The 57,671-nt window shown below is 41.4% G+C and carries 58 protein-coding genes, 1 pseudogene and 2 riboswitches; of the genes and pseudogenes, 12 read left to right on the top strand and 47 right to left on the bottom strand.

Features of this window, described 5'->3' with window-relative positions; all coding sequences use genetic code 11:
* Positions 1-350 precede the first annotated feature (350 nt).
* The 7 genes from FZC41_RS15195 to FZC41_RS15165 all read right to left on the bottom strand — a co-directional run bounded on the left by FZC41_RS15195 (position 351) and on the right by FZC41_RS15165 (position 7,501).
* Entirely contained in the window at positions 351-782 is a 432-nt protein-coding gene (locus FZC41_RS15195) for an MOSC domain-containing protein (RefSeq protein WP_148568295.1), read from the bottom strand.
* 98 nt (positions 783-880) lie between these two features.
* Complete coding sequence (gene moaA, locus FZC41_RS15190) at positions 881-1,840, bottom strand: GTP 3',8-cyclase MoaA (RefSeq protein ID WP_148568294.1); 960 nt, start codon at positions 1,838-1,840, stop codon at positions 881-883.
* A 102-nt stretch (positions 1,841-1,942) separates the two neighbouring features.
* Positions 1,943-2,974, bottom strand: coding sequence for an XdhC family protein (locus FZC41_RS15185; protein ID WP_148568293.1), 1,032 nt, complete (start codon positions 2,972-2,974; stop codon positions 1,943-1,945).
* A gap of 42 nt (positions 2,975-3,016) precedes the next feature.
* Complete coding sequence (locus FZC41_RS15180; protein WP_148568292.1) at positions 3,017-4,042, bottom strand: molybdopterin-binding protein; 1,026 nt, start codon at positions 4,040-4,042, stop codon at positions 3,017-3,019.
* A gap of 400 nt (positions 4,043-4,442) precedes the next feature.
* Complete coding sequence (locus FZC41_RS15175) at positions 4,443-4,889, bottom strand: GlcG/HbpS family heme-binding protein (protein WP_243136738.1); 447 nt, start codon at positions 4,887-4,889, stop codon at positions 4,443-4,445.
* A 325-nt stretch (positions 4,890-5,214) separates the two neighbouring features.
* Positions 5,215-6,600: a PP2C family protein-serine/threonine phosphatase gene (locus FZC41_RS15170; protein ID WP_148568291.1), complete on the bottom strand. Its 1,386-nt coding sequence runs from the start codon at positions 6,598-6,600 to the stop codon at positions 5,215-5,217.
* A 76-nt stretch (positions 6,601-6,676) separates the two neighbouring features.
* A complete protein-coding gene (locus FZC41_RS15165) occupies positions 6,677-7,501 on the bottom strand; it encodes a phosphate ABC transporter substrate-binding protein (protein WP_243136737.1) in 825 nt (274 codons plus the stop codon).
* 448 nt (positions 7,502-7,949) lie between these two features.
* On the opposite strand from FZC41_RS15165, the gene FZC41_RS15160 reads away from it, so the two are divergent.
* Positions 7,950-8,822 carry a DMT family transporter gene (locus FZC41_RS15160; RefSeq protein ID WP_148568290.1) on the top strand — a complete coding sequence of 291 codons (873 nt, stop codon included), beginning with the start codon at positions 7,950-7,952 and terminating at the stop codon, positions 8,820-8,822.
* A gap of 20 nt (positions 8,823-8,842) precedes the next feature.
* On the opposite strand, the gene FZC41_RS15155 is transcribed toward FZC41_RS15160, so the two are convergent.
* Positions 8,843-10,519 carry a dynamin family protein gene (locus tag FZC41_RS15155; RefSeq protein WP_148568289.1) on the bottom strand — a complete coding sequence of 559 codons (1,677 nt, stop codon included), beginning with the start codon at positions 10,517-10,519 and terminating at the stop codon, positions 8,843-8,845.
* Positions 10,520-10,617: 98 nt separating this feature from the next.
* A riboswitch (Fluoride riboswitch) is annotated at positions 10,618-10,688 on the bottom strand.
* 199 nt (positions 10,689-10,887) lie between these two features.
* Positions 10,888-10,947: riboswitch (Fluoride riboswitch) on the top strand.
* Between the two features lie 111 nt (positions 10,948-11,058).
* Between FZC41_RS15155 and FZC41_RS15150 the strand changes: the two genes are divergently transcribed.
* Entirely contained in the window at positions 11,059-11,496 is a 438-nt protein-coding gene (locus FZC41_RS15150; protein WP_148568288.1) for a fluoride efflux transporter FluC, read from the top strand.
* 11 nt (positions 11,497-11,507) lie between these two features.
* A complete protein-coding gene (gene crcB, locus FZC41_RS15145) occupies positions 11,508-11,873 on the top strand; it encodes a fluoride efflux transporter CrcB (protein WP_148568287.1) in 366 nt (121 codons plus the stop codon).
* A gap of 124 nt (positions 11,874-11,997) precedes the next feature.
* Here the strand turns inward: crcB and FZC41_RS15140 are convergent, their stop codons facing one another.
* The 8 genes from FZC41_RS15140 to FZC41_RS15105 form a co-directional block, all read right to left on the bottom strand.
* Positions 11,998-12,705, bottom strand: a complete 708-nt coding sequence (locus FZC41_RS15140; protein ID WP_148568286.1) for a phosphatase PAP2 family protein — start codon at positions 12,703-12,705, stop codon at positions 11,998-12,000.
* Positions 12,706-12,844: 139 nt separating this feature from the next.
* The gene (locus FZC41_RS15135; RefSeq protein WP_148568285.1) at positions 12,845-13,510 is read right to left on the bottom strand and encodes a zinc-ribbon domain-containing protein; all 666 of its coding nucleotides are present in this window, start codon (positions 13,508-13,510) and stop codon (positions 12,845-12,847) included.
* 15 nt (positions 13,511-13,525) lie between these two features.
* Positions 13,526-14,035 (bottom strand): glycosyl-4,4'-diaponeurosporenoate acyltransferase CrtO family protein, encoded by a 510-nt coding sequence (locus FZC41_RS17520; RefSeq protein ID WP_148568284.1) that lies wholly within the window; start codon positions 14,033-14,035, stop codon positions 13,526-13,528.
* Positions 14,036-14,038: 3 nt separating this feature from the next.
* On the bottom strand, positions 14,039-15,136 hold the full coding sequence (locus FZC41_RS15125; protein ID WP_148568283.1) for a glycosyltransferase family 2 protein: 1,098 nt from the start codon (positions 15,134-15,136) through the stop codon (positions 14,039-14,041).
* 1 nt (position 15,137) lies between these two features.
* Positions 15,138-16,775, bottom strand: coding sequence for a phytoene desaturase family protein (locus tag FZC41_RS15120; protein WP_148568282.1), 1,638 nt, complete (start codon positions 16,773-16,775; stop codon positions 15,138-15,140).
* A 15-nt stretch (positions 16,776-16,790) separates the two neighbouring features.
* On the bottom strand, positions 16,791-18,641 hold the full coding sequence (locus FZC41_RS15115; RefSeq protein ID WP_205737086.1) for an FAD-dependent oxidoreductase: 1,851 nt from the start codon (positions 18,639-18,641) through the stop codon (positions 16,791-16,793).
* A gap of 177 nt (positions 18,642-18,818) precedes the next feature.
* Positions 18,819-19,124: a hypothetical protein gene (locus tag FZC41_RS15110; protein WP_148568281.1), complete on the bottom strand. Its 306-nt coding sequence runs from the start codon at positions 19,122-19,124 to the stop codon at positions 18,819-18,821.
* A gap of 66 nt (positions 19,125-19,190) precedes the next feature.
* Positions 19,191-19,679: a flavodoxin family protein gene (locus FZC41_RS15105; protein ID WP_170254008.1), complete on the bottom strand. Its 489-nt coding sequence runs from the start codon at positions 19,677-19,679 to the stop codon at positions 19,191-19,193.
* Between the two features lie 185 nt (positions 19,680-19,864).
* On the opposite strand from FZC41_RS15105, the gene FZC41_RS15100 reads away from it, so the two are divergent.
* The gene (locus FZC41_RS15100) at positions 19,865-20,410 is read left to right on the top strand and encodes a flavoprotein (RefSeq protein ID WP_148568279.1); all 546 of its coding nucleotides are present in this window, start codon (positions 19,865-19,867) and stop codon (positions 20,408-20,410) included.
* A 221-nt stretch (positions 20,411-20,631) separates the two neighbouring features.
* Here the strand turns inward: FZC41_RS15100 and FZC41_RS15095 are convergent, their stop codons facing one another.
* From FZC41_RS15095 to FZC41_RS15075, 5 genes are all read right to left on the bottom strand, one after another.
* Positions 20,632-21,261 carry a flavin reductase gene (locus FZC41_RS15095; protein WP_148568278.1) on the bottom strand — a complete coding sequence of 210 codons (630 nt, stop codon included), beginning with the start codon at positions 21,259-21,261 and terminating at the stop codon, positions 20,632-20,634.
* Positions 21,262-21,511: 250 nt separating this feature from the next.
* Complete coding sequence (locus FZC41_RS15090) at positions 21,512-21,949, bottom strand: hypothetical protein (protein ID WP_148568277.1); 438 nt, start codon at positions 21,947-21,949, stop codon at positions 21,512-21,514.
* Positions 21,946-22,563, bottom strand: coding sequence for a GTP-binding protein (locus tag FZC41_RS15085; RefSeq protein ID WP_148568276.1), 618 nt, complete (start codon positions 22,561-22,563; stop codon positions 21,946-21,948). Before FZC41_RS15085 ends, FZC41_RS15090 begins: the two co-directional genes overlap by 4 nt.
* A 44-nt stretch (positions 22,564-22,607) precedes the next feature.
* Complete coding sequence (locus FZC41_RS15080; RefSeq protein ID WP_148568275.1) at positions 22,608-23,627, bottom strand: uroporphyrinogen decarboxylase family protein; 1,020 nt, start codon at positions 23,625-23,627, stop codon at positions 22,608-22,610.
* A gap of 366 nt (positions 23,628-23,993) precedes the next feature.
* Positions 23,994-24,317, bottom strand: coding sequence for a winged helix-turn-helix transcriptional regulator (locus FZC41_RS15075; protein ID WP_148568274.1), 324 nt, complete (start codon positions 24,315-24,317; stop codon positions 23,994-23,996).
* A 123-nt stretch (positions 24,318-24,440) separates the two neighbouring features.
* On the opposite strand from FZC41_RS15075, the gene FZC41_RS15070 reads away from it, so the two are divergent.
* Positions 24,441-25,241 (top strand): amidohydrolase family protein, encoded by an 801-nt coding sequence (locus FZC41_RS15070; RefSeq protein ID WP_148568273.1) that lies wholly within the window; start codon positions 24,441-24,443, stop codon positions 25,239-25,241.
* Positions 25,242-25,321: 80 nt separating this feature from the next.
* Here FZC41_RS15070 and FZC41_RS17935 read toward each other — a convergent pair whose 3' ends face one another.
* From FZC41_RS17935 to FZC41_RS15050, 6 genes are all read right to left on the bottom strand, one after another.
* Complete coding sequence (locus FZC41_RS17935) at positions 25,322-25,399, bottom strand: hypothetical protein (protein ID WP_243136743.1); 78 nt, start codon at positions 25,397-25,399, stop codon at positions 25,322-25,324.
* Positions 25,400-25,445: 46 nt separating this feature from the next.
* Positions 25,446-25,784 carry a hypothetical protein gene (locus FZC41_RS15060; RefSeq protein ID WP_148568272.1) on the bottom strand — a complete coding sequence of 113 codons (339 nt, stop codon included), beginning with the start codon at positions 25,782-25,784 and terminating at the stop codon, positions 25,446-25,448.
* Positions 25,774-26,364, bottom strand: a complete 591-nt coding sequence (locus FZC41_RS17375; protein ID WP_207725057.1) for a response regulator transcription factor — start codon at positions 26,362-26,364, stop codon at positions 25,774-25,776. The genes FZC41_RS15060 and FZC41_RS17375 overlap by 11 nt, the downstream gene beginning before the upstream one ends.
* On the bottom strand, positions 26,316-26,504 hold the full coding sequence (locus tag FZC41_RS17675; RefSeq protein ID WP_148568271.1) for a hypothetical protein: 189 nt from the start codon (positions 26,502-26,504) through the stop codon (positions 26,316-26,318). The genes FZC41_RS17375 and FZC41_RS17675 overlap by 49 nt, the downstream gene beginning before the upstream one ends.
* Before the next feature lie 50 nt (positions 26,505-26,554).
* A complete protein-coding gene (locus FZC41_RS17750; protein WP_279235191.1) occupies positions 26,555-26,677 on the bottom strand; it encodes a hypothetical protein in 123 nt (40 codons plus the stop codon).
* A gap of 208 nt (positions 26,678-26,885) precedes the next feature.
* On the bottom strand, positions 26,886-27,215 hold the full coding sequence (locus tag FZC41_RS15050; RefSeq protein ID WP_148568270.1) for a heavy-metal-associated domain-containing protein: 330 nt from the start codon (positions 27,213-27,215) through the stop codon (positions 26,886-26,888).
* Positions 27,216-27,428: 213 nt separating this feature from the next.
* On the opposite strand from FZC41_RS15050, the gene FZC41_RS15045 reads away from it, so the two are divergent.
* Both FZC41_RS15045 and FZC41_RS15040 read left to right on the top strand, forming a co-directional pair.
* Positions 27,429-27,854, top strand: coding sequence for a MarR family winged helix-turn-helix transcriptional regulator (locus FZC41_RS15045; RefSeq protein ID WP_148568269.1), 426 nt, complete (start codon positions 27,429-27,431; stop codon positions 27,852-27,854).
* Positions 27,851-30,247, top strand: a complete 2,397-nt coding sequence (locus FZC41_RS15040; RefSeq protein WP_148568268.1) for an MFS transporter — start codon at positions 27,851-27,853, stop codon at positions 30,245-30,247. The genes FZC41_RS15045 and FZC41_RS15040 overlap by 4 nt, the downstream gene beginning before the upstream one ends.
* A 134-nt stretch (positions 30,248-30,381) precedes the next feature.
* Here FZC41_RS15040 and FZC41_RS15035 read toward each other — a convergent pair whose 3' ends face one another.
* The 8 genes from FZC41_RS15035 to FZC41_RS17370 form a co-directional block, all read right to left on the bottom strand.
* Positions 30,382-30,942 (bottom strand): NADPH-dependent FMN reductase, encoded by a 561-nt coding sequence (locus FZC41_RS15035; RefSeq protein ID WP_148568267.1) that lies wholly within the window; start codon positions 30,940-30,942, stop codon positions 30,382-30,384.
* 1,010 nt (positions 30,943-31,952) lie between these two features.
* Positions 31,953-32,702 (bottom strand): DUF4391 domain-containing protein, encoded by a 750-nt coding sequence (locus FZC41_RS15030; RefSeq protein WP_148568266.1) that lies wholly within the window; start codon positions 32,700-32,702, stop codon positions 31,953-31,955.
* Between the two features lie 300 nt (positions 32,703-33,002).
* Positions 33,003-33,923, bottom strand: a complete 921-nt coding sequence (locus tag FZC41_RS15025) for a cation diffusion facilitator family transporter (protein WP_148568265.1) — start codon at positions 33,921-33,923, stop codon at positions 33,003-33,005.
* Positions 33,924-34,153: 230 nt separating this feature from the next.
* The gene (locus tag FZC41_RS15020; protein WP_186855161.1) at positions 34,154-34,855 is read right to left on the bottom strand and encodes a thymidylate synthase; all 702 of its coding nucleotides are present in this window, start codon (positions 34,853-34,855) and stop codon (positions 34,154-34,156) included.
* Between the two features lie 198 nt (positions 34,856-35,053).
* Positions 35,054-39,142, bottom strand: coding sequence for a PEP/pyruvate-binding domain-containing protein (locus FZC41_RS15015; RefSeq protein ID WP_148568263.1), 4,089 nt, complete (start codon positions 39,140-39,142; stop codon positions 35,054-35,056).
* Between the two features lie 232 nt (positions 39,143-39,374).
* Positions 39,375-40,313 (bottom strand): GBS Bsp-like repeat-containing protein, encoded by a 939-nt coding sequence (locus tag FZC41_RS15010; RefSeq protein WP_148568262.1) that lies wholly within the window; start codon positions 40,311-40,313, stop codon positions 39,375-39,377.
* 436 nt (positions 40,314-40,749) lie between these two features.
* Positions 40,750-41,265 (bottom strand): VanZ family protein, encoded by a 516-nt coding sequence (locus tag FZC41_RS15005; protein WP_243136736.1) that lies wholly within the window; start codon positions 41,263-41,265, stop codon positions 40,750-40,752.
* On the bottom strand, positions 41,262-41,408 hold the full coding sequence (locus tag FZC41_RS17370; protein WP_170254007.1) for a hypothetical protein: 147 nt from the start codon (positions 41,406-41,408) through the stop codon (positions 41,262-41,264). The genes FZC41_RS15005 and FZC41_RS17370 overlap by 4 nt, the downstream gene beginning before the upstream one ends.
* A 384-nt stretch (positions 41,409-41,792) precedes the next feature.
* On the opposite strand from FZC41_RS17370, the gene rbr reads away from it, so the two are divergent.
* Both rbr and FZC41_RS14995 read left to right on the top strand, forming a co-directional pair.
* Positions 41,793-42,332 (top strand): rubrerythrin, encoded by a 540-nt coding sequence (gene rbr / locus FZC41_RS15000; protein ID WP_148568261.1) that lies wholly within the window; start codon positions 41,793-41,795, stop codon positions 42,330-42,332.
* A gap of 30 nt (positions 42,333-42,362) precedes the next feature.
* On the top strand, positions 42,363-42,551 hold the full coding sequence (locus FZC41_RS14995; protein ID WP_148568260.1) for a ferredoxin: 189 nt from the start codon (positions 42,363-42,365) through the stop codon (positions 42,549-42,551).
* Between the two features lie 154 nt (positions 42,552-42,705).
* Here FZC41_RS14995 and FZC41_RS14990 read toward each other — a convergent pair whose 3' ends face one another.
* On the bottom strand, positions 42,706-43,149 hold the full coding sequence (locus FZC41_RS14990; protein WP_148568259.1) for a universal stress protein: 444 nt from the start codon (positions 43,147-43,149) through the stop codon (positions 42,706-42,708).
* Between the two features lie 210 nt (positions 43,150-43,359).
* Here FZC41_RS14990 and ybaK point away from each other — a divergent pair, with 210 nt between their 5' ends.
* Complete coding sequence (ybaK, locus tag FZC41_RS14985) at positions 43,360-43,845, top strand: Cys-tRNA(Pro) deacylase (RefSeq protein WP_148568258.1); 486 nt, start codon at positions 43,360-43,362, stop codon at positions 43,843-43,845.
* A gap of 81 nt (positions 43,846-43,926) precedes the next feature.
* Here the strand turns inward: ybaK and FZC41_RS14980 are convergent, their stop codons facing one another.
* Together FZC41_RS14980 and FZC41_RS14975 are read right to left on the bottom strand one after the other, a co-directional pair.
* On the bottom strand, positions 43,927-44,616 hold the full coding sequence (locus FZC41_RS14980) for a TMEM165/GDT1 family protein (protein ID WP_148568257.1): 690 nt from the start codon (positions 44,614-44,616) through the stop codon (positions 43,927-43,929).
* A gap of 328 nt (positions 44,617-44,944) precedes the next feature.
* Positions 44,945-46,054, bottom strand: coding sequence for a hypothetical protein (locus FZC41_RS14975; RefSeq protein WP_148568256.1), 1,110 nt, complete (start codon positions 46,052-46,054; stop codon positions 44,945-44,947).
* A 508-nt stretch (positions 46,055-46,562) separates the two neighbouring features.
* Here FZC41_RS14975 and FZC41_RS14970 point away from each other — a divergent pair.
* Positions 46,563-47,474: a DHH family phosphoesterase gene (locus FZC41_RS14970; RefSeq protein ID WP_170254005.1), complete on the top strand. Its 912-nt coding sequence runs from the start codon at positions 46,563-46,565 to the stop codon at positions 47,472-47,474.
* Between the two features lie 225 nt (positions 47,475-47,699).
* Here FZC41_RS14970 and FZC41_RS14965 read toward each other — a convergent pair whose 3' ends face one another.
* Positions 47,700-49,094, bottom strand: a complete 1,395-nt coding sequence (locus FZC41_RS14965; protein WP_148568255.1) for an aldehyde dehydrogenase — start codon at positions 49,092-49,094, stop codon at positions 47,700-47,702.
* Positions 49,095-49,108: 14 nt separating this feature from the next.
* Complete coding sequence (locus FZC41_RS14960; protein ID WP_148568254.1) at positions 49,109-49,993, bottom strand: radical SAM protein; 885 nt, start codon at positions 49,991-49,993, stop codon at positions 49,109-49,111.
* 249 nt (positions 49,994-50,242) lie between these two features.
* On the opposite strand from FZC41_RS14960, the gene FZC41_RS14955 reads away from it, so the two are divergent.
* Positions 50,243-51,019, top strand: a complete 777-nt coding sequence (locus tag FZC41_RS14955) for an SDR family NAD(P)-dependent oxidoreductase (RefSeq protein ID WP_148568253.1) — start codon at positions 50,243-50,245, stop codon at positions 51,017-51,019.
* Positions 51,020-51,098: 79 nt separating this feature from the next.
* On the opposite strand, the gene FZC41_RS14950 is transcribed toward FZC41_RS14955, so the two are convergent.
* The 7 genes and pseudogenes from FZC41_RS14950 to FZC41_RS14920 form a co-directional block, all read right to left on the bottom strand.
* Positions 51,099-52,328 (bottom strand): aminopeptidase, encoded by a 1,230-nt coding sequence (locus FZC41_RS14950; protein ID WP_148568252.1) that lies wholly within the window; start codon positions 52,326-52,328, stop codon positions 51,099-51,101.
* Positions 52,329-52,504: 176 nt separating this feature from the next.
* Entirely contained in the window at positions 52,505-53,113 is a 609-nt protein-coding gene (locus FZC41_RS14945) for a hypothetical protein (protein WP_148568251.1), read from the bottom strand.
* A 155-nt stretch (positions 53,114-53,268) separates the two neighbouring features.
* Positions 53,269-54,168, bottom strand: a complete 900-nt coding sequence (locus tag FZC41_RS14940; RefSeq protein WP_148568250.1) for a putative ABC transporter permease — start codon at positions 54,166-54,168, stop codon at positions 53,269-53,271.
* Between the two features lie 149 nt (positions 54,169-54,317).
* Positions 54,318-54,959: a DUF47 domain-containing protein gene (locus FZC41_RS14935; RefSeq protein WP_148568249.1), complete on the bottom strand. Its 642-nt coding sequence runs from the start codon at positions 54,957-54,959 to the stop codon at positions 54,318-54,320.
* A gap of 12 nt (positions 54,960-54,971) precedes the next feature.
* Entirely contained in the window at positions 54,972-56,024 is a 1,053-nt protein-coding gene (locus FZC41_RS14930; protein ID WP_148568248.1) for an inorganic phosphate transporter, read from the bottom strand.
* A 284-nt stretch (positions 56,025-56,308) separates the two neighbouring features.
* Positions 56,309-56,980: pseudogene (locus FZC41_RS14925) on the bottom strand (uroporphyrinogen decarboxylase family protein); the annotation flags it as partial.
* A gap of 65 nt (positions 56,981-57,045) precedes the next feature.
* On the bottom strand, positions 57,046-57,671 hold a 626-nt coding region (locus tag FZC41_RS14920; RefSeq protein ID WP_148568246.1), incomplete at its 5' end, for a corrinoid protein.

Here is a 57,671-nt window from a genome sequence, read left to right as displayed (position 1 = left end):
CCAAAGTACGTCTTACTGATGTTTGTTCCGATGCACGATCCGATCACTTGAAAAATCCGACTCCATAATGTTTCTTTGTAAACCCGGCAGTCGATCTGAGCGATAATTTTTTTATCTATTGTTAACCCTTAGGCAACAACAATTGTATTATACTATTCTGTCTGGCAGAAATCAATTGCTAATTGCTTTCTGCCGTTAATATTTTTTTACAGTTGATCGATTTTACGAAATTGCCGATCCTATCGACAATCGTTTGCGAACAGCCTGAACAACCTAAAAAGAGGTCGATTTTCATCTCAACCCCGATAACTTACCCTTAGTTATTATGTGTTGCATCGATATCATTCTATTTATTTTATGATGATTTCGTCTCCCGGTCTGATTTCACCGTTTTTCAACACCTTGACAAAGATTCCTTCTCTGGGCATGATGCAGTCGCCGACCTGCTGTTTAATGGCACACCCTTTATGGCATTCCTTGCCGATCTGAGTGACTTCAAGCAGAACGCCATTGATCTCCAGCAGGGTTCCAATCGGCAGTGTGAACAGTTCAATCCCTGTGGTGGTTAAATTTTCCGCAAATTTACCGGGATCCAGTCCTTCAACGCCCATTGCTGTCATTTTATCAATGCTTTCCTGCCCCAGCAGGCTGATCTGGCGATGCCAGTTTCCGCCGTGGGCATCCCCTTTTATGCCAAAATCGACCAGACATTCCCCGACTGCAACCGGATGTTTGATCACGCCTTTTCGGTCGCTGATATTCACTGCAATTACTTTAGCCATTTTTACTCCTCAATTTTTTCCAAATTTAAATTTTTACCGTTTTTTCTGTCACGGTCAGTTTATCCCACAATTATCAATGTAGAAAGTATACCATATAATCAGCCGCCGATCATTTGCATTTTTCTTGAGGATGAAAATTTTTCTCCGAAATGATGTCCCATTGGTTTATTGAAAATAATCTGTTTCATGATCACGCCCATATTTTTAGCTTTAAGTTGCAGTGCTTCTCTGATATCCACTTCTTCGTTATTCCCCAGGCAAAGCCGAATCTTTCCGTCAGAAGTCAGTCTGATTCGATTGCAGTCCGAACAGAATTGATGCGTCATTGGTGAGATAAATCCAATCTTCCCGGCAAATCCTTCCATCCCATAGTAAACTGCAGGAACGCTTTTATCATTTTTTTCCAGGTATTTCAAGGCGGGTCTGACCTTGATCACCTCATCATTGCGTATGATTTTATCGGCATTGTTTTCTCCAAAACAGCCCATCGGCATCAGCTCAATAAAGCGGACTTCAATGGGTCTGTTTCTGGCAAGTTCGATGATTTCATCGATTTCGTTATCATTGACGCCTTTGATCAGAACGGTATTGATCTTTACCGGAGTCATCCCCAGCTCCAGCGCAAGGTCGATTCCTTCCAGCGTCTTTTCAAGCTCTCCGCCACCGGTGATCTGTTTAAATTTGTCTTTATTTAAGGAATCTAAACTGATGTTAATTCTTTGCAGGCCGGCTGTTTTCAAATCTCTGGCCATTTTTAAAAGATTGATACCGTTGGTGGTCATAGCGATATCTTCGATCCCTTTTATTCTGGATATTCTGCTGATGATCTCGTAAATATCATGCCTGACCAATGGCTCACCACCGGTAAGTCTGACTTTTTTAATGCCCGCCTTCGCCATTGCCCGAGTAATCTTTTCAATCTCTTTCGGACTGAGATTCTGCTCCTGATTTTCTTTGCAATGATCCCCATCAGGATTGCAATAAATGCATTTTAAATTGCAATTCTGAGTAACTGATATCCTCAAATATTCAATTTTTCTTCCATACCGATCTATCATTTTTTTTACCAGCTTTCGTTCTTACTATTCCTATATCTTGTGACCTCATGTTTTTTTACTCCCCTCAGAGTTTACTCATGATACCCGTCGTTTTTTTGCAATTTACTCAATGACCTCAAGAAATACCTCGATTATGCCGCCGCAGACCATGCCTTCATCTTCGGCTTCCCACCCGGTCATATCCACCACATGCAGTTCCGGGGCGGGTTTCTCGGCCCTTAACATGTCGATGGCCTTCAGTTTAATGGCGGCTTCCGCACAGCCGCCCCCGAGGGTCTCCACGGTTTTTCCGTCCGAGAAAATCAGCATTTTCGATCCGGTTTCTCGGGGGGCCGAGCCTTTGCGGCTGACAATCGTCGCCAGCACGATCTTCTGTTGCACCAGGTTATATTTTTCAATGGCTTTGAGCAGTTCTTTTGAATAACCGCAGCTTTCCTTTTTCTGGTTTTTGACCGTGATGATCTCGGCTATAATGGATATGGCGATTTCCGTTGGGGTTTCCGCCTTGATCTTCAGCCCGATGGGGGTATAGACTTTTTCCAGCTGACCGGCATCCACGCCATTGCCTTCCAGCTGCTCCATGACCTTCTTCACCCGCAGCTTGCTTCCGATCATGCCGATGTAGGCATTGGGTTTCTCGATAATGGTTTCCAGACAGACCTGATCGTAACGGTGACCCCGGGTCACGATGACAAAATAAGTGTTCATGTCCCCGGCGATTTTTGCCAGCCCGTCTTCAAAGGGTTCGCAGATAACCTGGTGGGCTCCGGCGGCCTGGGCGTTTTGGGCGAAGTCGTAGCGATCTTCGATGACCGTCACATTGAAATCCGCCATCAGAGCGATTTTGATGATCGGAATTGAGATGTGTCCGGCACCGCAAATCACGAGTTTCTTTTCTGTGCCAACACGTTCGCAGAATACCCGATTGCCGTCAATAGACTGGCTCCCGTTTTTAGTATCGTTTAAAATAGTTTCGCGGTGACGGCTTAAAAAGCCATTTGGTTCGGTTTCAAAGCGGCAGTCATCTCCGTCAAAAAAGGCCTTTTCGCCGAGATGCTCGCCGGCCACGACGGTTGCCACACTGTTTTTATGATTAGGACTGCTGGCCCGGATAATTTCATATAGTTTGTTCATATTTTTTGTCCTTCGCTTTCTGCTGATTCGCTTTCACTTGATTCATGCGCCTTTTCCGAAGCCGCAGTTCGGGAAAGTACAGACATCACAGGAAAGGCAGAGGCCGCCCTGTCCCAATCGGGTGAAATCGCCGATTCTCAGGCGTTCGTCGGTCATGATCCGGGGCAGGACCAGATCGAAGATGGTTCGTTTGGCATACATCACGCAGCCGGGCAGGCCGATAATGGGGATTTTCCCTTGATAGTAGGCCAACAGAAACATCGCACCGGGCAGGACTGGGGCCCCATAGGTAATCATTTTGGCTCCGGTATTCTTGATCGCCAGTGGGGTCCGGTCATCGGGATCCACGCTCATGCCGCCGGTGCAGATAACCATGTCAGCACCCTTTTCCAGCAGCTGCATGATCGATTCGGTAATCATCTCGTGTTCATCGTTTGACAAGATGTGTCCGACAATCTCGACGTCGAATTCCGCCAGTTTTTCTTCAATCACCGGAGTAAAGGTATCTTTGATCCGTCCGTAAAACACTTCGCTGCCGGTTGTGACAATGCCGACTTTCTTATGGACGTATTTTCTGATCTCAAAAAGCGGAGCGTCGCCGCATAAGGCTTTGGCCTGATCCATTTTGCTTTCTTCAATCACCAGCGGAATCACCCGGGTACCGGCCAGGACGTCACCGGCTTTTACCGGAAAATTGCCGTGACGGCTGGCGATCATCATCTCCCCCAGGGCGTTGACCTGATTGACTTTCTCTTTGTCAATTTTCAGAACCCCGTCGCAAGACGCGATCAGTTCGATTTTGCCTTCCTTTATTTCGGAAGGCTCCATGTTTTCGCCTTTGCACAGATCGTAGAGAATTTTAGCCGCATCGTTTTCATGCAGCATACCTTCTTCCTTTTCCCAGACATAAAGATGTTCCTTCCCCACCGACAGCAGTACCGGGATGTCTTCCGCCCTTACAATATGCCCTTTTGAGAACACCGGTTCTTTTTTCACGCCTTTGATAATCTGGGTGATATCGTGACAAAGCACGCTGCCGACTGCATCGGTTGTTTCAATCTGTTTCATTCTTTTCTCCTGTTTTACCGTATTGTTTTTTTAACAAATTACCTTCGAAATTAGAATCGTTATCCCTTTTTTCTCTATTAAATCAGCCAATCAATTTTCAGAGATTTGCTGTGCTTTTTTTCTGCAATCATTTAACACCGTGGATTTTCTATCTGAAGCCCTCAAACGCTTATTCGTGATAGCTGTTTCTGCTCATTTAAAGTTAAGAGGCAAAAACGTCACTTTATCCGACATTTTTGCCTCAGTTGTTAGAATAATCCTCTTAGGGATTTTGGCCAACTGACTAAACGGTTCTAAATTTGCATGATGATTTGGACTTGATTAATTTTATCTATGTTAAGTTCCGTTATTTTTTTTAATTATTTTCGTATCAGCTGGCCAGTTAATAAGTATTTACAACTTATTTAAGGGCATCCAGACCAGCCTGAGCCACGCTCATGTCTTCTGCGACACTGCCGCCGCTGACACCAATGCCTGCGATAATTTTGCCATTTTCAATAATCGGGAAGCCACCGCCAAAGGCAACCATTCTTCCATTATCACATGAAGTGATGCCAAAGAGTTGACCTGATTCTTTGGCAAGGTCGGTTAAGGTGTCGGTGCTCATTTTAAGTGCAACTGCGGTATAGGCTTTATTCGTCGCAATGCTCATGCTGGCTAATAAAGAATCTTCCATACGGTTATATAATACCGTATTTCCATTTGCATCACATATAACGATCACCATTGGCACATCAATTTCGATTGCTTTTACTGCAGCCGCTTCAGCCATTTTTTTTGCCATATCTAATAATTTACCGGTAGTTGTCATTTTGTCCTCCACTTTTTTTAAAAAATTTTTTTTCATCTCAATTTATCTCTTATTACTACAACCAAGTCCAACTTATCTGTTTATACCACAATCAAGTCCAAATTAACATGCAAATTTATGTTCGTTTAATCAGCACATCTATTTAAAAAGCAATTTTCATGCCAATAAAAAAAAGACCAGATTAAAGGCTTTTTTCGTATTTTCTTTGCTTATGTTCGTTTTTTAAACGTTTTTCATTATAAACAGACGTTCATTTATTGAACAATCGTTCGTTTATTAATCACTTTTTTCAGACTGGAATAAATCAGTTGCCAGTCTTGTTTTTAACCCGGAAGCGTTTCGTTTTTCTTATCCATGATTGCTATCCTTCACTGATTTTCAAGGCAACCATGGTAATATCATCAAATTGAGGTGCTCCATTAACAAAGTTGTCAATATCTTTTTTTATCATTGACAGTAGCGCATCCGGAGTTAATCCGATACTGTCGTTGAGAACAGACCGCAATCGTTGCTCGCCATATAAATCATTGTTGACATTCGTTGCCTCAGTCACCCCATCGGTATAGAGAACCAGTTCATCACCATTAGTCAGCTGCATTGCTGCCTGTTGATACTTAGTATTTTCCATTCCTCCCAGGACAAAGCCGGAATTTAAATTCAGATATTCAAAACTGCCGTTTGCTTTTTTTAGCAGCGGTGGATTATGTCCTGCGTTCACTGAGATAAAATGATGGGACGAAATTTCCAGCACCCCCATCCAAGCCGTGACAAACATACCCACTTCATTATTTTCGCAAAGCTGGTTATTCACTAAAACAAAAACTTCTGCGGGGGTCATGCCGGCCTGCATATGATTTTTAATCAATGTTTTAGCAATCACCATAAACAACGCCGCCGGAACGCCCTTGCCGGACACATCGGCAATAACCACGGCCAGATGATCATCATCAATTGAGAAGAAGTCATAAAAATCGCCGCCAACTTCTTTAGCCGGCTGCATCGTCGCATAAATGTCAAATTCTGCTCGATCAGCGTAGGCCGGAAAGATGCTTGGAAGCATGGAAACCTGGATCTGAGTAGCCACATTCAATTCAGCTGAAACACGTTGTTTTTCTTCATTATCCTGTTCCTGCTTTTTCAGAAGATTTCGGGTCCGGTTCGCCAAAGTGAAACAAATTGGCGACAGCGCCACTAAGGTAAATACCCGCGGCAGATAATAAAATTTTAATGTTCTGATCAGAATGCTCGCTGTGATGATCCGTTCTTGTCCCACGTCCATACTAAGCATCATATCCGAATCCCACAAGCCCACATAAAGTCCGCCAAAAATGGCAATAGTCATAAAAATGACGCTGCCGGCCAATGTCCATCCTGTGAATTTTCGTGAATAATAATGGCAGGAAATCAGCAAAGGACACAGCCACGCCAGTACCGTATGCAACGTCATCATCATGGACAGAATGGTTATTCCCAGAATCGTGCATGACATAATGAGATATTTCAGGTACCACTTATGGCCGCCAATCACTTTATTCAGCAGCGTCGGCAATAAAAGCAATGCTATACTGATCGGCATCGCGATGTTCATTAGTATTTTGGGAATGATGAAAAAATCGATGGCATTTAAGATCCATACCATTCCAACAATAGCGGCAACAAAGATTAAACATTTGGCAGCATATTGATTCGCCTTATCCTCATTTTCGATAAAAATTTCATTATTCATTGCAACATCATTTTTTGTCATGGCCAATTCACCCCAGTCTCTTATTTATACCTATCCAGCTAAAATTGATTAAAAAATATTTTAACTGCCGAGTTTTTCACAGCACCGTTATGCCACCATTTTTGGTCACAATCTTCTGACCATCTTTGCTCATCAGGAAATTAAGAAAAGCCAGCGTGGCATCGTCAACTTTGGTGGCATCATAAACAGCCACGAATGGTCGGGATAGTGCATAGGTTTTATTTAGCACGTTATCAACAGTTGCTTTGACGCCATCCACATCAAGGGCCTTTACGGTTTTATTGACAAAAGTCAGGGATACATACCCGATGGCATTGGGATTGACGGCAACCGTTGTCTGAACGTTGCCATTTCCTTCTTTAATGGTCGCACTGCCTTTTAATTGTTCCGTGAATCCCACTAATTCTTCAGTTGCCGTTCTGGTACCCGAGCCGTCTTCCCGGGATACAACGACAATCGGCGCATCTTTTCCGCCGACTTCACTCCAATTTGTAATTTCCCCGGTATAAATTTCTGCCAATTGTATCTTGGTGAGACCGGATACCGTATTTTCGGGATTGACGATTATTGCAATGCCGTCATAGGCAAATATCATTTCGGTTAAATTCGTTTTTTCTTCGGTCTTTAAATCTCGAGATGAACAGCCAAATGAATAGGTGCCCGATATTGCCCCCTTGATTCCGTCTGAAGAACCGGTGCCGCTGTAAGTAAATTTAATATCCGGGTTTAACGCCGTATACTCCGATCCAACCGCATCGATGATCTTTTGGACCGATGTTGAGCCGCCGCCATTAATTTCTCCCGTTGTTGCCGATTGCGTTGTTCCTGATGAACAGCCTGCCAATACCAGTACCATGGCACCAGCGAGAAGTAAAGCGGTTACTTTTTTCAAACTTTTCAATATTTTTTCTCCTTGAATTCCTAATTTTCGTTTTCGCATCTCTATTTTATCACAAAATATAACCGCGCATCTATATTTCATTCTCTTCTGGCAGTTCATTTATAAATACATTATACAATGATTTATAAAAAAGACAAGTTTCGGGAAACCGTCGTCATGCCATGCTCTGACCCCGGTGTTGATATTGCTTTCTGGCCTTTCTTAGCCAGTTATCTTTTCCTTACCTTATCCAGATGCTATAAGCTGAGGGATCAGTTTTCAATAAAAGGCTGCCAATCATGACGATGGCAGCCTTTTACTTTTTTTATTTCATCAATAAGCAATTTTATGATAATATTTAATTCTATGAAATGCAGAAGCTATTCTATGTCAATTAATTAAAAGCCGAATCCAACGGGTACATAGAATCCACATCATTTATAAATATTTAGACCGGAGTTTATCGACAATGAAACAAAACACAAAAGTATCGATCCTGGCATTCTTAACCGTCTTTCTTTGGGCCTCCGCTTTTCCGCTGACCAAGGTGGCAATGACCTACTATACCCCCAACGCCCTGGGCTTTCTCCGCTGTACCATCGCCGCCGTTTTCCTGCTCATCATCGGTAAATCGAATCACATCCGTCCCCCTCAAAAAAAAGACCTTCCGTGGTTCTTCCTATCCGGTTGTCTGGGTTTTACCCTGTACATGATCACCTTCAACATTGGCATCCAGACGCTGACCTCTGCAACCGCCAGCATTATTATTGCCACGACCCCCATTATGACTGCGGTGGTTGCCTCCATTTTCTTTCGCGAAAAAATAAACCGGCTTGGCTGGTTCACCATCTTGCTGGCCTTTGTCGGCGTTTTGATTCTGCTGCTGTGGGAAGGCATGTTCTCCGTCAATATCGGCCTGATTTGGACCCTCTGTGCTGCCACTGTTTTCTGCGGTTACAATTTTTTAAACCGCAAACTTTCCAGCGTAGGCTACACCGCTTTGGAAATCGTAACTTACAGCATGTGCTGCGGTGCCATTCTACTGGCTATTTTCGCACCACAGGGCGTTGTGCAGTTAATGACTGCACAACCCAAATACCTGCTATTAGTTATTTATCTTGGTGCATTTCCCAGTGCAATGGCTTACTTTTTCTGGGGAAAAGCGCTTTCCTTGGCCGATAAGACAAACGACGTGACCAATTTTATGTTTGTCACACCGCTACTGTCAACGGTGATGGGCTTTATGCTGTTGAATGAAATCCCCAATATGGGCACTTTCATCGGCGGAATTATTATCATCGTAAGCATCATCCTGTTTAATTTAAAAGGAAAAGAAGCATAGCACTGCGACCGCAAAATCATTCACAATTCATTTATACACAATCTCAAAGCTTTGTAAATTTGGTTGAGTTCATTGATTTTTTCGCCCAGTTCCAGGCTGGTGTTTTCTTTATCGGCAATCACGCGATTAACGATATCGGCAATTTCTTTTTTCAGCACTGTGGACTCAGTGTCCAATATCGAATTGAAAGTGCGCACACTCTCACGCAGTTTATATTGATAATTGTAAATCATATTGTTGATGTTGCATTCCACATCGTCCTGCATTTTTTTCACAAAACGGCTGAAAATTTTCTGATTGGCATAAGACCTGGGCAGCAAATAAACAAAATCGTTTATATCCAGCAACAGCGATCCGCTATCGTTATTAACACTTACATAAAAATCTTCCCGTTCGGATAAACCTTGACTCGTCGTTTCATACTGATATGCAATACCAAAAAGTTCATCGATGACTTGTTTGAGAAAATCTTTCAAGTCATCGATCTTCTGGCTGAGCAAGTCTGCCGCCTCCTCATATCCCATTTCAAGGATTAACAAGCCCCGGTCGCTCAGTTCTGTCAGATGGCCGGTTAAATCCATTTCCAGAACATCTTTCAATGCTTCTTCAAGCTGCTTCGGTTTTTTGTCGCGATTTATTTCATAGACAGTCTTCAGTATTGCTGTAAGATCATCGCTGATGACTGTCGCTTCTGTGTGTAACGCCCCTTGAATTCGTTCAAGAACTTCATCAATCTTCTGGCTGAGAAAATAAGATGCATTCTTGATGATCCCGTCAAGATTTTCAAGTTTCTCAGTGAGTAGCGCTTTTTTCGCTTCAAGATTATCAAGCGGCAGATGCAAAGCAGTATTGTACAAGTCGATGTGCGACAATGCCGGTATTAAAACCTCCTTCAGCTTAATCCCAACAGAATCCCTCAGGATCTCATCAGCTGAAGTCCTAAGATCCTCCTGAATTGTCGAAAATAGCGTGTCAATGCCGATGTTTTTTCGGGCACTGATAGGAAAAAGATCAACGGCTTCTCCATCCATGAGGTCACTTAGAATATTACGGCAATAGCCCAGGTAGGCATTGAGATCCGACAGCGTGATGGTGTCAATTTTATTAACAGTAAAATAGAATTTCGCTGCATGATTTTTAGCCGCAGCCAGAAATGCTCTTTCAATTTCGTTAATCGGACTGTCCACCGAGATCATGAAAATAATGGCATCACTCTCGGTCAAAAAAGAATAGGCATCATCGGTGTTGTGCTGATGAATGGAACCGACCCCTGGTGTATCGACAAGCGTAAGACCGTTTTTCAGAAAATCGTGCGGCAGATAAAGATTGACATAAGAGACGCCTTTTTTATTTTCGGGATTGTTCTGTTCGCTGATGAACTCTCCCAATGTATCCAGGGAAACCGTTTCTTCATTACCCGATTTGAATGATACGGTGGCATAACCTCTGCCATACTGGATTTTTGTCACGACCGACGTCACCGGGATGATCCCCACCGGCAGAATATCTTCCATTAAAGCAGCATTGATAAAGGATGTTTTACCCCGCTTGAATTGTCCGATGACTGAAATGATCAGCTCTCGGTTATCCAGCTTTTTCATAAGATTTTGAACGGCTACAGTATTGTCTTCACAGATGCCTGAACGTTTCAGCAGTTGAGCCGCTTCTTTGAGGGTATTCTGGATTGTCCTATTCATAAAGTTTCCCTTTCATCCTTCAAATGTTACCTAGGGCACTGTTAAGGCACCACTCGTTCGCTTTTTTAGGGCATAAAAAAACTGATGCATCCACAAATTTATTTGCAGAAGTCATCAGCTCATGAGCATTTAGGCATATACCATGGTGAACTTCATCACCTTTTAATCCATTGTACTTGATTTGTAGCAAAATATCAATGAGAAAAGCGAACTAATAACCGAGGTTCGATTGATTTGTCCCAAATATTTAATCAAACGAATGCATATCTTAAATAAAGCTAAATTTATTTTGATTACATTTTTTTGATTACGATTTCAATTGATTATCCTCTTGACGCATTTCTTCCCCCGTGCTATCCTAAAATCACATTAAAAAAGGTGATGGAGTTCACCTAAATTGCTGATGAGCTAATGACTCCTGTCGGATTGATTTTTTAATTCTGCAGGTTTTTTATTGCCCAAAAAGCATTTCTCTTTTTTGCCAAAATAAAAGACCTTCGCGACTAATTTATTTGTCATTTGAGTGAGGAGGACAATTTATGAAAAAGTATTATTTTATTGCTGCCGGAGGATCCATTGGTGCGCTGTTACGTTATGGCTTTAAAACATCGGCAGCTTTTTTACCAACAACGGATTATTTATTAAATAGTTCTTTTGATATTCTGGTTATCAACCTATTCGGTTGCATTCTTTTAGGTACATTGAATGCCGTTTTTTCTAAAACGGAACGAATCAGTCCCCCTTTAAAATTAGGTGTTACTACCGGTTTTGTAGGCGCATTTACGACATTTTCGACATTCTGCAAAGAAAGTCTGGATCTGCTTGATGCCGGATATATCAGCACTTTTTCCTATTATGTTGCGGCATCCATTATTTTAGGTATCGTCGCTGTTTACATTGGTCACCAGATCGGTCATCGCGTCGTGCATCCAATCGGGCAAGCCATTGTTTCTCAGTTCAGTTTTGACTACAATTAGGAATCTGACTCATGGAAATAATATGCGTCATGCTTGGGGGCGCACTGGGAAGCACCGCCCGATATTTGCTTGGAAAACGCTTCGCGGCAAGATATAAAAGCATCCCCATTGGCACCTTTGTCATTAATGTATCGGGTGCATTTCTTTTAGGTTTTGTAACGGGAGCTGATATTTCACAACTTCTGTACGGATTATTTGCCGAAGGATTTCTCGGAGCCTATACCACATTTTCGACTTTTATGTATGAGGATTTCGTCCTTCTGCAAAACAACCGGATACTCAGCGCCATTATTTATATTAGTACAACCGTTGTTTTGGGCTTTATTGCCTGTTATCTGGGGACGTCTTTTGCAGTTTTTATCATCGCTCCGCACTGATCCAAAGTCTCTCTGGTGATTCTTTAAAAGCCAGTTCATATATATCCCCCTTCAAATCAGTACAATTTTTGTGACATTGTACTGGTTTTTTTATTTCGTTCTTATTTTCAGCAGCCATTCCCGTCTAGAATTTCCATCTTCGATAACTGTTCGGGTGTAATCTCCGGTGCCTCAGAACCAATTGATGCTTGGTCCAAACCGTTATGCTTTTCCAATTTGTATAATATGCCACATAATATAATACTGTACTTAACAGAATTCCGCAGAATACATCAATCAGGGAATGCTGTTTGATGAATACGGTTGAAATACAAATTAAGATCATCAGGGCTATCGTTCCAAATTGAAACTTCGGATAGGATTTCAATTTTTTCGATTTCCACACCGCAAAGGCAATCGAAACCGAACTGGCTACATGAATTGATGGACAGACATTCGTGGGTGTATCAATCGAGTAGAGCCATTTCGTCAGCTGACAACAGAGATTGTTCCCGGCAATTTTTCCTCTGATATCAAGTCCGCTCGGTATGAGTGCATAAATGATCAGACAGAAGGTCATCCCGCCAAACATCATCAGACACAGATTTAGAAAAGTCTCTTTTTCATAAACCATGAATCCGACTAATGAGGCTGCTATGCAAAGAAACCACATGAAATATGGAATGATAAAATATTCATTAAACGGTATATAATCATCCAGGAAAAAATGGATTATATGTTCCGGCCGATCCCAATGCTCCAATGTAAAAAAAACTGCCAGATAGAAAATAAAAAACAGCATTGCATACGCATGCCGATTAGCTGAAAGCCATTTACTCACTTTTTTAATCATATAAACCTCCAATTTTTTCAATTAAAAAATGATTATATCATTTTTTTGATCATAAAATGCAGAGAAAGTTAAAAAATAAGTTATTGACGTCATAAACTTTTGCCTTATGATGATCAGGCAAAAGCCTGATTTCTTGTTTCTATTTGAACAAAGGGCTGTTGCAGCGGTCGCAGCGGTCGTTTGAAATCGGATTCTCTGCTGAGCAGACATTACAGTAGATAATGTGGTCTCGGGATTTATCATATTTTTCGTAGGTTGACAGGCCGGAATGATAACGGATGCGATCGCCTATTTTAAAATAGTCGTACATTTCCCGCCGATTATTATAGATCATCTTGTATTTTTGACCGTTTGTTTTCTGAACAGCCAGCACATATTCGACATCATCGTCATCATCCGAATCATCATCGGCATGTTTATTAATCTCATATTTTTCGGTGATCACACCTTCCCAGATCTGATTCTTCCGGGTCTTGATATAAAACATATTAAGGCCAAACATTACTATGCCTAATACAATACCAATGATAATCCCTCCGGCTAGGGGCATCGTTTTGATCAACAGCCCGGCAATGAGAAAGCCAATCGGAAATACCAGCGCCAGGGCCCATGCGAATCCAACGGCGGTGGCATTTTTCTTTTTTACCGCCGCCATGATCTCGGGATCTTTCCAGTGTTTTGACCAACCCACCAAACTATTCGTGCCGCCCGATCGCGGCATCGCGTCTTCTCGCGTCGCTGTCCCACATTGCCTGCAGAATTCGGTATCCGTGGTAATTGGGGCCCCGCATTTTTTACAAATCATAGTTGTTCCTCCTGATTATTTTGATGAATTTTGGCACGATTTCATTGTTTTTTTCTCCAACAGCCTGATAATTCTGGGCCGATTATAGCGCTGCACAATAATGCAGGGTAAATTGACGGTCAGGGCATAAATAAGCATCCAAAATATTACCATTGGTGGCGTAAATAATCCAAAAACCCAAAAGGGCAGAATGGCAAGCAGGTGTATCATTTCGGCGCGGCAGGATTCCAACAAGAACTGATTCATACTGGCTTTTGAAAAACTTTCAAGCGATTTCTTATTATAGCTTCCCTTAATCAGCGCACTGCTTTCCGGCAGGAATCTTTTCCACTTGTTCACTTTGAATAATTGCTTATAGATCAATCCATTTTTTTCCCATTTGTGTGTCTGATAAAAATACGAAGACGAAGAAAAAAACCGTTCCGGCAAGTTCAGACAAACAACGGCTGGCACTATCTGAAATATTGGCCATAAAATAAAGCACAATAGAATCGAAACGGCTTTTGGCAGAAAAATAATTTGCATTGCTCATTTCCCCAATCTAATTTCTCGATCTTTCCATACCACTTTAAGATGAAAAATTTTCTTGATCACTGACAGTAAAAACACCACCAGAAAAACAGTTAAATAAATCGGATAGCCGATGATTCCGCCTACTGAAAAGCTGCCAATTTGGGATGCTATCCTCCGGAGTTCAAAAATCCAGAGCAGATAAAACAGTAAATAGACCAGCACCCACAATGATTGCATTGTTACGATCGATTTTATGATTTGAATGGGTACCGACGTACAGGATGTGACCCATAAAAAAACCATCACAAACATTATGAACGGCGTTTTTACTGCCCCTTCAGACTGATTTTTGGTCCAACCCTGAAGCAGTTCTTTAAAACCATTTCCATACATCCGAAAAAATATATCCTGATCCCCGAGAAATAGTTTAAAGGGTATTTTACATCTTTTCAGTTGCTGGCCCAGAGCTACGTCATCAATAATGCTGCCTTTAATCGATTCGTGACCGCCGGCGTCATAATAATCCGGCCGGTTGATGAGAATCACCGGCCCGTAGAGTCCGACATTTTTATTTTTAATCGGCAATCCCAAACCATTAGCGGCCAATTGGATGAGATTGAAAAATAGTGAAAACTGCTCATACCATTTTATCATTTTATGATAGGGCTGCACCGAGATCACACAAGTGTTATTTTCATATGTATGCATCAGCCTGCTGACGGCAATCGGGCTGAGTCTCACATCCGCGTCAAGAAATAAAAACAGATCCCCGCGGGCGGCATCGGCGCCATTTTGGCATGCCCATGATTTACCGATCCAAGCCGCGGGCTTTTCGTTCAACGCCATCAGTTTGGCCCCCCCGGATAATGCCACTCGGCCGGTGTTGTCCGACGACGCATCGTCGACACAGATGATTTCAAATAGCGGAGCCGTCTGTTTTTTTAGATCGTCCAATAATAACGGCAGACTCTTTTCTTCATTTCTGGCCGGAATAATCACTGATATTTTCAAAGCACACGTTTCTGAATTTTCATCATCAAGACCCGGAAATCTATGAAAAAGAACCAAGCTTATTATCAGTCCCAGCAATACCATTGCCAAAGCCACTGTCATATCACCCCCCGGCACGCTGCAATTTTAATTTTTTACTTACCGCATCAGCCGCTAATTTACCGGTCATAATTGAAACCGGCAAACCCGACGGGCTGAAAGTCCATTGCCCGGCCTGAAAAATATCCGGCAGGGGCGTCAAAACGGCTCTGGTTATTTTGGCGAACTGATTTTCAGCCGGCATTTTATTCGCTGTGAAGGCCCAGCCGGTAATTGCACCCGCTTGATTTCCAGTCAATCGTTCAATGGTTAACGGTGTTGAACAACTTACGTCCAGAATATTTTTTATTAATCCTGGGAACAGGGTTTTGTCAAAAACCGCTGCAATGGTTTCCTGACAGTAGGATTTAAACGCGTCATACCAGCCGGCATCGGCAATCTGTTTTACCAGTCGATAATCCAGCAGCGTACTGACAATGACCCCGGTCTTTCCTTCCGGGGCAAGGGCTGAATCTCGCAATGACGGACATGATATTTCATAAGTGGTCAAAGCGAGATAATCTGCCAGCCATTTTTTCAAAGCGGCTTTTTTATTTTCAGCCGATCGCTGGTGGTCGGATGCGATCTCATCCCAATTTTTCGGATAAATACTCGAAAGCCCCGCTATTTGGGGTGTATAAAAAGCATGATCACCGCAGATCTCGGCAAAGTAGTCCTTGTCCAGATTAACAGCCAGATAGATCGATAGCACCGAATCACCGCCGCCGTTTTCTGCGATCAAGCGATGCTGATCGCTGATTTTTTTTCGCTGTTTCTGAACGACCATCGGCTCGCTTTCCAGGACTGAGTAAAGGGTTTTCATATCGGCACACCAGACCAGTGCCTGATAGCTAAACGAACGGCCATCCCGAGTTTTAACCTGTTTTTTGCTGATATCGATGCTGGAAACCGCGGTTTTAAGCGCAATCTCCCCATGATTAGCTTTTATCCGTTCGATCATTTTATCAACTAAAACCCCGGTGCCACCAATCGGGTAGCGGTAATCCAGATACAATCCAAAATAACTCAATGCAAAAAAGGCTGGGGTATTCTTGAAAAAATGCTGGGTGATGATATTAATAAGTGCCTGGTTTTTTGTGAATTGCTGCAGGTAAGCGGTTATGGGGGTATCCATCTTTTTAACTTTTCGGATATTGATCTGATATTTCAATAACCAGGGCAACAGGGTTTTAAATAAATAGGCCGGATCCTCTTTAAAATCCAGAAAAAGCGGATTGTCGATGGCATAGAGCACATCCATATATTTCATCGTTTTTTTTATTTCAGCGAGTATTTTATCAATATCTTGACCATTTTTCGGAAATTTTTTCCAGAGCAAAGACCGATAATCATTCAGGCTTTCTTTTGATTGCAGCTTAATAATTTGTTCTTCAATACCAATGGAAACCGGATTAGAAACAAATTCAATCTCAATTCCTAATTGTTTGATCATCGGCAAAACAATCCCGGAGTTTTCAAAAGCTCTGATACCGGCGTCAAAAGTAAAACCATTCCGGGTAAAGGCGCTGACGAGTCCTCCCGGTTTTTCTCCTTTTTCACAAAGGAGGGTGCGATATCCGTTTTTGCTGAGATATGCCGCGCAGGTTAAGCCGGCGATGCCGGCTCCAATGACAATAACCTCATAAGAATGATCATTTTTCAAAATCACACCACCTCGTTATCTTCTCAGATAATCAAACACCGCCTGAATTTCCACCGGTGTCCCATTATTTTCATTTTTAATACAGCTTTTTTCGCATTCAGACAGCGAAACAGCTTGTTGATCATTTTCTGCAAAAATCCGATCGGCAATTTTTTTTGCACCGACAAAATTGCCCACTGTTACCCTTCTCATCATGCCGCGAATATCCACGCTCATAGCTTTAGCGCAGCCGGGTTTCTCACAATACTGACAGGCACGCGCCTTATTCATCATAATCCGCTTTTCTTCCGAATACTCTCGATATAACTGATCCTCCGTAAACGGCTTGTCCCGTATGCTCACATAATTTTTCATCTTATCATGATAGACAAAGGTTTCCAGCGCCATTTTTTTTAAGACGGCGTTTGCCGCACTGAGCCCGGAAGTGGTCACCGTTGGGGTGCCGGTACCCATTACGGTGGATTCACCGCAGTAAAATAAATTGTTCCACTCACTTCTGGTATGCAGCCGATTAAACATGTGCTGCCCCAGCATCTGCTTGGGCCCTGCCACTGCCCCGCCGTTTTTATTGGTGTACCGTTCAATTGTCCGCGGCGTGGCAAGTTCGGCATAATCGATGCCATCCCGGAATCCGACGAATTTCTTTTCCAGAACCGCAATCAGCCGTTCTTTTTCTTTCTCTTTTTTCTGAAGATATTCCGTCTCATTATCGCTATCCCAACTTTCAAAAGTCGGTCCAATCGCTAGAAGCACATGATGTTTCGCGTCACATAACGTTTTATCGTCAATGCTGGAAAGATAAACCGTTACTTCACTTTCATCAAGGCTATCCGGATTGCCCACCAGCATCTCTACCGGGGCTGTATCTTCGGGAATGACGTTTTTATCGATATAGGCGTAGAACACGACACTCGGATAAGTGGGGATCTGGTTTTCTGCCCAGACGACTTTTTTGTCCGTCGTATGGGATTGATCAATTAGTTTGCCATATAAGTTCCAGACCGTTCCTGAGTAGATAAGATTCTCACCGTAAATTTTTTCGCCGTTTTTTAATTCCACACCAACCGGATTATCGTCATGGAAAAGGATTTGCGTCACTTCCTTTTCCAGCAGCATCTCACCGCCGTTTTCCTCAATGACCTTCTCCAGCGTTCCCGGCAGAAAAAGTGTTGACCCCGCCGGATAATAGCTGCCGCCAATATGATTGTCGACAAACATCACCGCGGCAAGAACGGCCGGCGACTCTTCCACCGTCGTGTAGCAATAAGTGGAGGTCAGCTTGTCGAAAAATTTAAATATCTCCGGATCCGAAAAATATTTTGCAAGCAGACTCCCGGCACTTTTATTTAAATAACTCAGAAATCTCAAATACGAACCGGGATGCTTTAAAAAACTTTTCACCGAACCTTTTGGATCCGTCTCGTCTGGTGTTGAATAACTCGGATTTTCGACCATCACATGCTGATACATTTTTTCAAGATCTTTATAGAACCGTTTTATATTGTCTTTTTCGGCAGGAAATACTTTTGATAGTTCTTCAATGAACTGATCAATATCAGGCCAGAATTTTATTTTGTTTCCCTTGAAGTTAACGCAGTACAGTAAATCATGTTTGATGACATCGAATGGTTCTTCTAAACAGTTAAATACAAATCGATGGGCATTGAAACCTTTTTCGCCAAAGCCAAAAAGCATGGCTGCTCCCTGATCGAAGACAACATTGTTTCTTTTAAAGATTCCGCAGGATCCGCCAGGATTATAACTTTTATCGATTACAACAACTTTCAGACCTCTTTTGGAAAGAAGGCTGGCAGCCGTCAAACCGGATATACCTGCGCCAATTATTATTACATCATATTTCATCATTGTTTACCCTCTGTTTTTTTAAACAAAACAAACACCTCACTGATTGCAGAAGTAAAACCTACCGTCATAAAAAAATAATTTGAGGTTATGAATTCAAACCCACGCCTTAATGGTTTCATTATCAAAATATCCTGACCCATTGATTTTCTTATACCCCGGATCTTGATTAAATATTCATTACTCTCTGCGGTTGTTTCCTCGTGTCCGTTTTATTGCTTCCAATGACAGATATTCTGTTTCAATCACCGTCAGTATCGAATCATAGATATCTTGTTGCAGAGTATCCATGGTAAAAATCAGATAAATAGCACTCCCGATTCCATTTTTCCAGCAGATGTTGCTCATTTCTGCTCCTGCATTTCTGAAAAATTGATCCACCTGTTCCTCGTCCATAGCCAGATAAAAGCCTTCCGCATTAAGGATGGTATCAAGATCACCCAGCCTTTTTCCGTTTCCAATTAAATTCTTAAATCGTTTTTTCATATGGCTCCTATTTTTTAGAACTTCAATTATTCTAATACGCTTCGGTCTTTTTTCATCCTGGAAAATTTAAGTTTCGTCGCCAATCCGTTTTCGAATTTGTCTGATCTTTTCGTCCAAGCCGGCATCCTTCTGATGCAGTGGCTCAACAAATTGAAATGTTTCCATAATATTATTGTCTTGTAAATAGTCTTTCATCTTTGCCAAACATTTTTCAGCTTCGCCACTCATGCTCGTTGCCACCAGAATGATATTTTTTCCGCTGATGCTGTAATCGTGCAGAAAGGTGTGAACCGGAGGGGTAAACGTTCCTGCCCAAACAGGGCTGCCGATGATCAGGGTATCATATTTTTCCAGATCGATGGTTTCATTTACCAGTTTCGGTCTTTCACCAAAGGTGGCGCTTTTTCCACCCCAAACATATTTGCTGACCTTTCCAGTTGGATACTCTTTTTTCGGAATCAGCCTAATCAAATCAGCAGCATGATTACCCCCAATTTTTTTAGCAACGAATTCCATATTTCCTTCCAGTGAATAATAAATAACCGCTGTTTTCATCTTTTTTCGGTCCTTTCTACTTAATCCAATTTTTTTTGTATTTTTTACTATCATATCATGTTTTTTGATTATCCTTCTTTTTTTATATTCAATTTTTTCACCCTTAAAAACAAATTGTGTTGGGACTTATAATATTCCGCCTGTGCTATAATAATAATCTAGACTATATTCTGGAGGTATTAACCATGTTAAATGGAAAAACAATTACTTTAGGCATTACCGCCTGCAGTCCTGCCGTCAAAGCGCTGGATCTAATTAAAGAACTAAGGCATTTAGGCGCTGAAGTGCATGTTATTATGACACCTAATTCCGTAAACTTTGTCACCCCTTTAATGATTCAAAGAGAAGCCGGAACACCGATTCAAATTGAACAGTTTGAGTTGCCGAAAGCTTATGATTTAAATCATCAAGCGATCGCAGTCAAATCCGATTTAATGTTAATTGCGCCAGCTTCTGCCAATACTTTAGGCAAGGCTGCCAATGGTATCGCTGATAATTTGCTTTCAACGAGTATTTTGTCGGCAAAATCGCCGCTTCTGGTTGCTACCCACATCAACCCGACCATGTACAGCAAACCAAGTGTCCAGCGAAATATTGACCAGTTAAAAGCGGACGGATTTATTTTTGTTGAAAATTCAAACTCCGAGAGCAAGTATCCCAGCCTTTTTCCCGGTGTGGATGCAATAATTGAAAGCGTCAAGAAAATACTTGCGCCGGGGTATAATTTGTAAAATTCTACTCCTCATTCGGAAAGCACTCCGTTTGGGCCAGTAGTCTTAAGCGTTGCTGAATTTCAAGTTTCATTAAAGTTTTCAGCGTTATTATAAACCTGCGAGATGAAAATCTCCCTTTTCTTTTTCTTTTCATTCCCAATCTCATGTAAAAAAAGCAACGCGCCCATCCGGGGTTCGTTGCTTTTTTACATTTTTCTCAGCGATTTTTTTCTTCGATATTAGTCTTCAAGAATAAATACAGATTTTGGTTTCTGGCACACCGGACAAGTCCAATCATCCGGTAATTCTTCAAACGGTATTTTGCCGTCATAAACATAGTGGCAAACTGAACATACCCAATGTTTCTTACCCGCCTTGGCCCCTTCTTTTCCAACGGTGCCGCCAGATTTAAGCGTTCGGTAATCGCCATAGCTCATCGGCTGACCTTTTTGCGTTTTTTCGGCTTCGACAACATCGCAGATGAACAGGTAATGAGATTCCAAATCAATGACTGAAGCGACATTGAGACTCATATAGGCGACCGTATTTTTATCCAGATAAGGATTTCCGTTGCCGTCGGTTTGGTAGTCGATTCCATCGAATTTATTAACCTCACGTCCGCTTCTCATGCCAAAGGAACCAATCAGCTCCAACGGGCAGTCAAGGGACAGAACGGAAACGGTTAGGCTTCCTTTTTTTCTGATCAGTTGAGTGGTGAGGTTTTCTTTCAGCATTGTTACATGCATACGTACCGGCTCAGCGGTTGCCTGAACGGCGGTATTGATAATACAGGCATTCTTCTTTCCGCCTTCTGCTACTCCGGCCACGAAAAGACCATAGGTCAAACTAAACATTGCAGTTGTATCCATTATTACATTGCCTCCTATAAAATTATTCTACTATCAATTTACTACAATATCAGTGATTTGTAAACAATAACTATTCACAACTCGGATTTTTTCTTATAATAAATCGTATCAACGGAGTTAGTCGGTAAGAGCCGGACCAGACAACAGCCTAACAATTGAGCGATGCGCTGATTTGCCGACAGTGATAAGCGAGTTGATTATCAATCAACTCGCTTATCAAAACAATATACTTTTGGGGCGTAATTTTTCATTACTCACTGATATATTCTTTAAACACATTTTCAAGAATATCCTGCAGTTGCTCCGGTTCAATACAAAAGACAATCGCCACGCCTTCAACGGTGCATTGGGATTCTTTTACATAACGCTTATTTGATTCATCATCCGTAATTGAAATCATACAGCTTTCCCCTTCGGATTTTAGAAAGGCTTTAATATGACCAATGATTCCCCCCAAATCAGTGACTTTCTTTGCAGCCTGCTTTAATAAATCGTCAAGGATTGTTTCTGATTCTTGGTAGCTTTTTGCAATGCTGAATGTGTACGATCCCACGACGCTCATATCGTGGATAGTGATGGTAATCGGTTTGTGTTCGTGGTGATGGTGTTCATCGTGATGCTCATCATGGCATCCACACTCGCAGTTTTCACCATGTTCGTGCTGCTTGATCTGATCGCTTTTCATCATTTAAAACTCCTTTGTTCAATGCCGAGCACAGCCTCAAATACGGCGGTGTCGATCGGCTCGGCCGCACTGATCCGGAAATATTGCGCCATGTCATTAAATGTTCTGATCGATGCTTCCACTTCGTCTAACGTATCTCCATCAACCAAATCCGTTTTGTTTATGAGAATGACATCGGCTGCATCGAGCTGTCCTTTGAGCAGCATTTCCATCGGCCGAAACAGTCTTTTCCACCGCTTTGCATCGGTGATGCAGGTAATACTACAATCCGCATCTGGCAGTGACTGTTCGATGGTTTCCCTAATATTATCCGGATAAGCCACTCCGGTTGCTTCCATGATAATGAGTTCGGGATTGAAGTCCCGGATGATGTTATGCAGCCCGATGACGAGTTCCCCGGCCATCGTGCAGCAGACACAGCCGGAAAACATGTTCGCCACTTCGTAGCCGCTGCCGCGCAGCAATTTGTCATCAATGCTGACTTCTCCGATCTCATTTTCCAGGATAACAACTTTTGTTTTGTTTTCAGGGTTGCTCCCCAGAATATATTTTGCCAGCTGGATAACAACGCTTGTTTTTCCGGATCCTAAAAATCCCCCTAGAATTAGTATCTTCATATTTTATGCCCCTGATTTTTCTTTATTTGTCGTTCAAAGTTGTTTTACTGATACACCGTTTTACTGAGTTTTTTCGCTTCATCTAAAATCCAGCCGTTGACTTCCTGAACTTTAGGATTCTCAAAGTCGAGGGATGTCAGCATTCCATTGAAAATGAAACCGCCGTCGGGGGCCAGCTTCTTGTAGGTATCCCGTACCGTTTCACGGACTTCCTCTTCATCCACAACCGGCCAGGTGCTCGGCATGGTGAACTCGAAGCCGCCGTTGATGGCAAGTTTTCGGCCATATTTTTGCTTCATGCCGACGAGATCATTCTGCGCCTGAGCCGGATCCCAAACGTTTACACCGATATCAATCATTGACGGCATCAAGTCCTCGCATCTGCCGCAGTTGTGGTAAAAGATCGGAACGTTTTCATCGCGGACAAGATCCAGACATTTTTTATACCGCGGGACGAAGATTTCATTAAATAGTTTTGGAGAAATAAAGGGATTAAGTTTTGACGCGGTATCGTCAAGTAGATAGTAGCCTTCAGGCTTGTAGTAATGAAGTAAGTTCTTGGTGATATAGAGTGAATGTTCAAGCATATAATCCAGCAGTTCTTCGACTTCTTCCTGTTCTTCATAGATGGCACAAAGCCCTTCTGTAAATCCCATAAAGCCGATAAACTGTTGAAATAAATCCGCAAAACCACCGAGCACAAAGGCTGTCTTATCTGGATCCTGCACATATTTTTTGCGGTCTGCTTTGGCAGCCGCTTCCCAGTCAAATCCGGTGTAGTCCGGTGCTTTGATCACATCACGCCATTTTGTAACATCGGTCAGAATAAAGTCGTTGGGTTTCGGAAGGGCGGCAAATTTGATCTCTTCACCAGTGACATAGGTAACGCCCCAAGGATCTTTTCCGCCGCCTGGGCCTCTAAAGCTTCCCAGAATACTGGGGTCTGCCATTGAATAAAGTGGCGCTTCTTCGATACTGAAAAAGGTCGATACCGGTACATATTCCGGCATTTCACCACGTGCTACGCGTAAAAAGTTCTCTTTCTGAGTTAAATGTGCTGTCATGCTTTTCTCCTTTATTGTTTGAATTATAAATAAGTTTAATATTCAGTCTAAGCTTTGTCAAGAGATTAGTAAAAATATTTTTATTTACAATATAACGTTTTCAAAGAATGAAAGAATCCGCTTATTTTGCCACTATTAATTCTAATAAAACTTTTTTCGTTATGAATTCCCATACTTTCTGCTAATCTTATTTTTTTTTATTTTTGATTTATTAAACTTATATAATTTTTTATCATGCTTTCCCATGCAGAAATTTTTTAATGCTTTACGAATCGTTTCAACAAACAATTTTTTTCATAGAAAACTGATCGCCATACTCACGTCACTCGACTGATTTGATTCCACTGGATTAATTCATACCATAACTTAACGGTGCTCTCTTCCCCAGCTGCACATATCGTTCACCAGGGGAATCAGACTCTGTCCCTTTTCTGTCAGAGAATATTCCACCTTCGGAGGTACCTGAGGGTATTCTTTTCGTAAAATAATGTTTTCACCCTCCAGTTCCTTGAGCTGGGAACTCAGCATTTTGTGAGTGATTTTCTCAATATTCTTTTTTAAAACCCCATACCTCACCGTCCCCATACAGGCAAGAAGATAAATGATCTTCAATTTCCACTTTCCAGTGACGATAGACAAAGTATATTCAAAGGGTTCCTTGTTGTTTACAAAACAGATTTTTTCCGGCATCTCTATCACTTTCCTTTTTGAATGTATCACACAAAATAGTGCGTACTATTCTTATTTTCATAAACTCATTATAATAAAGGAGCAAGAAAAATTCAACTTTATAATGAAAAGGAAATAATACTTATGATAATTGATGGACATTCACATGTAACCCTGCCAATTGACGAGCACATAAAAGAAATGAACCGCGCCGGTATCGATAAAACCGTCCTATTCTCAACCTCTTTCCATCCCGAAACCGCTGAGAACGCCAGTGAAGTAAAACAAGCCATGACTTATCTCAATAATTTACTCGCCGGTAAAATGGGGTCGATGATTCAAGTACGCAAAAAATCAATTGCCGAACTCATGAACGCCATCCATTGCTATCCGGACCGTTACGTCGGCTTCGGCGCTGTTCCACCGGGCTTGGATGAAGATGCAACAATGGCGTATGTGGAAGAGAATATTCATCGCAACCATCTGGCCGGCATGGGCGAATTTACAATCGGAAGTGGCCAAATAGCTCTTCTTAAAAACATTTTCATAGCTTCCCGTGAATTCGGTAATCTGCCAATCTGGGTGCATGCCTTTTTCCCGCTGACTTTAGCGGATATCCATGAGATTGCCGATTTTGCCCGAAATTATCCCCGTACGCCAGTCATTCTGGGGCATCTGGGGGGGAATAACTGGCTGGAAACGATGGATCTGGTGAAAGAAATTTCCAATCTATATCTGGACACCTCCGCCTATTTTTCGACTTTTGTTCTGGGTACGGTAATTAATGAACTGCCTGAAAAGTGTCTTTTCGGCGTTGACCACCCCTTCGGCGATCTCCAACTGTCCAGGGAAGCCATTCTGAAAGTTTCAAAGTCATCCACTGTTGCCGACGCCGTTCTCGGCGAAAACATCGCTGAGTTATTGGGGATCTGTGAAGAAGCATAAACCAATCAGAAAAAATTCTCTAATCGGCTTTATGCTTCTTCACAGATTCAACCCGATCCGAAAAGCGGTTGACTTTCTGCTTATTTTGGCAGCATCACCGTGAAGCAGCTGCCTTCGTTTAGACAGCTTTCGGCATCAACCGAACCGCCGTGCGCCATCACAATCGATTTAACAATGGCGAGACCGATTCCCGATCCCCCGGTGTTACGGTTTCGACACCTGAGAACACTGATTCATATCACAGGTTTGGGCATCCCAGATGGTCTGCTTGTTCAAATCGTAAACCGTGATGATATAGCCATCATCAAGGGCGTCCATACCAATTGTCTGGACAAAGTCAGCATCCCAGGTTTTCGTCGCTGCATCGTAGTGTTGGCTGAGGCTGTTGGCAATCTCCTGGGTCTGGTTCTGCTGCTGACTTGCCAGATAGGTGGTGAATTGCTTTTGAATCAGGAAATTCGCCAAAATACTGATGAGGGCAATAGTAATCAGCATGACCAGAGCGATCGTCAACGATAACTTTGTTCGCAGACTATACTTCATTCAGTGCACCCCCAAATTTATAGCCGATCCCAAAGATTGTCAGAATATAAACCGGACTTCTGGGATCGCTTTCAATTTTTTGTCTGAGGTTTTTAATATGACTGTCCACGGTGCGGTCGTATCCTTCAAACTCGTCTCCAAAGGCGGCTTTAATCAAGTCCTCCCGGGTAAAAACTCGGTTTGGATACTTTATCAAAGCGGCCAACAGTTTAAACTCATGAGGAGTGAGGTTGATCTCGACCCGCTTTTTTTTAACCGTGTGGCTTTCAAACTCGACTTCCAAATCGCCATGATTGAATGATGTTTTATTATAAAGCGGCACCAAATCGTCGCTTGATCTGCGCAGGACTGCTTCAATTCTTGCATAGAGTTCTTTTAAGCTAAACGGCTTTGTGATGTAATCATCGGCTCCGATGTTTAACCCCGTCAACAGATCCGACTCCTCAATTTTGGCGGTCAGCATGATAATCGGCACCCGGGATTTTTTACGAATCTCGACACAAATTTCTTCTCCTGACAGGTCTGGGAGCATTAAATCCAACAGGACGAGGGATAAGTTCTCCCTTTCAAAGATCGCCAATGCCTGTGGGCCATTTTCCGCACCAGCGACTGTGCCAACTGATTTCCAACAAATCCTCCCAAAACAGCGCCGGCCGCCGCCGCCAGTAATGGTACAAAATATACCACAAATGCCGCCAAAACAATACTCGCTTCCTGCATCTCAAATGTGACTCATTGCCCCGGCTTGGCCGAAATCGGATTTTGAACATTCATGAGAATGGCATTATCTCCCGGGCAGGCCCCACAGTTTTCACAATCTCCGTGTCGGACCGCTTAACTTTTGCCAGATTTCCATCCACTTCAACAACAAATCCAAATTCTTCCTGTTTCATCTTATTCTCCTTTTTTTTATTTTGCTTCAAAGCTCTTGAGTCAAAAGGCGTTAGTAAGCGCCGATTCGTCGATGGCGGTGTTTCCTTCAATGACCACCCCTTCAACGGAAATCCCCCCCGTCTTGACTAAGATCATATCATCTGTCGTCCTTCTTTCCCGTTCCATTACATTCCTTGCGTTTACTGGTTACTGATGTTATTGCACATGCTACAGCCACTGCCCACGGCAAATACAATCAGGACCAGCACCAAGATTTCCGTCATTTTTGCTTTTTTTTTGCTTTTCTTCGCTCGCTTTATTTGTTTGTTTTTGTCCGGCCCGCAGCACCTGAAAATCCATTTCCTCAATGGCTACCACAATGGCGGCCAGACTGACTTGATTGGCATCATATATAAACTTTACCTGAGCCCGCGCATAACTAGCGATGGCACTGATCACGCCATTTAGCTGTTTGAGTTTGTTTTCAATTCGGTTTTCACAGTTGACGCAGGTCATCCCTTTGACCAACAGCGTTTTTGTAATAAGCTTCTGTTCCATTCAAAACCGCCTTGTTACTTATTGTGTATGGATATAATAACAGTAAGTTTTGTAGAACTTATGGAGATATTCTGAATCAGAAATTTTCGTCTTTTCAAACTCAGCATTATTTTCTTGACAGATTGATTAGCGCATGCTATATTAGTTGTCGTTACAACAGTCGTCTCTGCTATTGTTGCAACGACAACATTTTACAGAAAGAAGTGAAATTATATGAAACAATTTTCAATCATCGAACGTTCGTGCCGTACTTTTTCTGAACGCCGACTGAAAAAATATGACTTGGGTTTTTCTGAACAGCTGGTGCTAATGTATGTTTCCGCTCACGATGAAGTTAATCAGGAAAAAATAGCCAGAAATTATATGATCGACAAGGGCGCCATTGCCAAAACATCCGTAAAGCTTGAAAAAAAAGGCTTTATTACCCGGATCCAAAATCCGGATAACAAACGTGAATATCTCGTTTCTTTAACTCAGGATGGTCAAAATATCATAAAACATATGAATGAAATTCTGATTGACTGGAACGAAGGCCTTTACGAAGGAATTTCAGAAGAGGATATTATCGTAATGAAAAGAACCACGGAAAAAATGGTAGCAAATGCCGCCAAGCTTATTGATCGGGAGACAAATCAATGAAAAAGCAGAATGAAAAAGCGAAATTCGGACTCATCCTTTCAGTCTATCTGCTGGGAATTTTTATGGGCGCACTGGATACCGGCATCGTAACACCGGCCCGAACCATTATTCAGAACAATCTGATGGTCGATGAAAAAACCGGAATCTGGATGATCACCATTTATACGCTTGCCTATGCTGCCAGTATTCCCGTTATGGGAAAACTGGCGGACAAATTTGGCCGCAAGTATATCTATTTATTCAGCATTATGTTGTTTGGGGTGGGTTCGCTGTTATGCGGACTGTCACAAAATTTCGGCAGCTTTTCGTTTTTGCTTGTCGCCAGAGTGATCCAGGCCATCGGCGGCGGCGGCATCTTGCCTGTGGCAACCGCGGAATTCGGTACTACCTTTCCCGAGGATAAACGCGGGTTGGCACTTGGTCTGGTCGGAGGCGTATTTGGCATTGCCAATATTTTCGGTGCCTCTGCCGGCAGTGCCATTCTTGATATCTTCGGAATAAACAACTGGCAGTTTATTTTTTATGTCAATGTTCCGATTACCCTGTTTATTTTAATTGCTGGCTTGATGGCGCTGCCGAATACCAAAGAATTAAGCACTAAAAAAATTGATGGGTTAGGGATTCTGATCCTGATCAGCATGGTGCTTTCCTTACTGTATGGATTAAAGAACATCGATTTCTTTGCTTTCAATCAAACCATCACCAGCACCTCTGTCTATCCGTTTCTGCTGATATTCGGGTTGCTGCTCCCGGTCTTTATCTTGGCCGAAAAGAAGGCTGAAGATCCGGTCATCAATTTAAATTATTTTAAAAGCCCGCCGATCCTGATCACGCTGTTTCTTTCCTTTATTACCGGCGTCGTGATGATGGGGATGATCTTTGTTCCGCAGTTTGCTGAAAACGCCCTCAAGATTCCATCCGGCAGCGGCGGTTATTTTGTCATTGTCCTCGGATTGTTTGCCGGCATCGGGGCCCCGTTTTCAGGCCAGCTGATCGACAAGTTCGGCGCTAAATTTGTACTGGCCATCGGATTTTCAGCATCCATTGCCGGCTCGCTGTTCCTTATTTTTGTCACCACCGCATACCCGAATTTCATCACTGTTGCCGTCTGTCTGATCCTCATCGGCATTGGCATCGGATTCACCATGGGGACCCCGATCAATTATATGATGCTTGACAATACTGCCGCCGCGGAATCAAATTCTGCCCTGGCCACCGTTTCACTTATTCGTTCAATTGGTACGGCAATCGCTCCAGCTATCATGATCGGATTTATTTCACATGCCGGACTTGCCGTTCAGACAAATGTTATGAACATCCTGCCATCAGAAGTCAATGTCCCCGCTCTCCCCTATGCCCAGGAAATTACCGAGACCGAGAATTCACTTTTATCCAATGCTGTGATGAAAGAAAAAATGGCCGGTATTGAAATTCCCGACTTGTCAACCCCGCGAACCGTGAAAGTCAATATGAATGACAGCAGCGGCTATACTATGCCTCAGGAACTATTGGATCTGATGAAAACCTCTGATGTCACAACGATTACTGAAAACAGCAAAACCCTCGCTGAAAATATGTTTGCCACGATGACCCCGGATACCATCGCCGAGATTCAGAACGGTGTCCAAACTGGAATCAATGCCATGAATAATGCAGCAACAGAAATTGAAAGCAATATTGCCGATTTGCAAAGTGCTTATAACGGCATCGATCAGGGGATCACCGGAATGGAAACAGCGATTACGTCTCAGAAAGAGGCCCTGGATCAGCTGGAAAGCCTGAGAACCACGATGGTTGAGATGCAGGCTTCCGCGTCCGCCGCTATGGCAGCATCTGCATCTGCAATGCCCGCATCCGCAACGATGAGCGGACAAGCCGGAGCATCCGCGAGCTTAATTGATATGATTCCCGATGCTGTCAAAAATCAGATGCCGCAAAGTGTTCTCGATGAACTGAGTGATGTTCAAACCGTTGATGATTTGGACAATAAGATTGCGCAACTGCAAGCTGCCATTGCCATCTTACAGTCTCAGGTTTCTGACAGCAAAGCCAGCCAGGCGGAAATGCTTGATGGTGTCACTGCGATGCAGGATGCCAAAGTTCAAATAAATGATACCGTCAACAAAATGACAGCACTGAAAAATGCTGTCCCTGACGCCTTCGAAACCGCCAAAAACGATTATCTGGCTAAAATTGATAATATGAAAACGGCCATCGAAGCCGAGTTTCAGCTGACGCTTAACGAAGGATTCAAACAAGTATATTTAACGGTCATCATCGCCTCGGTCATTGCTTTGTTTTCGCTTGCTTTTTATAAAAACAAGGAGCAGGATTGTACCGATGAAGACCTACTGATCAACGGGAATCTGAACGACGACTGTGAAACCATATAATTTTCTTTCTGGCAGGCTTTGACCACCAGCCCATGAAAGTTGTCATACCTGAAATCAAAATTTTAAGCAAATAAAAGCTCCCGGCAACCATCTGATATAATCAGTGGTTCCCGGGAGCTTATTTTTCAATCGGCCTATTTTCTGTTTTTGATAAACGCAATGAAGGCATCCGCTTCTTTTTCTAAATAGGGAGCACTTGCGGTCAATTCGAGTTTTCCGTCTTTGTTGAGCTGCTGCATCACATTTGGAATCGTCAGACGGGGCACATTCATGATATCCATATTTAAAAAGCTGAGCAGGGTGACCAAATGATCCTGGGCAATCGCAGTACCTGACATACTTGGGGTGATACCACTAATTGCCGCCGGTTTTCCAGGTAGAACCGCTCCTTCTGTTTCGCTGACAGGTCTTGAAAGCCAATCGATTAAATTTTTCAGCACTCCTGGGAAAAAATGATTATATTCTGGGGTGAAAAACCAGATGCCATCCGCCTTTATAATTTTTTCTCTGATTTCCTTGACCCTTGCCGGTGCCGGGAATTCAATATCCTGATTTAAAAGAGGGACCTCACTATAATCGATTATTTCGACACTCACTTTGTCTTGTAAGTATTTTTCGGCTTCTTTGGCAAGCTGAAGATTAAAGGAATCCTTCCTTAACGAGCCAACGATTGCCAATATCCTGATGTTTTCCATTAATTTTCTCCTTCTCTTAGTAATTTATCTCATTCTCTTTAATCATTTGTTTTATCAAAATATCTTTGAAGGCGGTCAAGCCATCTCCAACTTATCCGATAACTGTTTAAACCACACACATATTTTTAATATCTAATTAAATTGTCTCTTATATTGTAACCATTCCGTTTAGTTTCGTCAATGGTTTGCGTTAATTAATAATAATTGCTGTCCTGTTTAACTTTAAGAGGTTCTATAGACCAACCCCAAAAAAGACTAGAGCCGATTCCACATTTTTACCTGCAGAACCGGCCTAGCCGTTAATCTCAGTTGGCATCCGTTTGGACTCCTTCTTTTGATTTTATCAAAAACCTTCTTTTTCACTTTCCAATGCAAATACCACTTACTTTTCGGGTCATTCTACTTTTTAAATCAGGATTCTGTCACGCACTTGAAAACTATCTTAAGCTATTTTAGTTATCATCGTTGATCTGAGCCTATTTCTCGTTTCCAATTTTTTTCAATCAGAAGAGGTTTTTATAAACCGTGAGAGATTTTCTTTCGACTTAATAAATGATCTTTCAATATCTGTCATTTAATTCTCTAGCAAGACTTCTTCCCTTTTCTCATTTCGGAGTGATCTGTTTTTTAATTCAAATCTGCCCTATCCTTTAAAATTAAATCACTTCATCATGGTCAAATTTTCTTCTTCAACCTCGGGTCACTTCTTTAATTCTATTGGTGCGTTAAGCGATTGTTCACTTTTAAATGACCGTAATCATTCAATTCAGAAAAGGTTTGAGTTGATCTTTGATATGATTTCATTATAGCACCTTTTCCCGGGAAGTAAATAGATAAATTGTAAACGTTTGTATTAAATTCGTATATTAAAATATGCAGCTTTGTAAAATGGTTTTTCATCACTCAATAAAATGCTTTACAGAGCATTAAAATCACTCCCGCCCTATATAAAACAGCCATCACATAATTTAACCAGATATTATATATTCTCCGGCTTTTGCATGCTTAGCTTATAGTTTCATGACCACATTCGGCAAAATGAGATGGATCGTTTCAATAGTGTTCAGAGTCAAATCCATTGTTTCCGGCTGAAAACTTTCCACCGGTACCTGCTTTGATATTCTGTACACCTGTATTTCTTCTTTTGCAATTTTCAGATCATTCATGAGTTTTAACTGTCGGACGAACAATGTTTCACTATTCATCTGCGCTTCAATTTTTCTGATGGCCGCTGCCATTTTTTTCAGTTTTTCTTCTTTTTCATGGCTGACTTTCGCTTTGGCCTCATTTTCAATCGGTATTTTTTCACCGGTGATCTGCATCAGAAAGTTTTCATAAACCTGATCCAGATCGAATCCCTGGATTTCCAGAATTAAATCCTCATGGAGCATCCAGCTGGTCTGGAAACAGGTATCGACCTTAAAATCATTTTCGGTTTCTTTCCCGCAGCACAAAATTTTTCCCCATTCTTCGTACCGGACGATAAAGATGGCATGTTGATCGATTTCTCGGTTCAGAATTTTCAACAGATTTGGATTAATTTCCTGTCGATTTAGACTGATCTCATAGACAGCTATTTCCGTGACCGCTTCTCCCGGGCTGATGATCATCGTCTCGAGAGAAATCTGATTCATCCAGATGATGCCTTCAATTTCGCCAATAAATAACTTTTTTAATGACTCGGAAAAGTTCAAGTATTTATAAAACATTTCTTTTGGCATTTGTTTACAAACCTTGGTGCTGTTTGGCAAATTGATCATATCATCACCTTCACATTCCTATTTTGTTGATTTTTCACTGCGATCTCTGCTATTATGATAATCGACTGCGCCTTCCAAAAGCTTAGCTGTTTTTAGTATTTTTAAATTTCCTCCTGTTTCCAGATGGAAACGGCGGTCTTTAAAACTCTGGTCTCAGGTCTATGAGGGAAACGTAAAAAAGCAACATCCCCCGGATGGGTACGTTGCTTTTTTTACGTTTTTCTCACAAGTCTTTTTTTACACAGTTTCTCTAGAACTTGTCTCAATCATTTTGAGATGAGTAAACAACTATTTCTTATTCTAAATGGTCTCATGATCGTCCAATTCATCATTATTTTCCTGACCATTATACGGATCGATATGAACACTCACGCGGGTGTTTTTCAAGGCATCACACAATTCCTTTTTCAAACAGCCGACAATATCATGGGCTTCCTTCACGGTAAGGCTCGGATCAACGGTGATATGAAAATCGATGTGTCTGACATTTCCCGACTTTCTTGTCTTCAGCTTATGATAATCGATCAATTGCTGTGCATTCTTATCTTTAACCTTCTCAATCACACCTTTTATTTCCTGCTCTTCTTCATCTGAAAGCCGGATATCCATGAGATACTCTAGCGCATTATAACATAGACTCCAGGCTTCCTTGACAATCAGCAGCGCCACTAAAATAGCCACAATTGAATCCAGTATCATAAAATCGGTGAGTTTAATGAGCAGAATGCCAATACCGACTCCCAAAGATGTATACACATCGGTTTTCAGATGAAGTGCGTCCGCTTCGAGTGCCATGGAATCTTCTTCTTTGGCTACTTTGTATATTGTTTTTGAAACGAAGAAATTAACCAGGGCAGCGACCGTCATCACGGCGATGGCAACCCACGCCTGTTCAATTTCAATCGGTTCAAACATTTTTTTCACCGCTTCAAACACAATCAGCCCAGCCGCAATAAAGATCAATATACCTTCCACAATGCCGGACAGGTTTTCAATTTTACCATGGCCGTAAGGATGATCCCGGTCTGCTGGTTTTGAGGATTTACGAACTGCTGTAAAAGCGACAAGTGAGGCGACAAGATCCATTGAAGAATGGATCGCCTCCGAAATAATACTGACGGAACCACTCAGTAGGCCGGCCATTATTTTCAAAATAATCAGCACGGTGTTTGAACAAATGGACAATAAAGCAACTTTTGTTTTTCGATTTGATGTAGACATAAAACTTTTCCTCCTAAAATCACCTGAAACAGGACCTGTATGTTTCTTTTTTGTTTCCGGGCATTGCAGCAACTTCCGACGAAAAATATCCTGTGGAACCATCAATTGTGATTGAAGTCCCACAGGATATCACCCGCTGCCAATAAAGGCCCAGCATATTGAAATTTAAATTCTACATGCTTGTATTTTTATATGTAATTTTCAAATTTTAGCATATTATTTTGCAGTTGTCAACACGCCTGCCTTCTTTTTTCTTCTTGCACTTTCTGTAATTTTTTACATTTTTCTCTGCTTTCAGCTGCATACTCGTCAAACACTTCCCGATAATCCGCATAATCAATGGTGCAGTCTTTCTGATCAAACATTTTACAGTATCCTTCCAGCGCCACCCAGTCCCGGCTGTAAGCGTGGTAGCTGATCGCATCGTGAGTGTAGGACCCAAGCTCTTTAATGCCCACTTCTTTAGCAATATACCTTGACAGTTCAATTAATGCAAAGACATTCATGGCAACCGCCTTGACACCGTCGTTGCTTCTAAATACGACATTGGTGTTTAATTTACCGTTTTTAACAGTGTAGTGTATTAATTGCAGACAGGGCGGATCACTCAGTCTTGCAGCCTTCTGATTAGAAACATGCAGCGTTGCCTGTCTGGTATTCGGATCTGCTTTTAATTTATTGATAACGAAGTCAATATTTTCTGCGAATAAATCATGATACGTGTACCCATACATATCCTTTTCAAAATCTTTTGTTCCTTCAACCATCTCCAGAACGTAGTCCACAAGGGTTTCCAATCCGGCCGGCATGGCCATGGTGATTTTCACATTCTGGATACTATCGATATCCATGACAAGATGTATTTCTTTTAAATGATCTTCCCGATCCTGATTTTTTCCGGTCACGACCTCCGCCTTATTTAAAGCTTTCATCGCCGCCTCGATCCCTTTATGCAGTTCTTTTTCGTGTATATAAGTAATCATCATTTATCTTTAGTTTTTTATAATATGCCGCCTACTGATATTGCACCTTATAAATTTCTAAATTCCTTTCTTGGTTAATATTGCTTTTCATTAATGATAACATATTTATCAAAGTTTAGACAAGTTGCCCTTGGGGCTTTTAAATTTTCAGAGTTCGCCGATCTCATAGTTGCCTTTGTAGATGTTGCCGAGGCCGCCGTCGATGGAAATAGGGTCTCCCGACTTGAATCGATGGCCATTGATGAGGCATTCCTTCTGGGAATCATTCACTTCAAGACCTCTGCATTTGACGATACAGATCTTTCCGATGCTGGCTGCTGCCACGGCGGCGTGGGAGGTCACCCCACCTTTGGCCGTGATGAGGCCGTCGCAGACAAAAATCAGGGGAATATCATCCGGTACCGTATCCGGTCTGATCAGAATGATTTTCGCATCTGGATAATTCCTTTTCAAGCCCTCCATATCTGCCATATCAAAGGCCAGCAGGCCCGACAAAACCTCGCTGCTCATTCCAATGCCATGGCCCACCAGTTCCATTTCATGAGGCGAAGGAAGAAAGCTCGTAAAGGACGTCTGCTTTTTCAGATCCTGATTCCGGGTCTGCAAAATATATAAATCTTCCGGATATTCCGATTCAAAAGTAAATTCCATTTCCTGATGAACAAAACCATACTCCTCAATGAGTCGATTCGCATAGTGCGCGAGGGCCTCATAAATCTTGGGGAATTCCGACTCCAATGACAGGGTGCTGTCCTGATCATGCTTCTTCCGCTGCGCCTCACTAATTGGCAACGTATTGACCAGACCCGAAACGACGTCCTCGCCCTGACTGCACAGAGCAAAATCTCCGTACAGATGGATTCCCGATCGGCCGTTAAAAGGACTGCTGGTGAAGACGACTCCGGTGCCGGACCGGGACGAACGATTTCCCAGCACCATCTTTTGAACGACCACTGCGGTTCCCCAATCATCGGCGATCTGCAGATGATTACGGTAATAGACGGCGCTTTCCGAGGACCATGAGTCCAAAACGGAACGGATGGCCTGCTTCAGCTGTTTAAAGGGATCCCGTTCAATTTCAATGTGATGGTCGGCAAGTACTTTTTTGTAATTAAAGGCTATGTCCTTCATCTGATCAGCGGTAAATTGAATTTTCAAATCGACTTGCTGTCGTTCCTTATGCTCCTGCATGATCTGGTCGAAAATGTCCCGATCGATCCCATAGGCCATTCCCCAGCTTTGCAGAAAACGACGGTAGCAGTCCCAGGCGGTCCATCCGAAACCCTTTTTGCGGCTGTATGCCGCGGCAATTTCATCATTCATCCCAACGTTCAAAAATGTTTTCATGGCCCCCGGCAGGGAAATGGAAGAGCCCGAGCGAACGGAAAGAAACAGTGGTTTTTCGGCCTTCCCGTAATGCTGTCCGGTCAGCTCTTCAATATAAGCAATGTGGCTTTCGATAAGCAAATCCATATCCCGCATCATATCCGGATGCCCTTCGATGATATCCTTGTGGCGAAAGACCTCAGTGGTAATGACAAAACCCGGCGGAACCGGAAAATCATAGCTGATCATCTTTTTCAGAAAATAGGCCTTCGCCCCCAGGAATACCGGATTATTGATTTTTCCACTCTTTTGAGTTAACAGACTGAACGCCATATCAGGATCATAGGTCATCATGCTTTGAATGAAGGAATTGGAATAGTTTTTTATCATGCTTCGCAAACCATTGATGGTGTCGGTGATAAAGTTATCCAAATCCTGAACCAGAAAGGCGGTTGACAGATTGTCCCGCAAGAATTTCTCAGATTCCATATGGTAGAATTTTCGGCTGTCGCCTTCAAATTTGACCTCCTTTGTAGCCAGAACCTGGGGAATAATCACCTTCATGGGCCTTTCAAAAAGATCGAAGAAATACTCGCTGATAATCTGTTTGATATCGTTTGCCATAAACTGAAAAATATTAATATACTGGTCGATGGAAAAACTCGGCGAGGCCAGACCAAATTTCAGCATATCCAGATGGGAGTTGAAGCCCTGGTTGTAAATGCCATCAAGCTCCAGACCATCCTTGAACAGGACCAGGATATGATAAATCTGCCGGAAGGTCTTGGCGGTAATGTATTCGGAATTAAAGGGCTGGGTGACCTGCGTCATGAGCTTTGCCACGGTTCTTTCAAGCCGGTACATGAGACCCAGAGCATCAAATTTTGGCTCCATATAGGCACCATACATAGAAGGGATATCAACCGCAATATGCCTTTTGTAATAAATATTTTCAAATGCTTCACTTTCGTTGGGGTCCAAGATAATTTCCTTCAGATGGTTCATGAGATTGTAAATCTGGTGAATGGCCTCCTCCTTTTGGTTGTGCTTAAGACTTTTCTTTAATTTTGTCAGGTCTCCGGTGATATGCAGGCTGTAGTTTTTCAGCATGGCCAGAACATCCTCGAATTCAAAGGAATATTTCTCCAGCAGCAGAAAATAGACCTGAAAGAGATCCAACACTCTTGTCACATCCAGATTTGCGTCGGACGGTAATTTGTTCAGAGCTTTTTTGATCGCCTCAATATCCAGATTCATCAGCTCCTCGGGACTGGACGCAACTTCCCGGCAGAGCCGAATCAGCGTTTCATGGGGCTTTTGAAACCACTTGCTCTGTTGCTCCAAATTGATATAAATCTCATCTGGAATGATGTCCTGCAAGGGTTCTTTATTCCCGTCATACCAGTAGGTGATGATCTTTTTTGACAGCTCAATATGGGTATTGTTGCTTTCGATATGAATCTGCTTGCGCATAAAGTGGATGAGCCGGTCTTTTCGCTTTGAAGCTTCATCAATGGCCGTTGTCACTTCCCGTAGCTCTCCCTCGGCTCCGATTTCCCGAAAATAAACGGGAAAGATTCTCGCCAGCTGCTTGATTTCCCGGTAAACGGGTTCGATGTCCGAATTGAGCAGCTTGGTAATATCCCGTTGGAAGAGATCAGTATCTGAAATAAAAATCCCGCCCAGTTTGAGGTTCATGATCAGGGCAGCCAGCAGCTCCCGCATGGCCTTGGGGTCTTGTTCAATTAACTCCAGCCAAACCCGGATATTTTTGACATGATTTGAATTGATTAGAATCTGCCAGTCATTGTTCAGACTAAGCTTTCCCGGGTAGTTAAAACCCAGCTTGATCAAAGATTTTGTGAAATATTCAATGTTGGCCGTATCGCCAGTGGCAATAATCTCTTTGCCCAGGGTTAGCATGCAATCCAGTAAAGTGCCCCCATGATCTTCTCTGAGTTCCTGGAACTCCACCATAATGGTCGTGAGAAAATCAGTGATCTCTTCGGAATCCAGCTCATCAAATATATTTCTCAAATTACGATTAATATCATAGATGAGATGGTCATTGAGGGTCGCCATCCCCGGCAAATGCAGAAGGTAATAAAGATAGTAAATGGTTTCCAGATTGGAAGAAAATTTTTCCGAAAAGCTACGGAAATAATTGGCGATATCATTGTAAAACATCAGTTTCTGAATACCGCTCCAATCGGTTGCCTGATTTTTTTCTTCCCGAAGGCGGTCAAAAAACGGATGACCGATGCCCTTGATTTTCTGCCCATTCATGTTATGAAAAAGCGGTTGTTTCGAATCAAACCACTCTTCCGCTAAAGAGGTGCGCTCCCAGTAATCAATGCACTGTTCTAATAAGCTGGATGTGATTTCCTGTAAAACCGGAGCGAATTCCGGCTGCTCTGCGACTTTATTGAGGTAAATTTTGAAGTAATCGGAATTTTTTACATATAAAAGCTGATGATGAACCCGGTCCTCTTGCAGGACGTCAACACACTGATGAATAATAGTTTTGGGGAAGTCGTCAAGATTTGTCAGCCGGTCCATAAACCGAATCAGAACCTGAATAAGAAGGACTCTCTGGCTGTCCTCCAGTTTAGAATGTAAAACAGACCTGATGATCTCAGCCAATACGCCGAGCGCCTGCTCCGACTCGTCAAGGGCACCATACAGCCATAAATCGTCAAGGCAGATGGTTTTTAGCGATTCGATGACGTATTGATTATTCCGGTACTTGTGATTCAACTCCACCAGAAATTCCTGGGTCCTTTTGTGAATACCCCAGTACGATTTTGATAATTCTCCAAACCACTGCTGTATCGCCGGAATTTCGGTGATGGTTTCACGGGTCTGGGTAAGATTGGCTTCTAAAGCCTTGGAAGAAAACACGTTAGCCATTTTATTATCCCCCTAAAAAATAGATTGGGTAAACGTTGGCTTTACCTATGATCAGTATATCATAATCGTGTGATCAAATGAATAAAGAAAAACGCGTCTTTAATTTAGATGAGACTGTAAATAATTCAGTGCCATCATCGAATGATATGCTTCCTTTATCATTCAATGATGGCACTTTTCTGATGCTGCTTCTAGACAAAATTCAATTTACTCCAACCTTCAAAGGAAATTCTTATACCTTAATATCGCCGATGCTTTTAAACGTTTCAGTGCTTTTTCCATTGTCTGCCAGCATTGAAACTGCTGCGGTGGTGCTTAAGCCGGCCTTATCATAAGCGTAAACATGAATGGTATAATCGCCGGCTTCACCATTGTGATCTGCATACAAGACCCGACAGCTGGCCGTATTGCCGCTGATGGTTCCCGGATACCATACTAGATCGTCCTGACCATCTTTATCCGTCCAGACTGGAAACATTACCTTATCAACGCCGGTTCCCACATCCGATACCGCGCAGCTTACCGTAAAGCCATTTTCATCAGCTTCTGTTACCTGAACATCAGATAACACCGGTGGTGTTATATCGGATGATGCATCCACATAATCTCCGATGTAAATATATCCCTGAAAACCTCCGACGGAGGTTGCATCCTCAGCACCGATGCTATAGGAATAGGTGCGGAATAATATGCCGCTCCAGGTTGACTCAGAAAGTGTCACCACATTATCGACAATGGACTCAACAACAGCCACATGTCCGGATGATCCACCGCCCCAACAAATGATGGCACCCAATTTGGGAGTTGATCCGCAAGGATAACATCTATTACTTAAATTGTAATCCCACCATTGATTGGCATTTCCAGTGTCCAAATTGGGTTTGGTTCCCAGAATTTCATAGGCCCGTCCCCAGGCGTAAGCAGTGCAGTTCGGCATGCCATAGCCGCCTTGATAATAAGCATTATCTGCATAGAAGCAAGGATTATCTGTCCCTGGCGCCGTCATTCGTGCCGAGTATAAAGCCGGCAATACTTGCGCTGCTCCAACAGTAGTTGTAACCGCGGAATTATTTGAGTCATTTTCTTCAGCCATTACCGCTCCCGGCAACAGACCTAAAAATAAAATGAACGCAATACTAAAACATGCGTTTTTAAAAAAACGTTTCTTCATTTAACCTCCTGCTGCCCATATATGATGATGTTACAAAGATATTTGCAACTTAAATACATCATAATTGTCGAGATTTGTTTACAAAACAGCAATATGAATTTTACAATGGATCAATTTAATTTGCAAGTTTTTGATTCTTATATCCATCTAAATTAATTAATTCATAAGTTTTATGAGACCGTTTCCAAATTTCAAAATGCTATAACAGCAACGATTTTTCGTATAAAAAAGCTCCTTCCATAAAAATGGAAAGAATCGAATGGACTCAACAATTAATCTTTATTTAAGAAATTCAGCTCACCATTATTAATGTACTGCTTAGCTGAACTGAACAGTTGACGAAAACCTGATTCAGCAGTGAATCAGGTTTTTTTCGAAAATCAGGAGAAGGAAAACAAGCCAAAAGCACTGAGACTAAAAAAATAAAGAGTGATTATTAATCACCCTTATTTGATGGCCACTCTGAAAGTTCCGTTTTTTTTGCCATTCGCGCTTTTCTCCTCATCATAAGCTCATGTAATAAAATATACAGCAGGAGACCCAATGCCACACCGGTACTATCGATGAAAACATCTCTTACCTGTCCCGAACGGCCAAGAATAAATAACTGATGGGCTTCATCACTGCAGGCATAAAGCACACATATTATAAAGGCCTTAACTTCGGCTTTTGAAACATTGCTTTGCTTTAATGCAACTAAAGTCAGTACTGCAAGAATTAAATAGATGCAAAAGTGGGCACTTTTTCTAATATAAAAATCAAGATAGCCAATATCCACATTGAATCCCAAAGAACCGATGGTCAACTTTGCAATACAACTACTCAACTCATCCGACTGATCAGCCGGTTGATTGGAAAAATAAAAGATCAGGCCCATCCAGATAATAACTAAAATCCATGCGACCACTATGTTTCTGGTGACTTTTCGTCCGTCTTCCCGGTGGGTCATCATAATATCACTTCAAACTTCACGCTCGTATTTTCAACGAAGACTTCATTATCCTGATCATTTAAAAATATATTTCTGGCCTCAATTGCTTTTGATATTACATGATAAATTCCAGTGTTGCTTCTTTCCCGAGTCCATATTTTCATTGATTTACCCCTCTTTATTACACTTTACAAAATAGTAACACATTGGAAGAAAGAAGACAAATTGAAAGGTTACTTTTTTCATAAAGCAATGATGCAATGACCGCATCTTCACCTGGACAATGCTATTGACGGGTTCCATTATTTGTGCTAAACTAGGTTTAATTTATAACCGTTATAATATAAAACTGAATATCACTTATCTGTCTGATGCTTATTTTTTCAATAAAAGGGTAGCTATAATTAATGAACTTCTAAATTTTAAGTGAACAGAGTGATTGTATTCGTATTACTTAATGGTTTAAATTGAACAATCTTGTACAAATATGTACAATTGAGTTAATAAAACATATAAAAATATTTTTGGTTCAAGAAAAGGAGATCCACATGAAAGATTTAAAAGGAACAAAATCAGAAGCTAATCTTATGACTGCCTTTGCCGGGGAAAGCCAGGCCAGAAACAAGTACACGTATTATGCCGGTCAGGCAAAGAAAGATGGGTACGAACAAATTGCCGCCTTATTTTCTGAAACTGCCAAAAACGAAGAGGAACATGCGAAAATTTGGTTCAAGCTTTTACATAATGGCATTGCCGACACCGCTACGAACTTGAAAGATGCCGCGACTGGTGAAAATTTTGAATGGACAAGCATGTATGAAGGTTTCGCAAAAGATGCAAAGGAAGAAGGTTTTGATGATCTGGCACGTCTTTTTGAAGGTGTTGCCAAAATTGAAAAAAAACATGAAGAACGATATCTTCAATTACTAAACAAAGTTGAAAACGGACTTGTTTTTTCTAATGATGGCGATACTATCTGGAAATGTTCAAATTGCGGTCATATTTATATTGGCAAGAAAGCACCTGAAATCTGCCCAATTTGCAAACATCCAAAAGCTTATTTTCAAATAGAAGTTCAAAACTACTAAAATAGATTAAATACGATGGGAGTGTTTCATATGAAAGCTATAATTGATCGTTCCGAATGCATCGGCTGCGGCTTGTGCACAGAAGCCTGTCCGGAAGTATTCCGTATGGGTGATGATGATCTTGCGGAAGTTTATGCCGAGGTTGATGATTCACTAAAAAGCAGCGCAGTTGAAGCTCAGGACAGCTGTCCGGTTTCAGCTATTTCTCTTGAAGAATAACAACGGTTGTTACGGGAGCCCCATGGAAAAGCTATTGGAACAATTACCGAACGAGCAAAACCATTTCTAAGCAAAAAATAATCTAATTATATTAATAACAAGTACCCTCATATCTTTTTCATGATATGAGGGTACTTGTCATTAAATGTCTCACTTATTCTTTTACAATCAGCACGGAACAGGGAGCTGATGCAAGCACTTTTTTAGTCGTTGAACCGACAAAGAAACGTTTGACCGGACTGAATCCTCTTCTGCCCATCACGATCAAATCAAATCCTCCCGTCCTGGCATATTCCTCTATTTCAACATCAACAGTACCGATTAAAACTTTTTTATTCAAAACCACGCCCGTGTCTTTGTACCCTTTGACAAGTGCATTCAATATTTTTTCGGACTCTTTGGAAGCCGCCATCTGGAGTTCATCCTGCATCTTTGCATAATTCGGGGGAATTGCTGCGGTTTCATAATAAGGCAAATCGATTTGTACAACCGTAAGAAACGTTACCTCACTGCTAAATTTCTCTGCCAGTCTAACAGCTTGAGCAGCTGCTTTTAAGGAAATTTCAGAACCATCTACCGGTACAAGTATTTTTTTCATTGGTATTCCTCCTAGCTTTATTTTTTTTATATACCCATATGAGTAGAAAATAACCTCAGACCCTACTCTTTATTATGGCAAAATTCAATAGTCAATTTGTTTTTTTGAATGATTATCGTTATAATAAAATAATATTGATCATTTATAAGAAATCAGAAGCTCGGATCACCCTTGCAATTGCCGGTGATGAAATTAAAAAAAGAGGTCGCTATGTCAAAACAAAAAGAAATTAAAACGAATGCGATGCGCATTTTAGACAAATTAAATATTCAATATCAATCCCAATCCTATGAAAGTGAAGCGTTTGTAGATGGGCTAAAGACTGCCGACCAGTTGAATCTGCCACATGAATTAGTGTACAAAACGTTAGTCACCGTGGGGAAAAGCCAAGAATATTTTGTATTTGTTATTCCTATTGCTACAGAGTTGGATATGAAGAAAGGAGCAAAATCTGTTTGTGAAAAATCAATCGCTATGATTCACGTTAAAGATTTACATGACGTGACCGGATATGTTCGCGGAGGATGCACTTCTATCGGTATGAAAAGACAATTTAAAACGATTATCAGTGATACAGCAAAAGGACTGGATAAAATTTATATAAGCGGAGGCAAAATCGGTTTACAATTAAGACTAGCCCCTGACGATTTGTGCAAAGCTGCAAATGCTGTTTACGGAGATATTATCATGAAATAGCTATTATCCAGAACTTTTTAAAAAAAGAAAGACTTACAATGACGGCAAGTCTTTCTAAGTAAAAATATTAAACTTTGTCTTTTATTTAGATTGATCCCCTGATTCTGATGAAATCGGTTTATCATGATAGGCGAGTTTAACGCCGAAAATATAGATTAATATTCCCAGCACTACAAAAAATGGAATAATATATATCGGACTGATGAACAATGCTGGAAGCGTCTTGAAGAGGGTAAGTGTTCCAAAGAACATAAATATGATTCCTGCCATCCATTTTATATAGATATCAGGTATATGTTTGGCCAGCCACGCCCCGCCCAGTATCCCAATCCCATCAGCAATGAGCATACCGGTTGTTGTTCCCATTAGGATGAAAAGTGGTTGGGTACTTTCAGCTGCGATTGTTATTGTCATCAGCTGGGTTTTGTCCCCCATCTCTGCAATAAAAAATGCAATTGCCACCGTGACAACCGGTCCGAATCGATGCTTTTTTTCACCGTCTTCATCAATTTTATCACCGCGCAAAGTCCAAATTCCAAAGGCAAGGAATGCGATTGCTGCAACAATTTCTACTGTTTGCATGGGAATAACCGAGCTTAAATAAGTGCCTGCCAACACCGCCAGGGCATGGTTTAGAATTGTCGCTATCAGTACTCCCAGCATGACCTGTGCAACTTTATACTTGCCGGCCATGGCCATCGCGAGCAACTGGGTCTTATCCCCCATTTCAGCCACTACCACAAGCAGTAGGGCCTTAATAAATTCTGACATTTATTGACCTCCTTCTAAATTTTAAAATATAAATAAAAAAGACCTTCAACACAACAGCATGATCAGATCAATCAGAACCTCTGTCTTTTCAGTATAAAAATTATACTAAAAGAGGTTTTGATCGATCTGATAAACCACTGTGTTAAAAGTCTCACTTGACAGAAATCAGTACTGAAATCCACCACGATAAAGCCAGACCCAAAGGTCAGTATGTTGACTTTATCACCGTATATGGGCAGCTACTCCCTCTTAACATTAAATTTATATTTTATTATACAACGCTTTTAATACTACCACATAATTTTTACACTGACAATACAAAATCTAATTATTTACTATAAAAAAGTGTAAAGGACTCCGAATATTTTTTCATACAAGCGCCTGCTTCAGAATAGCTCAGCATGTCAGTCAACTTGCCACTGATCGTCTCATCCACCTGCTTAAGAAAAATATCGTTCTGACTATTCATACTGTCAAGCAGGGTTTTCACTTCTTGAGATTCTTGACTGGTTCCATCTGGTTGATAAGTTCCGTTTTTCACACCTTCCTGAATTTTCCAAGCCGCCTGATTACTGTAATCCGCGGATTTTTTCAGGACCTGATTAACGTCATTCATGATATTTGAACTGCCTAAATTCAGACATTGAACCCGATTCCCGGCCGCCATTATTTCATCCGTCTTTTCTTTAACGGTCTCAATAACACCCTCATCGTATTCGGTTTTTGCATCTGTTTTAGCTGCTGCATCTGTTTTAGCTGCTGTATCCGTTTGAGTTGTTGCATCCGTTTGAGCTGTTGCATCCGTTTGAGCTGTTGCATCCGTTTGAGCTGTTGCATCCGCTGTATTTGTCACGCTCAGGGCGGTATTGATATCCGCATAATTTTTATTAACCCGAATATAATCGTTGATCACGTCGCTGCCGATGTACTCTGAAATTTGAGAGCCATTTCCAGGATAACTGTTTTCCAACTTTATTTTACCCAACATTTCTTTGCTGTCTTCATAATCTCCCAACAAGGTGAATAATGCACTGGCGTCATAATATTTTCCTTCTGTATAATAGGCCTGAGCCTGGGTGTATTGATTTTCTTCTTCAGCAGTATCTTCTTTGCTGCCTGAGGCCATTCCACTGCCAAAAAACATTCCGCTTTTCAGTATAAAGACCCCCGCACCAGCCAGAATTAAAACCAGCAGTCCAATCGGCAGGCCTATTTTCAACAATTTACTTTTCTCTTTTTTCGGTTTTTTTTCTTTTCTTTCTTTTTTTTCTTTTTTTGATTTGGTTTTAACGGTCTTTTCGTCATTTTCCTCCTGAATCATTTCCACTACTTCAGGATTTTCCGCCAACTTTTCTTTTATTAACGATAGCTTATCTTTTTCTTTTGTACTTTTCGAGTTTTTCTTTTCATCTCTCTTAAACAAACTTTTTTTCGACACTATCTTATTTTCCTCCCGCATTATTTTCAGTCCTAAAATTTTGCGATCCCATGAATATGAAGATTACATTATTAGTTAATATAAGCATTGTTTTTCAATCCTTGTCATTCTACCATTTCTATCCAGGAAAACAAATAATTGTTTTTATCCCTATCATTAATCAGCAAAGAAGGTTAATTAAGCGTCCGCGACAAATGTGGGCTTAGTTGGACTGTTGCTAAAGAAATTATATACGCATCACTGAATAATTGCAAAGACAGCTATTGCATCATTCAAATTCTGGCGACGCCTCACTCCCAAGGTATCGGCCTACAGACAAGTCAAATTTTAGTAATAAAAGGGTTTAAGCATTGATTTTCATATTAACAAATGAAATAATAGCATATCGGTATTTAAAATGATATAATAGAAAAAATCTAACAGCTCTGCGTCAATCAATTCACACCAAGGTTATTTAATTTGACGTGGAATTAAGGTAAACTACAATTTGTTTTTTAGGAGGTTTTATATGCGTTTAGTTACTCGTTCGGATTTCGACGGTTTAATATGCGGCATGTTGTTAAAAGAAGCTGGTATCATTGATGACTGGATTTTTGTTCACCCAAAAGACTTACAGGATGGGCTCTTCACCCCTACTGAAAATGATGTTCTGACAAATGTTCCTTATGTTCCTGGCTGCGGCATGTGGTTTGATCACCATTCGTCTGAAAAAGAGCGTCTGGGATGGAATCATGAGGTCAAAGGCGAAAGCCGTCTGGCACCCTCAGCGGCACGTATTATCTATGAATATTACGGCGGAGCAAATCGATTTCCACATTATGAAAACATGATTCTTTCCGTTGATAAGGTCGATTCCGGAAATCTCACCAGAGAAGAAATATTAAAACCAACCGATTGGATTTTATTGGGATTCATCTCAGACCCGAGAACAGGTTTGGGGCGATTTAGAAATTTCAGAATCAGTAATTATCAGCTCATGGAAGAACTCATCAATCTTTTTAGAAATTTATCCATTGCTGAGATTTTAGAACTTCCGGATGTGAAAGAACGTGTGGAACTCTATTGGGAACAATCCAAACTGTTTTCCGATATGGTTAAAGCACATACCCACGTCGTTGCGAACGTTATCGTCAGCGATTTAAGAGACATGGAAACTATTTACACGGGGAATCGATTCATGATTTACAGTCTTTACCCCGAGCAAAATGTTTCTCTTTGGATTGTGGATGGCAAACAAAAGCAGAATGTTTCCATCGCCTGCGGCTACAGCATCCTCAATCGGACCTGTAACGAAGACATCGGCAAGCTTATGCTCAAATACGGCGGCGGCGGTCATCAAATGGTAGGAACCTGTCAGGTCCCCTACGATGATGCCAATTTAACCATTAAAGCAATTATCGATGTCTTGAAAACTACGTAAAAAAATTCGTCCGGCAGGTGATTGGAGGTTACCTGCCAGACGAGTTTTATTGTGCTGATTAAACGCTCTTGTTTCTGAAATCACACAATTATCCATTACAAAATTCTTAGTACCCTTATATCTAATAGATAAACATTCACAAAATTATTTTTTCGGATTTGCGCTATTTCTCCTTCATTTTTGATAGGTTCTTTTATATAAATTAATACTCTCCTGTTGATGAATTTATTTTAAAAACTTTTTAATAATCGTCATTTTTTTTTCCGTATAAGATGGATAGGCTAATGTGTTATTAATATTATGTGGTTTCTTTAAAATACTCTTGCAATGTGAAAAGGTAATAAAACTTTGTTTTCCATGATAAGATCCCATTCCGGCATTTCCAACCCCGCCAAAGGGTAAATTGGAATTGGCCACATGCGATATTACATCATTGATGCATACCCCACCTGATGAAATTTCACTGATTACTTTTCTTTCAACATTCATTCTTGTCGTGAATAAATAAAGTGCCAAGGGTTTTGGCAACTTCTTAATATTCTGTATGGCGCTGTCTAAATCTTCATAAGCTATCAATGGAAGCACTGGTCCGAATATTTCTTCTTTCATCGTTGCGGCATTCCACGAAGAAATTTCGATTAATGTTGGTTCAATGAATTTTTCACTTCGATCACTTTTTCCGCCAAATACAATTCCCGCTTTATCTTTTTCCATCATCGTCGTAATCCGGTCAAAATGACTCTCATTAATGATTCTTCCATATGAATTATTATATTTAATATCATTGCCATAATATAACTGTAAACAATTTTTCATTTCACAGATTAATTCATTTTTCACAGAATCATGCACCAAAACGTAATCCGGTGCCACACAGGTTTGTCCGGCATTTAGTGTTTTCCCCCACATAATTCTTCTGGCCGTCTCTTTAATGTTAGCGCTCTCATCTACTATAACAGGACTTTTTCCACCCAATTCCAAAGTTGACGGAACCAGATTTTTAGCAGCCGCCTCCTTAACAATTCTTCCTACCCCGGCGCTGCCGGTAAAGAATATATAATCGAATTTCGCATTAATCAAAAGCGTATTTGTTTCAACGGTGCCTTCAATACAGCTAATGTAATTTCTATCAAAAGTATTATCAATCATTTCTGCCACGACTCTGGACACCTGTGGCGCTATTTCCGATGGTTTCAGTACTGCACAATTTCCCGCTGCTATCACCCCCACTAACGGTTCAAGCATCAGTTGTAATGGATAATTATAGGGGCCCATAATTAAAACTGTTCCGTACGGCTCATATAGTGTATGACTGCGTGAAGGCATCAAAAATATCGGCGTTTTTACCCGTACCGGTTTTGCCCATTTTTTAATATGCCTAATGGTATCCGTAATACTGCGATAAACAAATCCTATTTCGGTCGCGTAGGATTCGACCGGATGCTTGCCTAAATCCGATTTTAAGGCATCCATCATCGCTTGTTCATACTTCAACATTCCTACTTTTAATTTCTTTAATTGGTCAATTCTAAACGCTACATTTTTCGTGACCTGAGAATCAAAATATTCATGATGTACCTCCAATAATCCCGTCACTTCTGCATCTGTCATTTCTTTCATACTAACCTCCCTATTTAAACGCCTTCGTTATCAAACTTCGGAATAAAGCTTTCTTCTGCGGTGCCACCCTCTTGAATGAAGGCATTTTCTACCCCCAGAGCAATCGCATAATCTAGCAGTTCATCATATTCTGCTGAACTGATTTTCCGGTCCAGTTCTGGGAATTTTTTCACATGAGGCAGTGGCGTAAACTGATTCATGATGCTGATATAAATTAAATTTCCGTATCTTTCGTGAAGATATTTAATGATCTTCTTCGAATCTTCCAGACCACCCGGAAGCATGAGATGTCTAACAATGACCCCCTTTTTCATTATGCCGTCTTCATCAAATACCGGTTTTCCTATTTGACGAACCATTTCCTTCAACGCTGCTTTGGCAGTCTCTGGATAATCAATAGCCTTGGAATATTTTCTGCTGAGATCAGGATCCAAATATTTAAAATCCGGTAGAAAAATATTCACTTTGCCTTCCAACAACTTTAAGGTCTCAACTTTTTCATAACTGGCGGTATTGTAAATCACAGGAAGATCAAGGCCCTGGTCTTTCGCAAGTTCCAGTGCTTCAATGATCTGCAGGACATAATGGGTGGGCGTTACAAGGTTGATATTTAACGCGCCCTTTGCCTCTAGCTCCATGAAAATCGCTGCCAGCCTCTCCACCGGTATCTTCTTACCGATCTTTGCCCTTGCGATATGAACATTCTGGCAGAATACACAGCGCAGATTGCATCCGGAAAAGAACACCGCCCCGGAACCGGCTTCCCCGGAAATACAGGGTTCTTCCCACAAATGGAGCGCCGCCCGAGCGGCCACGATTGCATTTGTCTCTCCGCAGAAACCAATTTCCCCGTTATCACGGTCAGCCCCGCAGTTTCGCGGACATAAATAACATTTCATAATTTATCCTCAACTTAATATTTTTATTTAATGTGAAAACGCGATGATATATTCATTTCTAAAGTTAGCTAAAGCAATAATTAACAATTACCCTGATCTGACTTTATCATTAATTTCCAAATGTCTGCTGATCACGTAAATGATAACTTATTTAAAATATTAAATATAAGCATTTTTCGTGAAAACGTTGACACCTTTGACGAATGCTGATAAGATAATGCTCAATATTAAATTTAAAGGAGTGGTAATATGAATTTATTTGATTTGACTGGAAAAGTAGCCATTGTCACTGGCGCCTCAGGCGGATTGGGTGCTGATGCGGCAAGGGCTTATGCCGAAGCCGGCGCTGATGTGGCCATCTTGGCCCGCAGAAAAGACCGTTTAGAAGAATTAGCTCAAGAACTAATCACTAATTTCGGTCATAAAGTACTTGCCGTTCAATGTGATGTAACCAAAGAAGAAAGCACAAAATCAGCCGTTGCAGAAGTCTTTCAAACTTTCGGACACCTCGATATCCTTTTGAATAATGCCGGCGTAGCACTTCATGGGACCGTTGAATCCATGTCGGCTGCTGAATGGCAGAAAGCCTTTGATACCAATGTTATGGGTATCGTTAATATGTGCAAGTACGTTATACCGCATATGAAGGATAAGAACTACGGTAAGATTGTAAACACCGCTTCGGTCAATGCCATTATTGCAGATAAAGAGCTAGCATTAGTCCGTCATTCATATAATACCACCAAAGCAGCGGTAAGAGGCCTTACCATGGCGATGGCGGCAACATACATGCAAAATGGCATCACGGTAAATTCCGTGGGACCGGGACTATTTGAATCCGAAATGACGGTGGATACGTTATTCAAATCAGAGGCATTTTTAAAGATGTACAATCATAATTCACCTGCTGGAAGACCCGGTAACCGCGGGGAATGTAATGGAGCCATCATTTTTCTATCCTCAGATGCTTCTTCATATATTACTTCACAGCATATTATTATTGATGGCGGTACTTCGATCGTATAACATTTCCCCACCATTTATGCTTTCGGCCCAGTCAATTATATAAAAGAATTGACTGGGCTAAATGCTGTCAACTTCACATTCAAGCCCAATTGCCGTTTTTGAAAATACAGATTTCACGACCGTCTTTTGTGTTTCCGATGATCTCCAGATCTTTCGTTCCAATCATAAAATCGACATGTGTCATTGACTGGTTGGCCCCCACTTTCTTCAATGCTTCGCTGCTCATATTTCCGCCGCCTTTGACAGTGGTGGGATAGCATTCTCCCAAAGCAAAATGACAGGCTGCATTTTCATCAAATAAAGTCTCATAGAAAAGAATTCCCGTATTGGAAATTGGTGAATCATAAGGCACCAGCGCCACTTCACCCAGTCGATCTGAGCCTTCATCCATCTCAATAATCATCTTTAAGATATCGTATCCTTTTTCGGCTTTAAAATCAGATACCTTTCCTTTATGGAAGGTTATGCTGAATTTCTCAATGAGGTTGCCCTGATGACTGAGCGGCATTGCCGCCACCACGGTTCCTTCCGCGAAGTTGCAGTCCGGCGTGGTGAAAATTTCTTCGGTGGGCATATTTGCAAAAAAACAGACCTGCTCCGGGGTAAATTCTCCGCCACCTTCCCAGATATGGTCTTGCTGTAGGCCAACGGTAAAATCCGTACCGAGACTGTTTTTATAATGGAGTTTTTCAAAATGGTGGTCATTCAGTATCCTGCATTTTTCATTCAGAAAGGTATTGTGTCTTGCCCATGCCTTGACCGCGTCTTCCCTACCGATTCTGACTGAAGCAAAGATGGCATCCCAAAGATTTTCCATGGCAGCTTCTTCGGATAATTCAGGAAAGACCTTCATCGCCCATTTTGCTTCCGGTACGGCAGCAACACACCATTGTATTTCACTGTTCATCATCATCTTGTAATAAGTTTTAAAAGCCTCGTCGGATGCCCGAGAACTTACTTTCAGTTTTTCGCTATCCACGCCAAGATAAGCTTCCGGATCACTCCCAGTCACCGCTATAAAGGCGGCTTTCTCTCTGGCATAGTAGTTTTTCGACTCTGCCCGCCATTCTGGAATGTCTTCCAGAACTTCCATAGCTGCATAGTCAAATCGGGTCCTGCTTGTTTTGACATCGTTCCAGAAAACGATGACATCTTTTGCTCCAACCTTATAGGCTTCTTCAACGACCATCCGACCAAAGGAAACATTCTCAACGCCACAGCTTAAAACCACATACTGTTTCTTCTGAACATTAGCCCCGGTCCGAACAATCAGTCTTGCATATTCCTGTAATTTTTCAATATGATTCATTATAAGTTCCTTTTCTTAATCATTAATTTTGTCCTAAATTATAACATATTAAGTCCCAATTATCCGCCATTCTGCTTTAAAACTAATGAACAACTGCAAAAATCACCCCTGATGGCGTATTCCAAAGGGGTGATCCGGATATTTTATATTATATATACTTGATTTATACTTGATTACTACAAAATACTGGGGTTTGCAACTGTGCTTTTGGTTTGATTGCTCTGGGTCTGGGTATTCTGCATTTGAGGTGTCTGCTTTTGGGTGTCGTTCGTTTGAGAAACTACGGTTTGAGCAGCTGCAGTTTGAGTACTGATCTTCCTGCTGGCTATTTCCGAATCATACTGTGCAACTGTTATTCTCCCAGCATCTTTTAAACTTTTTAATTCGGAATCGGAATAAGATGATAGATCATCAGATGAAGCACTTGTGGATGCACTGTCACTGGACACCGTCTCCTGTGAAACACTGACGTCACCACCAACAGCAGTTGATGTTGTCTCCGCGCTCGTCTGTGATGGTATCTCAGCTGGTTTTCCCTGTGGTGATGCGGCATTTTGGAGATTCGTATCGCTTTCTACTGAACTATTCTCACTTTTCGTCTTGTATTCCAGATAATCCTGACTAAGTTCTATCGAGTCATATTTGTAATAACTGTTTGCTTCCTGAGCAGAGCCTTGACCACCGATGCTTTCAGCATCTGATTTTATTGTTGTCTCTTGAACTTTTTTTGTAACCGTCGCTGTATTTCCTTGAAGTTTTGCAACGTCCATACTGAGTACTTCCATATTAAATCACCTTCCTAAAAAATATTTACATTTTTATAAATACTATTCAAACGATCAATAAAGCTATTTTAAAAAGTATATCACAATTATATAAATATTCAAGTAATTTCATAATAAGAAATTACAAAACTGCCAAGTACTCCATCATTAATTCCTCAGTTTGTACTTTCAACCTCTATAATATCTACTGACTCAGTATTTTTTAGCTTGTCTGCTTTAATTTTTTCCAGAGCTTCTTTATGCTGGGTGGATTTCAGCGCTGGGAATGCCCGCAGCAATCGCTTTTGTCCAAAAGGGCTGGCTTCTAAAAGCTCTCTGTAGGCTTGTTTTATATCACCAACTCCTGGTTCATGGTGTTCCGAAACTTCTCTTCTTGCTTCTTTCTGAGTCGCCCAGTCTTCCTCAAGCAGCTTTTTCTTTTTGTCTATTTTATCTTCAATCGCATCTTTTTTATTAACTAAATCAATGGTTTTTGTGGCCAGATTCTCGCCTATTTCATTTGATGTCTTTTTAATAATCGCTGATAGTTCATCGATTCGTTCTAATTTTTTATTTAATTTAAGTATTATTTTAACGGTTGCAATTAAGTCACTTGCAAATAAGATGATAATGACTGCCAAAAGAATAATTGCTATTATTTCAGGTATAAAATTAACTACTTTTGCTATGAGCGGGTGGATACGATCCACAACCACCAAACATGCAACTCCCCACATTAATGAAAACAACGGACATACATATCCCCCAATATTAAACGGTTTGTCGGCATAGTCCCACCATTTTTGATGAAACATCTTTTCAAGAACAAATCCGGCAACTAGTTCAATTATGCTGGTAATAAGTACTGAACCTAAAAACAACACGAAGAAATTCTCTTTAAACGGTTGTAATAAAAACACAACTGCCAGAACTCCAAAACCATAAATCGGACATAATGGTCCGTTTAAAAATCCTCTGTTGACAAATTTGCCTTCCTTCAAAGCGGCAAAGCATACTTCACAACACCAACCTAGAAAAGCATAAATAAAAAAGTACAATAGCACGGTAATAGTCATTTCTTTTTTGACTCCATTCATAATTTAATTAGGATAAACTTACCAGCCTTGACACACAAAAAGACAAGTGAAAAATGCCACCTGTCTCCGCTATCACGATACTGGTAACAGGAGAAACATCTCCAATTCACCCTTGTTTTTCGTTGCGACTAGGAATTCTTCAAGATAATTCTTGAGATAATTTCTGCCGCTTCTTCAAAAGAATCGCAACTTTTCTCAAAATAATCATAAATCCTTATCAATGCCACGGTATCAAGGGGATTTAGGGAATCATTTTTTTCGATATAAAGTTTTTTAACTGATTCTAAATACAATTCATCGCCAAGATTTTCATAACGATTAATTTCAATAATTGCTTCCTGAAGCGCTTTTGGTTTCTTGAAATTTTTTAAATCTTTTACTGCGTCATGCATCTTCAAAGCAGATTTTTCAATTATCTCCATGAATTCCAGCATCTCCGATGTAATCTTCGGTACTTGAAACATATCGATGTATCTCAAAATATCTTCTATCATATCGATGACTGTATCCAGTGCACTTGCCAAATCAATTATATCTTCCCGTTCAATCGGAGGAAGGAAATCACTGAACAAGTAATTCATCATCTCATGTTTCTGCTCATCTGCACTGCGTTCGATTTCATGCAATTTTGCCAACTTTTTGTCGGTATTCTTAAGATCATGATCATGAAGAATTTCATTCAACATATTTGATGCTTTCACAATCAAATTAGAAACAACCATAAATTCCTTGTAATAGTTATACCCTTTTGTTTTACCCTTTTTTGCCATTATGACTCCTTCTTAGAAAATTTTCATAAAAACCCAGGCCATTATAAAGCCAACTAATCCACATCCCGGGAATGTCAGTATCCAGGCTAAAATCATCTCATTTACAGTCGACCAGTTTACCGAGGAAAACCGTTTCGCGGCTCCAACTCCCATAATGGCAGTAGTTTTTGTATGCGTTGTACTGACAGGCAACCCCCAGATAGAAGATAATAATAAACAGCTTGCAGCCGCCATGTCCGCACTGAATCCCTGAAAAGGTTCCAGCTTCACCATATCCATTCCAACTGTTTTGATGATTTTCATACCTCCTATGGATGTACCTAAGGCCATCACCACGGAACATAAGACCATCATCCAAACGGGAATGACAAAATTTGATGCATCAGCATTACCCTGAGCCAGGAAAATCCCCAGCATGAAAATTCCCATGAACTTCTGGCCATCCTGTGCTCCGTGCATAAATGCCATCGCGGCTCCTGCGCCAACCTGGCCTTTTTTAAAAAAAACGGTCGTCTTTTGCCGGGACATGTTTTTACAGATTCTCGACACAATTTTCACAACCAAAAAACCAAAAACAAAGCCCAAAACGGTAGAAGTGACCAATCCGTAAATAACCTTGATCCATTCTCCACCATTGATACCACCGATGCCGCCTTGCAGCGCAATCGCCGCCCCGGATATTCCGGCTATCAAGGCGTGACTTTCACTCGTTGGAATTCCAAAATACCAGGCGGCGGTGGCCCATATTACAATTGCAAAGAGGGCCGCACACAAGGCGATGGTCGCATCCCCAGAATCTCCGCTGAAATCAACCATATTTGCAATCGTTTGGGCAACCGACGCGCTGATGGAAGTCATTACAAAAACACCTAGGAAATTAAAAACCGCCGCCATCATGATGGCTTTTCTGGGAGCCATGGATCTTGTCGACACACAAGTGGCAATGGCATTTGGGGCATCAGTCCAACCATTTACTAGAATGACCCCAAGGGTTAACACTACAATAACCAATAGCGCCGGATTACTAATAATGCTATTGATAAATTCCGATAAAGATATTGTCATATTCTTTTTATCTACCCCTATTTTCTATGCACATCAAAAATCAATTCTTTGACTCAATTTCAATCGGCACACTTTTTGTTATAGTTTTTTGCCATTTCCATTTTACTATATAAACTACCTTAATAGAACCTTTATTTTTTTTAAATTTAATCAGCACTAATTCTATTTTTTTTAAAAAATTTGAGATTACGGACAAAAAAACTCTATTTCGGCTTTAAATCCTGATCGGATTCATGCCGAAATAGAGCAATTTATTTAGTAGCACTTGGAGAGAAATACTTTCATTAGAACAATTCCCTGCTCATTTTGTCAATCTGACTTGTCACTTCTTCATAAACACCGGGGAATGAACTCATTGGCAATCCAGAAGTTAAACATGGAATATAGTATTTTTTGCCGTTCGTTTTACAAGCTTTTTCAACATATTCAGCACAGATTTCAGGTGTCCATTCCGGGAAATCGATTTCTCCGCTGTGAAGGCCTCCCATGAAAGAAATTTTTCCGCCATATTCCGCAATCAGCTCTGGGATTTTGTTGGTATTCATTACGCCCTGCCAGATATCCATACCCATTTCGATCATATCAGGAACGAGAGTAGCCGCGAAGGAATCACTGTGATGAATGATCAGTTCGACGCCATTGGCTTTGTAGAAACCGTATAGTTTCTTATAACCTGGAAGGAAAAATTCTTCAAACATTTTCGGCGCCAGGAAAGTGGATATTTGACTGCCCCAGTCATCATGATGGAAAAGCGCATCGGGATGTATTTTATCGATCACGGTTTTTGCAAATTCCAGTTCATAGTCAACGATGTAATCAATGAGTTCATGCATTGCTTCGGGTTCTTCATAAAAATTCATCAAAGCGTCTTTCATACCCATCAGATGATGCATCATTTCAAAAAGACCGGGTGCAAAAAAGGTCGTTACAAATTTTTCATTGCGATCAACTGCCTCTTTACTGTATTTTTTTACGATAATGTAATTTGACTTTTATAAACAATGGTTTCTTAAAATATTTATTAAGCGACTAATTCTTTTGCTTTCACAGCAGCACTGCCGGCATCAGGCGCATAGCCATCGGCACCAATTTCAGCTGCGTATTCCGGGGTGACCGGTGCGCCGCCAACAATGACTTTCATGTCAGGGAAGGCAGCTTTAACAGTTTGTACCGCTTCTTTAAGAGCCGGCATAGTGGTGGTCAACAGACCTGAACAGGCTACCAGGACAACATTGTCATTATCTTTGACTGCCTGTACAAATTTTTCAGCCGCTACGTCGACTCCTAAATCAACCATGTCAAAACCAGCGCTTTCCAGCATCATCACAACCAGGTTTTTACCGATATCATGCAGATCTCCGGCAACGGTGCCCATGATGCAGGTTCCCAATGAGTTTGAGGTATCACCGGCCATCACGGGTTTCAGTACTTCAACCCCTTTGGACATTGATTTGGCGGCAATCAGCATTTCCGGTACGAAGATTTCTCCGGCTGAGAACTTATCTCCGACGACACTCATCGATGCAACCATGGCATCCAGGATATCCTGCGCTTTATCTCCGGCATCTAGTGCTTCTTGTACCGCTGCAGCAATTTTCTTTGATTTACCGGCTTCCACCAGTGCTTTTACATCTTCAATTTTCGACA

Source organism: Acetobacterium paludosum, from assembly GCF_008086595.1.
GTDB classification, from domain to species: domain Bacteria; phylum Bacillota; class Clostridia; order Eubacteriales; family Eubacteriaceae; genus Acetobacterium; species Acetobacterium paludosum.
Note: the sequence above shows the minus strand (reverse complement) of the source record. Positions and strands in the feature narration are given on the sequence as shown.

Excerpts from the sequence above, each read along its gene's own strand:
- FZC41_RS15175 (WP_243136738.1), bottom strand. The coding sequence starts at position 4,889 with ATGAAAAAAAATTTTTTAAAAAAAGTGGAGGACAAAATGACAACTACC.
- FZC41_RS14950 (WP_148568252.1), bottom strand. The coding sequence starts at position 52,328 with ATGAATCATATTGAAAAATTACAGGAATATGCAAGACTGATTGTTCGG.
- FZC41_RS17675 (WP_148568271.1), bottom strand. The coding sequence starts at position 26,504 with ATGCAGGAAGCGAGTATTGTTTTGGCGGCATTTGTGGTATATTTTGTA.
- FZC41_RS15185 (WP_148568293.1), bottom strand. The coding sequence starts at position 2,974 with ATGAACAAACTATATGAAATTATCCGGGCCAGCAGTCCTAATCATAAA.
- FZC41_RS15125 (WP_148568283.1), bottom strand. The coding sequence starts at position 15,136 with ATGACAGTGGCTTTGGCAATGGTATTGCTGGGACTGATAATAAGCTTG.
- FZC41_RS15160 (WP_148568290.1), top strand. The coding sequence starts at position 7,950 with ATGAAACAAAACACAAAAGTATCGATCCTGGCATTCTTAACCGTCTTT.
- FZC41_RS15025 (WP_148568265.1), bottom strand. The coding sequence starts at position 33,923 with ATGTCTACATCAAATCGAAAAACAAAAGTTGCTTTATTGTCCATTTGT.
- FZC41_RS15070 (WP_148568273.1), top strand. The coding sequence starts at position 24,441 with ATGATAATTGATGGACATTCACATGTAACCCTGCCAATTGACGAGCAC.
- FZC41_RS14965 (WP_148568255.1), bottom strand. The coding sequence starts at position 49,094 with ATGAAAGAAATGACAGATGCAGAAGTGACGGGATTATTGGAGGTACAT.
- FZC41_RS15010 (WP_148568262.1), bottom strand. The coding sequence starts at position 40,313 with ATGAAGAAACGTTTTTTTAAAAACGCATGTTTTAGTATTGCGTTCATT.
- FZC41_RS14990 (WP_148568259.1), bottom strand. The coding sequence starts at position 43,149 with ATGAAAAAAATACTTGTACCGGTAGATGGTTCTGAAATTTCCTTAAAA.
- FZC41_RS15140 (WP_148568286.1), bottom strand. The coding sequence starts at position 12,705 with ATGATTAAAAAAGTGAGTAAATGGCTTTCAGCTAATCGGCATGCGTAT.
- FZC41_RS15155 (WP_148568289.1), bottom strand. The coding sequence starts at position 10,519 with ATGAATAGGACAATCCAGAATACCCTCAAAGAAGCGGCTCAACTGCTG.
- FZC41_RS15115 (WP_205737086.1), bottom strand. The coding sequence starts at position 18,641 with ATGATGAAATATGATGTAATAATAATTGGCGCAGGTATATCCGGTTTG.
- FZC41_RS17750 (WP_279235191.1), bottom strand. The coding sequence starts at position 26,677 with ATGAAACAGGAAGAATTTGGATTTGTTGTTGAAGTGGATGGAAATCTG.
- moaA (WP_148568294.1), bottom strand. The coding sequence starts at position 1,840 with ATGATAGATCGGTATGGAAGAAAAATTGAATATTTGAGGATATCAGTT.
- FZC41_RS15045 (WP_148568269.1), top strand. The coding sequence starts at position 27,429 with ATGAAACAATTTTCAATCATCGAACGTTCGTGCCGTACTTTTTCTGAA.
- FZC41_RS15075 (WP_148568274.1), bottom strand. The coding sequence starts at position 24,317 with ATGCCGGAAAAAATCTGTTTTGTAAACAACAAGGAACCCTTTGAATAT.
- FZC41_RS14945 (WP_148568251.1), bottom strand. The coding sequence starts at position 53,113 with ATGGAAGTACTCAGTATGGACGTTGCAAAACTTCAAGGAAATACAGCG.
- FZC41_RS15095 (WP_148568278.1), bottom strand. The coding sequence starts at position 21,261 with ATGGATACAACTGCAATGTTTAGTTTGACCTATGGTCTTTTCGTGGCC.
- FZC41_RS14980 (WP_148568257.1), bottom strand. The coding sequence starts at position 44,616 with ATGTCAGAATTTATTAAGGCCCTACTGCTTGTGGTAGTGGCTGAAATG.
- FZC41_RS15180 (WP_148568292.1), bottom strand. The coding sequence starts at position 4,042 with ATGAAACAGATTGAAACAACCGATGCAGTCGGCAGCGTGCTTTGTCAC.
- FZC41_RS15005 (WP_243136736.1), bottom strand. The coding sequence starts at position 41,265 with ATGATGACCCACCGGGAAGACGGACGAAAAGTCACCAGAAACATAGTG.
- FZC41_RS15170 (WP_148568291.1), bottom strand. The coding sequence starts at position 6,600 with ATGACAAAAAATGATGTTGCAATGAATAATGAAATTTTTATCGAAAAT.
- FZC41_RS14935 (WP_148568249.1), bottom strand. The coding sequence starts at position 54,959 with ATGGCAAAAAAGGGTAAAACAAAAGGGTATAACTATTACAAGGAATTT.
- FZC41_RS14930 (WP_148568248.1), bottom strand. The coding sequence starts at position 56,024 with ATGACAATATCTTTATCGGAATTTATCAATAGCATTATTAGTAATCCG.
- FZC41_RS15015 (WP_148568263.1), bottom strand. The coding sequence starts at position 39,142 with ATGGCTAACGTGTTTTCTTCCAAGGCTTTAGAAGCCAATCTTACCCAG.
- FZC41_RS14940 (WP_148568250.1), bottom strand. The coding sequence starts at position 54,168 with ATGACTATTACCGTGCTATTGTACTTTTTTATTTATGCTTTTCTAGGT.
- FZC41_RS15060 (WP_148568272.1), bottom strand. The coding sequence starts at position 25,784 with ATGAAGTATAGTCTGCGAACAAAGTTATCGTTGACGATCGCTCTGGTC.
- FZC41_RS15050 (WP_148568270.1), bottom strand. The coding sequence starts at position 27,215 with ATGGAACAGAAGCTTATTACAAAAACGCTGTTGGTCAAAGGGATGACC.
- FZC41_RS15090 (WP_148568277.1), bottom strand. The coding sequence starts at position 21,949 with ATGATGAAAAGCGATCAGATCAAGCAGCACGAACATGGTGAAAACTGC.
- FZC41_RS15105 (WP_170254008.1), bottom strand. The coding sequence starts at position 19,679 with ATGAAAACAGCGGTTATTTATTATTCACTGGAAGGAAATATGGAATTC.
- FZC41_RS17520 (WP_148568284.1), bottom strand. The coding sequence starts at position 14,035 with ATGCAAATTATTTTTCTGCCAAAAGCCGTTTCGATTCTATTGTGCTTT.
- FZC41_RS15195 (WP_148568295.1), bottom strand. The coding sequence starts at position 782 with ATGGCTAAAGTAATTGCAGTGAATATCAGCGACCGAAAAGGCGTGATC.
- FZC41_RS15035 (WP_148568267.1), bottom strand. The coding sequence starts at position 30,942 with ATGGAAAACATCAGGATATTGGCAATCGTTGGCTCGTTAAGGAAGGAT.
- FZC41_RS15135 (WP_148568285.1), bottom strand. The coding sequence starts at position 13,510 with ATGATTTGTAAAAAATGCGGGGCCCCAATTACCACGGATACCGAATTC.
- FZC41_RS14955 (WP_148568253.1), top strand. The coding sequence starts at position 50,243 with ATGAATTTATTTGATTTGACTGGAAAAGTAGCCATTGTCACTGGCGCC.
- rbr (WP_148568261.1), top strand. The coding sequence starts at position 41,793 with ATGAAAGATTTAAAAGGAACAAAATCAGAAGCTAATCTTATGACTGCC.
- FZC41_RS14995 (WP_148568260.1), top strand. The coding sequence starts at position 42,363 with ATGAAAGCTATAATTGATCGTTCCGAATGCATCGGCTGCGGCTTGTGC.
- FZC41_RS15040 (WP_148568268.1), top strand. The coding sequence starts at position 27,851 with ATGAAAAAGCAGAATGAAAAAGCGAAATTCGGACTCATCCTTTCAGTC.
- FZC41_RS15020 (WP_186855161.1), bottom strand. The coding sequence starts at position 34,855 with ATGAAAGCTTTAAATAAGGCGGAGGTCGTGACCGGAAAAAATCAGGAT.
- FZC41_RS15100 (WP_148568279.1), top strand. The coding sequence starts at position 19,865 with ATGTTAAATGGAAAAACAATTACTTTAGGCATTACCGCCTGCAGTCCT.
- FZC41_RS15150 (WP_148568288.1), top strand. The coding sequence starts at position 11,059 with ATGAAAAAGTATTATTTTATTGCTGCCGGAGGATCCATTGGTGCGCTG.
- FZC41_RS15080 (WP_148568275.1), bottom strand. The coding sequence starts at position 23,627 with ATGACAGCACATTTAACTCAGAAAGAGAACTTTTTACGCGTAGCACGT.
- FZC41_RS15110 (WP_148568281.1), bottom strand. The coding sequence starts at position 19,124 with ATGAAAAAACGATTTAAGAATTTAATTGGAAACGGAAAAAGGCTGGGT.
- FZC41_RS17370 (WP_170254007.1), bottom strand. The coding sequence starts at position 41,408 with ATGAAAATATGGACTCGGGAAAGAAGCAACACTGGAATTTATCATGTA.
- FZC41_RS17935 (WP_243136743.1), bottom strand. The coding sequence starts at position 25,399 with ATGGCGCACGGCGGTTCGGTTGATGCCGAAAGCTGTCTAAACGAAGGC.
- FZC41_RS15085 (WP_148568276.1), bottom strand. The coding sequence starts at position 22,563 with ATGAAGATACTAATTCTAGGGGGATTTTTAGGATCCGGAAAAACAAGC.
- FZC41_RS14960 (WP_148568254.1), bottom strand. The coding sequence starts at position 49,993 with ATGAAATGTTATTTATGTCCGCGAAACTGCGGGGCTGACCGTGATAAC.
- crcB (WP_148568287.1), top strand. The coding sequence starts at position 11,508 with ATGGAAATAATATGCGTCATGCTTGGGGGCGCACTGGGAAGCACCGCC.
- FZC41_RS14970 (WP_170254005.1), top strand. The coding sequence starts at position 46,563 with ATGCGTTTAGTTACTCGTTCGGATTTCGACGGTTTAATATGCGGCATG.
- FZC41_RS15030 (WP_148568266.1), bottom strand. The coding sequence starts at position 32,702 with ATGATCAATTTGCCAAACAGCACCAAGGTTTGTAAACAAATGCCAAAA.
- ybaK (WP_148568258.1), top strand. The coding sequence starts at position 43,360 with ATGTCAAAACAAAAAGAAATTAAAACGAATGCGATGCGCATTTTAGAC.